This window comes from Aliidongia dinghuensis (assembly GCF_014643535.1).
Lineage (GTDB): Bacteria > Pseudomonadota > Alphaproteobacteria > ATCC43930 > CGMCC-115725 > Aliidongia > Aliidongia dinghuensis.
This window is the reverse complement of sequence record NZ_BMJQ01000028.1, coordinates 1-54,409: the sequence shown is the minus strand read 5'-3', so window position 1 is coordinate 54,409 and position 54,409 is coordinate 1. Positions and strand designations below refer to the sequence as shown.

The 54,409-nt window shown below is 68.0% G+C and carries 59 protein-coding genes (1 of these 59 cut by a window edge); 27 read left to right on the top strand and 32 right to left on the bottom strand.

All coding sequences use genetic code 11. The features are described 5' to 3' along the window. Nucleotides 1-414, bottom strand: partial view of a quinone oxidoreductase family protein gene (locus IEY58_RS32225; RefSeq protein WP_189052296.1) — the beginning only. 570 nt of this gene lie to the left of the window's left edge; 414 of the gene's 984 nt are visible here — the first part of the coding sequence; its start codon is at nt 412-414; the stop codon falls past the left edge of the window. 257 nt (nt 415-671) lie between these two features. Here IEY58_RS32225 and IEY58_RS32220 point away from each other — a divergent pair, with 257 nt between their 5' ends. The 4 genes from IEY58_RS32220 (at nt 672) to rpmB (ending at nt 4,194) form a co-directional block, all read left to right on the top strand. Next, on the top strand, nt 672-1,580 hold the full coding sequence (locus tag IEY58_RS32220; RefSeq protein WP_229744130.1) for a LysR family transcriptional regulator: 909 nt from the start codon (nt 672-674) through the stop codon (nt 1,578-1,580). A gap of 63 nt (nt 1,581-1,643) precedes the next feature. After that, complete coding sequence (locus IEY58_RS32215; RefSeq protein WP_229744129.1) at nt 1,644-2,717, top strand: patatin-like phospholipase family protein; 1,074 nt, start codon at nt 1,644-1,646, stop codon at nt 2,715-2,717. 28 nt (nt 2,718-2,745) lie between these two features. Then, complete coding sequence (gene meaB, locus IEY58_RS32210; RefSeq protein ID WP_189052294.1) at nt 2,746-3,744, top strand: methylmalonyl Co-A mutase-associated GTPase MeaB; 999 nt, start codon at nt 2,746-2,748, stop codon at nt 3,742-3,744. A gap of 147 nt (nt 3,745-3,891) precedes the next feature. Then, a complete protein-coding gene (gene rpmB, locus IEY58_RS32205; protein ID WP_189052293.1) occupies nt 3,892-4,194 on the top strand; it encodes a 50S ribosomal protein L28 in 303 nt (100 codons plus the stop codon). A gap of 123 nt (nt 4,195-4,317) precedes the next feature. On the opposite strand, the gene IEY58_RS32200 is transcribed toward rpmB, so the two are convergent. Continuing rightward, complete coding sequence (locus IEY58_RS32200; RefSeq protein ID WP_189052292.1) at nt 4,318-5,988, bottom strand: FAD-dependent monooxygenase; 1,671 nt, start codon at nt 5,986-5,988, stop codon at nt 4,318-4,320. Nucleotides 5,989-6,191: 203 nt separating this feature from the next. Between IEY58_RS32200 and IEY58_RS32195 the strand changes: the two genes are divergently transcribed. Continuing rightward, nucleotides 6,192-6,584 (top strand): MAPEG family protein, encoded by a 393-nt coding sequence (locus IEY58_RS32195; protein ID WP_189052291.1) that lies wholly within the window; start codon nt 6,192-6,194, stop codon nt 6,582-6,584. Between the two features lie 45 nt (nt 6,585-6,629). Here IEY58_RS32195 and IEY58_RS32190 read toward each other — a convergent pair whose 3' ends face one another. Both IEY58_RS32190 and pip read right to left on the bottom strand, forming a co-directional pair. Beyond that, the gene (locus IEY58_RS32190; protein WP_189052290.1) at nt 6,630-7,160 is read right to left on the bottom strand and encodes an acyloxyacyl hydrolase; all 531 of its coding nucleotides are present in this window, start codon (nt 7,158-7,160) and stop codon (nt 6,630-6,632) included. A gap of 83 nt (nt 7,161-7,243) precedes the next feature. After that, complete coding sequence (gene pip, locus IEY58_RS32185; RefSeq protein WP_189052289.1) at nt 7,244-8,197, bottom strand: prolyl aminopeptidase; 954 nt, start codon at nt 8,195-8,197, stop codon at nt 7,244-7,246. A 317-nt stretch (nt 8,198-8,514) separates the two neighbouring features. On the opposite strand from pip, the gene IEY58_RS32180 reads away from it, so the two are divergent. Next, nucleotides 8,515-9,165 carry an ABC transporter substrate-binding protein gene (locus IEY58_RS32180; protein ID WP_189052288.1) on the top strand — a complete coding sequence of 217 codons (651 nt, stop codon included), beginning with the start codon at nt 8,515-8,517 and terminating at the stop codon, nt 9,163-9,165. Between the two features lie 54 nt (nt 9,166-9,219). On the opposite strand, the gene minE is transcribed toward IEY58_RS32180, so the two are convergent. The 4 genes from minE to IEY58_RS32160 all read right to left on the bottom strand — a co-directional run bounded on the left by minE (nt 9,220) and on the right by IEY58_RS32160 (nt 12,310). Then, a complete protein-coding gene (gene minE, locus IEY58_RS32175) occupies nt 9,220-9,549 on the bottom strand; it encodes a cell division topological specificity factor MinE (protein WP_189052287.1) in 330 nt (109 codons plus the stop codon). Continuing rightward, nucleotides 9,549-10,361: a septum site-determining protein MinD gene (gene minD, locus IEY58_RS32170; RefSeq protein ID WP_189052286.1), complete on the bottom strand. Its 813-nt coding sequence runs from the start codon at nt 10,359-10,361 to the stop codon at nt 9,549-9,551. The genes minE and minD overlap by 1 nt, the downstream gene beginning before the upstream one ends. 172 nt (nt 10,362-10,533) lie before the next feature. Continuing rightward, complete coding sequence (minC, locus tag IEY58_RS32165) at nt 10,534-11,274, bottom strand: septum site-determining protein MinC (protein WP_189052285.1); 741 nt, start codon at nt 11,272-11,274, stop codon at nt 10,534-10,536. A gap of 202 nt (nt 11,275-11,476) precedes the next feature. Then, nucleotides 11,477-12,310 (bottom strand): hypothetical protein, encoded by an 834-nt coding sequence (locus tag IEY58_RS32160; protein WP_189052284.1) that lies wholly within the window; start codon nt 12,308-12,310, stop codon nt 11,477-11,479. A gap of 199 nt (nt 12,311-12,509) precedes the next feature. On the opposite strand from IEY58_RS32160, the gene IEY58_RS32155 reads away from it, so the two are divergent. From IEY58_RS32155 to IEY58_RS32145, 3 genes are all read left to right on the top strand, one after another. Next, nucleotides 12,510-13,028 (top strand): polyhydroxyalkanoate granule-associated phasin, encoded by a 519-nt coding sequence (locus IEY58_RS32155; protein WP_189052283.1) that lies wholly within the window; start codon nt 12,510-12,512, stop codon nt 13,026-13,028. A 160-nt stretch (nt 13,029-13,188) separates the two neighbouring features. Beyond that, nucleotides 13,189-13,416, top strand: coding sequence for a twin-arginine translocase TatA/TatE family subunit (locus IEY58_RS32150; protein WP_189052282.1), 228 nt, complete (start codon nt 13,189-13,191; stop codon nt 13,414-13,416). Nucleotides 13,417-13,479: 63 nt separating this feature from the next. After that, nucleotides 13,480-14,604: an aminotransferase class I/II-fold pyridoxal phosphate-dependent enzyme gene (locus tag IEY58_RS32145; protein WP_189052281.1), complete on the top strand. Its 1,125-nt coding sequence runs from the start codon at nt 13,480-13,482 to the stop codon at nt 14,602-14,604. Between the two features lie 21 nt (nt 14,605-14,625). Here the strand turns inward: IEY58_RS32145 and IEY58_RS32140 are convergent, their stop codons facing one another. The 3 genes from IEY58_RS32140 to IEY58_RS32130 all read right to left on the bottom strand — a co-directional run bounded on the left by IEY58_RS32140 (nt 14,626) and on the right by IEY58_RS32130 (nt 16,993). Continuing rightward, nucleotides 14,626-15,072 carry a CBS domain-containing protein gene (locus tag IEY58_RS32140; RefSeq protein ID WP_229744128.1) on the bottom strand — a complete coding sequence of 149 codons (447 nt, stop codon included), beginning with the start codon at nt 15,070-15,072 and terminating at the stop codon, nt 14,626-14,628. 196 nt (nt 15,073-15,268) lie between these two features. After that, nucleotides 15,269-16,375 carry a 3-dehydroquinate synthase gene (gene aroB / locus IEY58_RS32135; protein ID WP_189052279.1) on the bottom strand — a complete coding sequence of 369 codons (1,107 nt, stop codon included), beginning with the start codon at nt 16,373-16,375 and terminating at the stop codon, nt 15,269-15,271. Further along, complete coding sequence (locus tag IEY58_RS32130; RefSeq protein WP_189052278.1) at nt 16,376-16,993, bottom strand: shikimate kinase; 618 nt, start codon at nt 16,991-16,993, stop codon at nt 16,376-16,378. A gap of 130 nt (nt 16,994-17,123) precedes the next feature. On the opposite strand from IEY58_RS32130, the gene IEY58_RS32125 reads away from it, so the two are divergent. The 3 genes from IEY58_RS32125 to xerD are packed head-to-tail and all read left to right on the top strand — an operon-like array spanning nt 17,124 to nt 19,999. Beyond that, nucleotides 17,124-17,264: a hypothetical protein gene (locus IEY58_RS32125; RefSeq protein ID WP_189052277.1), complete on the top strand. Its 141-nt coding sequence runs from the start codon at nt 17,124-17,126 to the stop codon at nt 17,262-17,264. Next, a complete protein-coding gene (locus IEY58_RS34520) occupies nt 17,245-19,044 on the top strand; it encodes a hypothetical protein (RefSeq protein ID WP_229744127.1) in 1,800 nt (599 codons plus the stop codon). The genes IEY58_RS32125 and IEY58_RS34520 overlap by 20 nt, the downstream gene beginning before the upstream one ends. Nucleotides 19,045-19,048: 4 nt before the next feature. Continuing rightward, on the top strand, nt 19,049-19,999 hold the full coding sequence (gene xerD / locus IEY58_RS32120) for a site-specific tyrosine recombinase XerD (protein ID WP_229744126.1): 951 nt from the start codon (nt 19,049-19,051) through the stop codon (nt 19,997-19,999). A 33-nt stretch (nt 20,000-20,032) separates the two neighbouring features. Here xerD and IEY58_RS32115 read toward each other — a convergent pair whose 3' ends face one another. Then, nucleotides 20,033-20,221, bottom strand: coding sequence for a hypothetical protein (locus IEY58_RS32115; RefSeq protein WP_189052275.1), 189 nt, complete (start codon nt 20,219-20,221; stop codon nt 20,033-20,035). 224 nt (nt 20,222-20,445) lie between these two features. Here IEY58_RS32115 and IEY58_RS32110 point away from each other — a divergent pair, with 224 nt between their 5' ends. Both IEY58_RS32110 and IEY58_RS32105 read left to right on the top strand, forming a co-directional pair. Next, nucleotides 20,446-21,423 (top strand): HpcH/HpaI aldolase/citrate lyase family protein, encoded by a 978-nt coding sequence (locus IEY58_RS32110; RefSeq protein WP_189052274.1) that lies wholly within the window; start codon nt 20,446-20,448, stop codon nt 21,421-21,423. A gap of 118 nt (nt 21,424-21,541) precedes the next feature. After that, nucleotides 21,542-22,495, top strand: a complete 954-nt coding sequence (locus tag IEY58_RS32105) for an acetyl-CoA carboxylase carboxyltransferase subunit alpha (protein ID WP_189052273.1) — start codon at nt 21,542-21,544, stop codon at nt 22,493-22,495. Between the two features lie 261 nt (nt 22,496-22,756). On the opposite strand, the gene IEY58_RS32100 is transcribed toward IEY58_RS32105, so the two are convergent. Next, nucleotides 22,757-23,302: a TetR/AcrR family transcriptional regulator gene (locus IEY58_RS32100; RefSeq protein WP_189052272.1), complete on the bottom strand. Its 546-nt coding sequence runs from the start codon at nt 23,300-23,302 to the stop codon at nt 22,757-22,759. 70 nt (nt 23,303-23,372) lie between these two features. Between IEY58_RS32100 and IEY58_RS32095 the strand changes: the two genes are divergently transcribed. Both IEY58_RS32095 and IEY58_RS32090 read left to right on the top strand, forming a co-directional pair. Continuing rightward, nucleotides 23,373-24,056 carry an NnrU family protein gene (locus IEY58_RS32095; RefSeq protein ID WP_189052271.1) on the top strand — a complete coding sequence of 228 codons (684 nt, stop codon included), beginning with the start codon at nt 23,373-23,375 and terminating at the stop codon, nt 24,054-24,056. A gap of 136 nt (nt 24,057-24,192) precedes the next feature. After that, entirely contained in the window at nt 24,193-24,585 is a 393-nt protein-coding gene (locus tag IEY58_RS32090; RefSeq protein ID WP_189052270.1) for a GFA family protein, read from the top strand. 33 nt (nt 24,586-24,618) lie between these two features. Here the strand turns inward: IEY58_RS32090 and IEY58_RS32085 are convergent, their stop codons facing one another. From IEY58_RS32085 to IEY58_RS32070, 4 genes are all read right to left on the bottom strand, one after another. Further along, complete coding sequence (locus IEY58_RS32085; protein WP_189052269.1) at nt 24,619-25,893, bottom strand: hypothetical protein; 1,275 nt, start codon at nt 25,891-25,893, stop codon at nt 24,619-24,621. A gap of 293 nt (nt 25,894-26,186) precedes the next feature. Beyond that, the gene (locus IEY58_RS32080) at nt 26,187-28,457 is read right to left on the bottom strand and encodes a xanthine dehydrogenase family protein molybdopterin-binding subunit (protein ID WP_189052268.1); all 2,271 of its coding nucleotides are present in this window, start codon (nt 28,455-28,457) and stop codon (nt 26,187-26,189) included. After that, on the bottom strand, nt 28,447-29,505 hold the full coding sequence (locus tag IEY58_RS32075) for an FAD binding domain-containing protein (RefSeq protein ID WP_189052267.1): 1,059 nt from the start codon (nt 29,503-29,505) through the stop codon (nt 28,447-28,449). The genes IEY58_RS32080 and IEY58_RS32075 overlap by 11 nt, the downstream gene beginning before the upstream one ends. Next, nucleotides 29,502-29,999, bottom strand: a complete 498-nt coding sequence (locus tag IEY58_RS32070; RefSeq protein ID WP_189052266.1) for a (2Fe-2S)-binding protein — start codon at nt 29,997-29,999, stop codon at nt 29,502-29,504. The genes IEY58_RS32075 and IEY58_RS32070 overlap by 4 nt, the downstream gene beginning before the upstream one ends. A 271-nt stretch (nt 30,000-30,270) precedes the next feature. Here IEY58_RS32070 and IEY58_RS32065 point away from each other — a divergent pair, with 271 nt between their 5' ends. After that, entirely contained in the window at nt 30,271-30,822 is a 552-nt protein-coding gene (locus tag IEY58_RS32065) for a TetR/AcrR family transcriptional regulator (protein WP_229744125.1), read from the top strand. Between the two features lie 25 nt (nt 30,823-30,847). Here the strand turns inward: IEY58_RS32065 and IEY58_RS32060 are convergent, their stop codons facing one another. Both IEY58_RS32060 and IEY58_RS32055 read right to left on the bottom strand, forming a co-directional pair. Next, a complete protein-coding gene (locus tag IEY58_RS32060; RefSeq protein ID WP_189052264.1) occupies nt 30,848-31,270 on the bottom strand; it encodes a hypothetical protein in 423 nt (140 codons plus the stop codon). Between the two features lie 76 nt (nt 31,271-31,346). Continuing rightward, entirely contained in the window at nt 31,347-31,607 is a 261-nt protein-coding gene (locus tag IEY58_RS32055; protein WP_189052263.1) for a hypothetical protein, read from the bottom strand. Nucleotides 31,608-31,670: 63 nt separating this feature from the next. Here IEY58_RS32055 and IEY58_RS32050 point away from each other — a divergent pair, with 63 nt between their 5' ends. Further along, nucleotides 31,671-32,075 (top strand): hypothetical protein, encoded by a 405-nt coding sequence (locus IEY58_RS32050; RefSeq protein ID WP_189052262.1) that lies wholly within the window; start codon nt 31,671-31,673, stop codon nt 32,073-32,075. A gap of 78 nt (nt 32,076-32,153) precedes the next feature. Here the strand turns inward: IEY58_RS32050 and IEY58_RS32045 are convergent, their stop codons facing one another. The 5 genes from IEY58_RS32045 to IEY58_RS32025 all read right to left on the bottom strand — a co-directional run bounded on the left by IEY58_RS32045 (nt 32,154) and on the right by IEY58_RS32025 (nt 36,751). Then, nucleotides 32,154-32,465 carry a hypothetical protein gene (locus tag IEY58_RS32045; RefSeq protein ID WP_229744124.1) on the bottom strand — a complete coding sequence of 104 codons (312 nt, stop codon included), beginning with the start codon at nt 32,463-32,465 and terminating at the stop codon, nt 32,154-32,156. A gap of 222 nt (nt 32,466-32,687) precedes the next feature. Next, a complete protein-coding gene (locus tag IEY58_RS32040) occupies nt 32,688-33,188 on the bottom strand; it encodes a hypothetical protein (protein WP_189052261.1) in 501 nt (166 codons plus the stop codon). 238 nt (nt 33,189-33,426) lie between these two features. After that, nucleotides 33,427-34,212: a COG4705 family protein gene (locus tag IEY58_RS32035; RefSeq protein WP_189052260.1), complete on the bottom strand. Its 786-nt coding sequence runs from the start codon at nt 34,210-34,212 to the stop codon at nt 33,427-33,429. A gap of 221 nt (nt 34,213-34,433) precedes the next feature. Continuing rightward, nucleotides 34,434-35,807 carry a HAMP domain-containing sensor histidine kinase gene (locus IEY58_RS32030; protein ID WP_189052259.1) on the bottom strand — a complete coding sequence of 458 codons (1,374 nt, stop codon included), beginning with the start codon at nt 35,805-35,807 and terminating at the stop codon, nt 34,434-34,436. Continuing rightward, nucleotides 35,804-36,751 carry a response regulator gene (locus IEY58_RS32025; RefSeq protein ID WP_308422466.1) on the bottom strand — a complete coding sequence of 316 codons (948 nt, stop codon included), beginning with the start codon at nt 36,749-36,751 and terminating at the stop codon, nt 35,804-35,806. The genes IEY58_RS32030 and IEY58_RS32025 overlap by 4 nt, the downstream gene beginning before the upstream one ends. Before the next feature lie 88 nt (nt 36,752-36,839). Between IEY58_RS32025 and IEY58_RS32020 the strand changes: the two genes are divergently transcribed. From IEY58_RS32020 to IEY58_RS32010, 3 genes are all read left to right on the top strand, one after another. Then, the gene (locus IEY58_RS32020; RefSeq protein WP_229744123.1) at nt 36,840-37,532 is read left to right on the top strand and encodes an MlaA family lipoprotein; all 693 of its coding nucleotides are present in this window, start codon (nt 36,840-36,842) and stop codon (nt 37,530-37,532) included. 51 nt (nt 37,533-37,583) lie between these two features. After that, complete coding sequence (locus IEY58_RS32015) at nt 37,584-38,450, top strand: MipA/OmpV family protein (RefSeq protein WP_189052257.1); 867 nt, start codon at nt 37,584-37,586, stop codon at nt 38,448-38,450. A 224-nt stretch (nt 38,451-38,674) separates the two neighbouring features. Then, nucleotides 38,675-39,538: a YncE family protein gene (locus IEY58_RS32010; protein WP_189052256.1), complete on the top strand. Its 864-nt coding sequence runs from the start codon at nt 38,675-38,677 to the stop codon at nt 39,536-39,538. A 55-nt stretch (nt 39,539-39,593) separates the two neighbouring features. Here the strand turns inward: IEY58_RS32010 and IEY58_RS32005 are convergent, their stop codons facing one another. The 3 genes from IEY58_RS32005 to IEY58_RS31995 all read right to left on the bottom strand — a co-directional run bounded on the left by IEY58_RS32005 (nt 39,594) and on the right by IEY58_RS31995 (nt 42,316). Then, nucleotides 39,594-40,568, bottom strand: a complete 975-nt coding sequence (locus IEY58_RS32005) for a quinone oxidoreductase family protein (protein WP_189052255.1) — start codon at nt 40,566-40,568, stop codon at nt 39,594-39,596. A gap of 73 nt (nt 40,569-40,641) precedes the next feature. Beyond that, nucleotides 40,642-41,403, bottom strand: a complete 762-nt coding sequence (locus IEY58_RS32000) for an SDR family NAD(P)-dependent oxidoreductase (RefSeq protein ID WP_189052254.1) — start codon at nt 41,401-41,403, stop codon at nt 40,642-40,644. Nucleotides 41,404-41,425: 22 nt separating this feature from the next. Beyond that, on the bottom strand, nt 41,426-42,316 hold the full coding sequence (locus tag IEY58_RS31995; RefSeq protein ID WP_189052253.1) for a dioxygenase family protein: 891 nt from the start codon (nt 42,314-42,316) through the stop codon (nt 41,426-41,428). A 129-nt stretch (nt 42,317-42,445) separates the two neighbouring features. Here IEY58_RS31995 and IEY58_RS31990 point away from each other — a divergent pair, with 129 nt between their 5' ends. The 5 genes from IEY58_RS31990 to IEY58_RS31970 all read left to right on the top strand — a co-directional run bounded on the left by IEY58_RS31990 (nt 42,446) and on the right by IEY58_RS31970 (nt 48,640). Next, a complete protein-coding gene (locus IEY58_RS31990) occupies nt 42,446-43,501 on the top strand; it encodes a LacI family DNA-binding transcriptional regulator (protein WP_189052252.1) in 1,056 nt (351 codons plus the stop codon). Between the two features lie 132 nt (nt 43,502-43,633). Next, nucleotides 43,634-46,678 (top strand): response regulator, encoded by a 3,045-nt coding sequence (locus tag IEY58_RS31985; protein ID WP_189052251.1) that lies wholly within the window; start codon nt 43,634-43,636, stop codon nt 46,676-46,678. A gap of 173 nt (nt 46,679-46,851) precedes the next feature. After that, nucleotides 46,852-47,307, top strand: a complete 456-nt coding sequence (locus tag IEY58_RS31980; RefSeq protein ID WP_189052250.1) for a response regulator — start codon at nt 46,852-46,854, stop codon at nt 47,305-47,307. A gap of 256 nt (nt 47,308-47,563) precedes the next feature. Continuing rightward, a complete protein-coding gene (locus IEY58_RS31975) occupies nt 47,564-47,749 on the top strand; it encodes a hypothetical protein (RefSeq protein ID WP_189052249.1) in 186 nt (61 codons plus the stop codon). A gap of 42 nt (nt 47,750-47,791) precedes the next feature. Further along, the gene (locus IEY58_RS31970) at nt 47,792-48,640 is read left to right on the top strand and encodes a DUF2272 domain-containing protein (protein WP_189052248.1); all 849 of its coding nucleotides are present in this window, start codon (nt 47,792-47,794) and stop codon (nt 48,638-48,640) included. A gap of 34 nt (nt 48,641-48,674) precedes the next feature. Here the strand turns inward: IEY58_RS31970 and IEY58_RS31965 are convergent, their stop codons facing one another. The 4 genes from IEY58_RS31965 to hflK all read right to left on the bottom strand — a co-directional run bounded on the left by IEY58_RS31965 (nt 48,675) and on the right by hflK (nt 52,623). Then, nucleotides 48,675-50,120: a DegQ family serine endoprotease gene (locus IEY58_RS31965; protein WP_229744122.1), complete on the bottom strand. Its 1,446-nt coding sequence runs from the start codon at nt 50,118-50,120 to the stop codon at nt 48,675-48,677. 229 nt (nt 50,121-50,349) lie between these two features. Next, a complete protein-coding gene (locus IEY58_RS31960) occupies nt 50,350-50,568 on the bottom strand; it encodes a DUF2065 domain-containing protein (RefSeq protein WP_229744121.1) in 219 nt (72 codons plus the stop codon). Nucleotides 50,569-50,584: 16 nt separating this feature from the next. Continuing rightward, nucleotides 50,585-51,457 carry a protease modulator HflC gene (hflC, locus tag IEY58_RS31955; RefSeq protein ID WP_189052246.1) on the bottom strand — a complete coding sequence of 291 codons (873 nt, stop codon included), beginning with the start codon at nt 51,455-51,457 and terminating at the stop codon, nt 50,585-50,587. Further along, the gene (gene hflK, locus IEY58_RS31950) at nt 51,454-52,623 is read right to left on the bottom strand and encodes an FtsH protease activity modulator HflK (RefSeq protein WP_189052245.1); all 1,170 of its coding nucleotides are present in this window, start codon (nt 52,621-52,623) and stop codon (nt 51,454-51,456) included. The genes hflC and hflK overlap by 4 nt, the downstream gene beginning before the upstream one ends. Nucleotides 52,624-52,763: 140 nt before the next feature. Here hflK and apbC point away from each other — a divergent pair, with 140 nt between their 5' ends. Continuing rightward, nucleotides 52,764-53,879, top strand: a complete 1,116-nt coding sequence (gene apbC / locus IEY58_RS31945) for an iron-sulfur cluster carrier protein ApbC (RefSeq protein WP_189052244.1) — start codon at nt 52,764-52,766, stop codon at nt 53,877-53,879. Nucleotides 53,880-53,882: 3 nt separating this feature from the next. Here apbC and IEY58_RS31940 read toward each other — a convergent pair. After that, nucleotides 53,883-54,409 (bottom strand): fibronectin type III domain-containing protein (locus IEY58_RS31940; RefSeq protein ID WP_189052243.1); only part of this gene is annotated, 527 nt, incomplete at its 5' end.

Below are 54,409 nucleotides of genomic sequence, written 5' to 3'. Positions count from 1 at the left end.
ATAGGCCCGGTGGATCAGGTAATGGGCCGTGAGGCCGGCGAAGAGGGCAGCAGCCGCCGTGCGGTCGTCGACCCCGTCAGGCACTGCCACGACCCGGTTGGCCGGCATGACGCGATGGCCCGCATAGGCACCGGCCGGGAAGGTCGCATAGGCGACGCGCTGGCCGACCGCGAAGCCGGTGTCGGACGAGCCGACCGCCTCGACCACACCCGCCGCCTCGACGCCCGGCACCGCCGGCAGCGGCAGCGGGTACCTGCCCTGGCGATGATAGACGTCGACATAGTTGATGCCGATCGCAGTCTGGCGGATCAAGAGCTCGCCGGGGCCGGGTGCTGCAACCGGCAGATCGACGAGACGGAGCCGGTCGGCCGGGCCGACCTCGCTCATCTGGATGGCCTTGGTGACGGTGGTCATGAGGTTCTTCCTCCATCGAATGGCGAAACCGTCATGACATCTGCGCCCGGATCTGCCGGAAGCCGACAGCGAAGAGCGCCAAGTCATTTGCCGTTTTTGCGGTGAAGTCTCACTCCTTCCGTCGTTCCCGCGCAGGCGGGAATCCAGAGCCGCGGGCTCGCTGGGCGACAACGAGGCGCGGTAGTCTTTACCGCAGCCCTGGATCCCCGCCTTCGCGGGGATGACGAATAAGGAGCTTTTGGGGCATCGTGCCGGCCATGGATTGGAACGACCTCAGATATTTCCTCGCCGTGGCGCGCGACGGCAGCCTGACCGGGGCGGCGCGCCGGCTCCATGTCAGCCAGTCGACGGTGACCCGCCGGATCGAGGCGCTCGAGGCGGCGTTGAAGGCGCCGCTGTTCCTGCGCCGGCGCGAGGGCTATGTGCTGAGCGAGGCCGGCTCCGAACTGCTGCCGGCGGCCGAGCGGGCGGAAGAGGCGCTCGCCGCCGTGAGCCGCCGCCGCTTCGATGCGCCGGGCGTGATCGCCGGCACCGTGCGCATCGCGGTGGCCGAGATGCTGGGCCAATGGTTCCTGCTGCCGGCGCTGGGCGAGCTCAGGGCCGCCCATCCCGAGCTCGAACTCGAGATCGTCGCCAGCGTCGAGACGATCAAGCTCGCCCGGCGCGAGGCCGATCTCGCGGTCCGGCTCTATCCGCCGCGCGAGGCCGGCGGTCTTACAATCCGCCGCCTCGCCGGCCTCGCCATCTGCCTCTATGCCGCGCCCGATTATCTCGCCCGGCGCGGCACGCCCGCGACGGCGGGCGATCTGGCCCAGCACGAAATCATCGGCTGGGATCCGGCCTATGCCGATTTCCCGATTCCGCGCTGGCTCGCCGAACTGGCGCCGGCCGCGCGCCAGCCGATCCGCATCAACACCATGGCGGGCCACCTGCTGGCGGCCCGTGCCGGTCTCGGCATTGCCGCCCTGCTGCCTCAGGCGGCGGCGGAGAACGGGCTTACGCGCGTCCTGCCCGACGCGGCCGTGTTCCATCACGACATCTATCTGGTGGCCCAGGCGCTGCCGCAGCCGGACCGGCGCGTCGACGTGGTGGCCCAGTTCATCGAACAACTGTTCCGGCGCGAGGCCTCCCGCCTCGCGATGGCTGCATCGCCGAGCGACGGCTAGCTTTTCAGCACCACTGCACCCATCTTTTGCGCCGCCGCTTCATCGATTGAGGTCTTTCCGCCCATGACCGACATGCTCGACGCGCCCATCCCACCGAAGAAGACGCGCACCAAACAGAACGGACCGAAACGCATCAACCTGGCACTCCAAGGCGGCGGCTCGCACGGCGCCTTCACCTGGGGCGTGCTCGACCGGCTGCTCGAGGACGATCGGCTCGAGATCGACGGCATCAGCGGCACCAGCGCCGGCGCCATGAACGCCGCGGCCCTGGCGCAAGGCTATGTCGACGGCGGGCGCGAGGGCGCCCGCGCCTCGCTTAATCAGTTCTGGGGCCGGATCAGCGACTTCTCGCGCTACAGCCCCGTCCAGCGCAGCCTGATGGACCGGCTGATGGGCAACTGGAACCTCGACACGTCGCCCGGCTACCTGCTGCTCGACACGATCGGCCGGGCGTTTTCGCCCTACCAGACCAATCCGCTCAACTGGCACCCGATCCGCACGGTGCTGGAAGAGGAGATCGACATCGCGCGCATCCGCCGCTGCAAGAACCTCAACCTGTTCGTGTCGGCAACCAACGTGCGGACCGGCAAGATCCGCGTGTTCGACCGCAAGGACCTGTCGATTGACGCGCTCCTGGCGTCCGCCTGCCTGCCGACCGTGTTCCAGGCGATCGAGATCGACGGCGATCCCTACTGGGACGGCGGCTACATGGGCAACCCGGCGATCTTCCCGCTGATCTACGGCTGCGAGAGCCAGGACGTGGTGATCGTGCAGATCAACCCGGTCGAGCGCGAGGGCACGCCGCAGACCACGTCGGAGATCCTGAACCGCCTCAACGAGATCACATTCAATTCGACGCTGATGCGCGAACTGCGCGCGATCGCCTTTGTCCAGCGCCTGATCCACCAGGACATGCTGCACGGCGACCATGTCTCGCGCCTGAAAGTGATGCACATCCACCTGATCAGCGCCGAAGAGCACATGAAGGAGTTCGGCGCTTCGAGCAAGATGAACGCCGACCCGGAATTCCTCCATTATCTCAAGGAGCTGGGCCGCGCCCAGGCCGACAGGTGGCTGGGGGAGACCTACGACAAGATCGGCAAGCAGACGAGCATCGACATCAAGGGCTATCTCTGACCCCTGCTTCCCTTATGATGCCTCGGCCATGAACGAGGCCGCTGCCCATCCCGCGCCACTCGAGGCGCGCGCCGCCGCCATCGCCGCCGGCGACCGGCGGGCGCTCGCCCGCGCCATCACGCTCGTCGAATCGACCCGGCCCGATCACCGGGCCGAGGCCGAAGCGCTGATCGAACGCGTGCTGCCGCACGCCGGCAATTCGATCCGCATCGGGCTCTCGGGCGTGCCCGGCGTCGGCAAGTCGACCTTCATCGAGGCGTTCGGCCTCATGCTGATCCGGCAGGGGCATCGCGTCGCGGTGCTGGCGGTCGATCCGTCGTCGCGCCGGACCGGCGGCTCGATCCTGGGCGACAAGACGCGCATGACCGAGCTCGCCCGCGCCGAGGCAGCTTTCATCCGCCCCAGCCCAAGCGGCGGCACCCTGGGCGGCGTCGCCCGGCGCACGCGCGAGTCGATCGTGCTATGCGAGGCCGCGGGCTTCGACGTGATCCTGGTCGAGACGGTCGGCGTCGGTCAGTCGGAGACCGCGGTCGCCGACATGGTCGATCTCTTCTGCCTGCTGCTGCTGCCGTCGGCTGGCGACGAGCTGCAGGGCATCAAGAAGGGCATCGTCGAGCTGGCCGAGCTGCTGCTTGTCAACAAGGCGGACGGCGAGCTCGAAGCCAAGGCCCGGGTCGCGGTCGGCGACTATCGCGCGGCCCTCCGGCTGCTCCGCCCGCTCTCGCCGCTGTGGCAGCCCGAGGTGCTGGCCGTCTCGGCCGTGACCGGCCAGGGGCTGGATGCGGCCTGGGCCGCGATCGAGCGGCACGAAGCCGCGTTTGAGGCTGCGGGCGAGAAGGCGCGCCGGCGGGCGGCCCAGGCGCAGGCCGCCCTTTGGGCCGACTTGGGCGACGGCATGATCGAGGCGCTGCGCCGCCGGCCGGCGATCGCCGGGCGCATTCCCGAGATCGAGGCGGCGGTCGCGGCCGGCACCATGACTGCGATGGCGGGCGCGCGCCGGCTCCTTGCGCTCTTCCTCGGCGAATAGCGCAAGCCAGCCTTTCGGCGTAACGAACAGGAAAAATCCGGACTCCTGTTGACGCGCCGCCCGACCTCGCGTAGATACCGCAGCCTTGTTCCGGCTGCCCTCGCAAGAGAAGAGCGGCCGACACCAGTTTTTGCGAAGAGACACGTCATGGCCAGAAAGTGCGATATCACCGGCAAGGGTGTGCAGACGGGTAACAACGTCAGCCACGCCAACAACAAGACCCGCCGCCGGTTCATGCCGAACCTGCAGGTGACCTCGTTGTTGTCGGACACGCTGGGCTTCGCCGTGCGTCTGCGCCTGTCGACCAACGCGATCCGCACGATCGAGCACAATGGCGGCATCGATGCCTTCCTGCTGTCGACCGCGGCGTCCAAGCTGCCGGCCGAGGCACGCCGTCTGAAGAAGCAGATCGAGAAGGCCGCCGCCGCCAAGGCCGCGAAGGCCGCCTAAAGAGGCCTGCCAGCGCCCCGCTCGCCGAGGGGTGCCGCTTCTTCGCATGAGATCATGAGACCGCCGGGATTCCGTTTCCCGGCGGTTTTGTTTCATGCGCGTCCCTTGGGCCCGTCCGCAGCGCTACTCTGCCGCGCCGTCGACCAGTTCCGCCGCGGGCACGAGCCAGCGAGCGAGATATTTCTCCAGGAGCTCCGCCTGGGTCGCGGGCGCCCGGAAGCCCACGTAGCGGTCGGGCCGGAGCAGATAAAGTGCGGCATGGCGCACGCCATAGCGGTCGTGCAGCAGCTGATCGCGGTCGATCAGCACGTCGCCGGGCCAGGCGGCCGGCGGCCGATCGGGGGTGACGAGCACCGGGCGGACTCGGCGCCCGAAGCCCGCGACCGCGGCTTCTGCGATCTCCGCCAGTTTGCCGCCGACGTCCGACTGATCGAGTCCGGCGAAGATCAACAGGTTCCAACCCTCGCCCTCGATTTCCTGCAGCAGGCGCAAGGTGCGCCGGTCGACGGCGCGGACCGCGACGCCGTCAGGCGCCCGCTCGCCCGCGATCGGCCCGATCGTGCCGCCATGGTCCTCGCTGAGCGCGCTCATGAGATAGGCAACCGGCACTTCGCCAACCGTGCGCCTCAGCCGCTCCTGCACGGCCTCGAGCCCCATGACGCTGGCGCCGAACAGCTTCATGGCGCGCTGGGCGAGGTCGCCCGGCCTCACCATGCTGTGGAAGCCGCGATCGGTGAATTTCAACAGATCGTCGGCGATCGGATGGCGCTCGGCATGATAGGTATCGAGCAGCTCCGGCCGGGCCTCGCCCTTGATGACCGCTGCCAGCTTCCAGCCGAGATTGAAGCCGTCCTGCATGCCCGTGTTCATGCCCTGGCCGCCGATCGGCAGATGGGCGTGCGCCGCGTCGCCGATCAGGAACAGGCGGCCCGCGCGGAATTGCTTGGCGAGCTTTGGCGTGCCGCGCAGCCGGTTGAGCCAGCGCGGCTCGAGCAGCGTCGCGTCGGGATCGGCGATCTCGCGCAGGATCGCCTCGATCTCGTCCAGGTCCGGTGGCTCGGTCCGCTTCGGATCCTGGTCGGCGCGGGCGCAGACGATGCGGAAGGCGCCGTCGGCGTCGAACGGGAACAGACCCAGGAACCTATCCTTGGTGACGAACAGATAGCCGCGGCCCGACGGGTAGGACCAGCGCACCTCGCAGTCGGTCTGCAGGAATTCGAAGCCGTCGCCTCGCTCGCCGTGCTCACCGTCGAACGGGATCTCCGCCGCTGTGCGTAGCCGGCTTCCGACCCCGTCGGCCGCCACTACATATTGCGCCTGGAGCCGATCAGTGCCGCCGTCGGCCCGCTTGAGCTCGAGCGTGATGTGGTCGCCCGCGTCGACCGCGGCCACCGCCTCGACGCCGCGCTCGACCGGGACGCCGCATTCGTCGAGCCGTTCGAGCAGCAGCCGCTCCGTCACATCCTGGCCGATGATGCGCGGCGCCGGAAAAGCGCTGTCGGCACCGGACAGGCGGATGCCGCCCATGAACTTGCCGAACGCGTGCAGCGAGATCGCCTCGAGCGGAAAGGCACGCGCGACAAAGCGGTCGGCGAGCCCCATGGCCGCCAGCATCTCCTGGGTGCGGACATGGACGACCGAGGCGCGGGAATGCAGCGTCGGGCCCTGGGCCTGGTCGACCACCCGCACCCGGATGCGATGGCGCGCCAATTCCGCTGCGACCGTCAGCCCGGACGGCCCCGCCCCGACGACGACCACATCCGCGTCATTTCCACCGGTGGCACCTGTCACCATCCGCTTCAGCCCTCGACCGGTCGAACCTCGTCGCTGTCATGATCCATGATGCGCGTGGCGGAGGCCAGCCAATTGACGAAACCGGCCCGGCGCCAGATGCCGCGCTTGCTTCGACGGCCGTCCGTCCCCAAGAATCGCCCGAGTCCGGCTGCCCGATTCTCGAGAACGGCCGGCTTCAGGGAACGTCTCGGAGAAGCACCTCGATGCATTTCGCCATCACACCGCTCTATGCGGCGCTCGCGGCCATCATCCTCATGGCGCTGTCGTTTCGCGTGATCCGCCTGCGCCGCAGCCTGGCGATCGGTCTCGGCACCGGCGGCGACAGCGCGCTCGAGCAGGCCGTGCGCGCACACGGCAACTTCACGGAATATGCGCCGATCGGCCTGATCCTGCTCGGCTCGGCCGAGCTTGCGGGTGCTGCGCCGGGCACGCTGCATGCCATCGGCATCCTGCTGATCGTCGGACGAGCGGCCCATGCGGTGGGCCTCAGCCGCAGCCGAGGCGCCTCCGCCGGCCGCTCGCTCGGCGTCGTCCTGACATTCACCGCCTTATCGATTGGCGTCGTCGTGAACCTGACCCACGCCCTTGGCTACTGACCTGCGGGCAATCAGGCCTCGGCCGTCAACCGGGGCCTCGAAATCTCAGGGGAACATGCCGCCGAGCGGGATCGCGTATTCGACCAACGCCTCCTCGACGCCCGGGTTGCGCTGGGTGATGCCGGCGTTCGAGATGTGGTGGAACGACACGCCGATGCGCGAGGCATCGTCGAAGCGCCAGGCGATCTCGGCGCCGGTGCGGAACTCCTCGTGCGCGCCCAGGTTCTTGCTGCTGCCGCGGTCCCAATAGCCGAAGGCGCCCGACGGGAACAGCACGATATGGTCGGTGATCGGCAGGTTGACGCCGAAGCCGCCATAGGCATAGACGCCGCCGCCGGTATTGGTTTCGACGCCGACGATCGGCCGGATGTAGAAGATGCGCGTGCCGAAGCGATATTCGCCGCGGAACACCGCCTCGTTCTGGATGTTGTGGAGGACGTTGTAGTCGCCGACGCCCACCACGAGCAGAGCCGGGTCATAAGGCACTGAGTCGGCCTTGGCCGGGGCGCTGACAAGGCCCGCGCACAGGGCGACAGCCGCGGCGGCCAGGGCCGGAATAAGGCGACGTTTCGACAAGAGCTTTCTCCCCAACAGCTTGCGCGCGCCACCATAGGCGAGCGCTACGCCCAAGCCTAGAAGCTTTTAAGATCGAGGCGGGGTCAGCTGAAGCGCCGGCGCATGCGGTCGAGGGCGGCCAGCAGGCGCTGGCGCGTACCCGGTTCCATCGCCGAATGCCCGGCATCGGGCACGACCTGGTATTCGGCCTCGGGCCAGGCGCGCGCAAGCGCATCGGCGGTGACGGCGGGGCAGACCACGTCGTAACGGCCCTGGACGATGACCGCCGGCAAATGGCGGATACGGTCGATGCCGCCCAAGAGACCGCCCGGCGGCAGGAAGCCGCCATTGATCATGTAGTGCGCCTCGAGCCGGGCGAGGCCCAGCGCCATGCGGTCCTCGCCGAAGGCGGCGATCGTGTCCGGCGACGGCAGCAGGGTCGAGCAGCTGCCCTCATAGGTGCTCCAGGCCCGCGCCGCCGGCATATGGACCCGCGGCTCCGGATCGACGAGGCGGCGGTAGTAGTTGCCAAGCAGGTCGCCCCGCTCGTCCAGCGGCAGGAACTCGGCGAAGGCACGCGAGGCCTCCGGAAAGATCGTGCACATGCCGTTCAAGAACCAGTCGATCTCGCTCGGCCGGCACAGGAAGATGCCGCGCAGCACGAATCCGAGGCAGCGCTCCGGATGCGCCTGGCCATAGGCAAGCGCCAGCGTCGAGCCCCAGGAGCCGCCGAACACGAGCCAGCGCTCGATGCCCAGGCTTTCGCGCAGCCGCTCGAGATCGGCGACGAGGTGAGGCGTGGTGTTGTCCTCGAGCGCGCCGACCGGCGTCGACCGGCCGGCGCCGCGCTGATCGAACAGCACGGCGCGATAGGCCGCCGGGTCGAAGAAACGCCGATGGGTCGGCGTCGAGCCGGAGCCGGGACCGCCATGCAGGAACACGACCGGAATGCCGGCAGGATTGCCGCACTGCTCCCAATAGATCCGGTGCAGGCGATCGACCGCGAGCAGGCCAGACTCATAAGGCTCGACCGGCGGGTGAAGGTCGCTGCGGCTCATGTCGTGGAATTTCCTTGCGGCAGGGAAAAAGGTCGGCGCCAGTGTAGGGGGATCGGCCCCGGCAAGGCAAAACCGAGTTTCGCACGCGTTGCCGCGGTGAACGCGCGGCCGCTTCGCGCGTGACGTGCATCGCGCAGGACGCAGCCATACGAAAGCTGCATTATTATTGCAGCGCAATATCACTTAGGCGCATCCATATATAACCGTCATTCAATGCCGGGCTCGCCTCCGCGAGTGTCCGGGCGAACAGACAGATGCAATGCGAGCGCCATGGGGGGCCATCCTCGGCAGTTCGCGGACCGAGACGGAGACGAGTGATGAGGGCCTGGTACGCGGCAGCGCGAGGCATGATGCTGGCCGGTTTGGTCGCGTTTTCGAGCGCGGCACCCGCTTTGGCGGCACCGGCGTTGCCGGCGGGCGACCCGAGCGCGGTCGTGAGCAGCCTGAACAGCAGCCTGCTCGCGGTCATGCAGAACGCCCAGAAGCTCGGCTACAAGGGACGCTATGCAGCACTCGAGCCGGTCGTGCGCCAGGTGTTCGACGTCGCCTATATGACGCGGATTGCGGTCGGCAGCGGCTGGTCGACCCTGAGTGACGACCAGCAGGCGCAGCTCGTCGACGCGTTCCGGCGCTTCATCACCGCGACCTACGCCCGCCGCTTCGACGGCTATTCCGGTGAGAAGTTCGTGACGGACGGGGCGAAGTCCGTCGGCGACTCGACCCTGGTTGCGACTCGCCTCATCAAGTCCGACGGCGAGCCGGTCGTGCTCAATTACCTGACGCGCGAGGACGCAAGCCAGGACGGCCGCTGGCAGGTGGTCGATATCTACCTGACCGGCACGATCAGCGAGCTTGCGACGCGTCGCTCCGAATTCGCCGCCGTGTTCCGCCGCTCCGGCTATGACGGCCTGCTGGAAGCATTGCGCCAGAAGGTCAGCCAGATCGAGACCGACTCCCGCGTCTCCTGACCGGCACCCGGGTATCCTGAACCGCGCCGGCCGGCGCGGTTAGCCGGTGCGGGTTCAGGCGCCGACGGTCGCCGGCTTCGTCGTGTCCGTGGACTTCGCCTCGCCGCCGACGACCGGCAGCGTCTTCTTCACGCGCGCCTTGTCCAGCTCGACGTTGATTTCGAGCACCGAGACCTCGCCGGCCTTTTCCAGCGCGATCTTGATCATCTCGTCATCGACCTCGAGATACTTGGCGATGACGGACAGCAACTCCTTCTGCAGCAGCGGCAGGAAGTCGGGGGCCGTCCGGCTGGCCCGCTCGTGCGCGAGCACGATCTGCAGCCGTTCCTTGGCGACGGAGGCGGAATCGTTCCGCTTGCGGAACAGGCGCTCGAGGATGCTCATCAGGCTTTCCCGAACAGGGTGCGAAGCAGGCTTTTCTTCTGGGCCTTGAGGAAGCGCATCTCGCGCTGTTCGCCCAGGAAGCGCGCAACCGCGTCGCCATAGGCGGCGCCGGCGTTGCTGTCCGTGTCGAGGATGACCGGCATGCCGGTGTTCGACGCCTTCAGCACTGCCTCCGATTCCGGAATGACGCCGATGAGCGGCACCGACAGGATCTCCTGCACGTCCTCGATCGACAGCATCTCGCCGCGCTCGACACGCTCCGGCGAATAGCGGGTCAAAAGCAGATATTCGTCGACCGGCGCCTCGTTCCGTTCGGCGCGGCGCGATTTCGACGCCAGCATGCCGAGGATACGGTCGCTGTCGCGCACGGAGGAGACCTCGGGGTTGGTCACGATGACCGCCGCATCCGCATGATAGAGCGCCGAGAGCGCGCCATGCTCGATGCCGGCCGGGCTGTCGCAGACGATATAGTCGAAATTGTCCTTGAGCTCGTCCACCACACGAGCGACGCCCTCCTTGCTGAGCGCCTCCTTGTCGCGCGTCTGCGAAGTCGGGAAAATATAAAGATTGTCGACGCGCTTATCCTTGATCAACGCCTGGTTGAGGTTTGCGTCGCCGTTGATCACGTTGATGAAATCGAACACCACGCGGCGCTCGACGCCCATGATCAGGTCGAGATTGCGCAGCCCCACGTCGAAATCGATGACGACGGTCTTGTTGCCGCGCTGGGCGAGGCCGGTTGCGAAGGCGGCGGAAGTGGTGGTCTTGCCGACGCCGCCCTTACCGGACGTGATGGTGATGACCTTGGACAACAAGATCCTCCTTGGTAGGCGGTAACGGGGTCGGCGACCTATATCGCCGGGCGCTCCGGGGCGGTAAAATCAAAGTATAGATGGTCGAGCCCCGCCCGACCACAATTAGTATAGGCCGCTGTCATCAAATCTTATCATTGCCACAGAAATGGCCCTGGGATACCGGGCCGAATCAGCTGCCGAGGATGGTCAATCGGTCGTCGACGAGCGCCACCTGGACCGAACGGCCGATGTAGGCCGGGTCGATCGCCTCGCTGACGAGATAATGACCGGCGACGCAGAGCAGTTCCGCTTCGAGTCGCTCGACAAAGATGCGCGCTTCGGTATCGCCGTTGGCGCCGGCGATCGCCCGGCCGCGGAGCGCGCCATAGATGTGGACATGGCCGTCGGCGATGACCTCGGCGCCGGGGCTGACCGAATTCAGGACGATGAGGTCGCTGCCGCGGGCATAGATCTGCGTGCCGGAACGGACCGGCTGGCTCACGACCTTGGTGCGCGTGCCGCCCGTCGGGGCCGCGGCCGGCTGCGGCACCTGCATCGGCGCAGGGCGGGCCGGTTCGGGTGCGGGCGCCTGGGCCGGCGCCGCGCCCTCGGTCCGGCGCGCGGCATTCGCCGGGGCGAAGGCCGCGAGATCGGCGTTCATCGCCGCCCGAACCTGGGTCGCGTTGGCGTTCTGCACGCCAACCGCGATCAGGTGCTGGCGCTTGAGTAAGCGGCGCAGCGCGTGGAACGCGTCGGCGGACGCGGCGCCTGTGCAATTCTGCAGGTCGATTACGACCGGCGCGTTGGCGAAGAAAGCCGGGCTGCGGGCGATCTGCTCGGCAAGCCGGCTTTCGAATTCGGGGTCGTTCGGATCGTCGACGCGCACCACCATGACGGTGAACATGCCGCCGTGGACGAGATCGGCGCTCATTGACGGGGCGGCCCCATGATGCTTCGGGTTGCGGCCGGCCCCACGAAGCCGCAACACGCTTCGGCGCGAGACGGCCGAAGACAGGGGAGCGGGAACGCGGAACACGGCATGATGGACCGGCTTACCGGCAAATCGGCGGCAACGCAACCCCGGCTCGCACCCGATTCCTCACGCGGCCCTCACAGCGCCGGCACCGAACCGGTCAGCGGAACTTCCAGAGCCCGTGCTTCAGCGTCTTGGCGACGCCCTCGGCGCCGACATAGTCGTAGCTCTGGCCGGTGTCGGCGAGCGCCAACCCCTCGTTCAGGAGATAGCTGCCGAGGTCGATGCCACGCGGATCGAGGCAGATCGCGAAGGCGACGACCAGGCCCGGCTGCGGATTGGGCGTCCGGCAATTGACTTGGTCGGAGGCGGCGAGCCGCTCGAGCAGGCGCTTCTTCGCGAGATCGACGCAGCTGGTGGACACGCCGCCCTGCTCGCAGCGGTCGCCCGGCAGCGGCGGCTTGACGCCGAACAGCTGCACCGGCACCGCGCCCACCATCAGCGACGTGGCGCCGGTCACGCGCGCGGCCCCGGCGAACTGCTTCGGTGCCGAGGTGGTCGAGCCTTCCGACGGGTGACGGCCGGCCACACCCGGCGGCGGGCGGGACAGATCGAGTGCCACGGAATCGGGCTTCGGCGGATCCTTGTCGGGCGGCACCTCGTGGACCGGCCGCTCGGCGACCTGAACCGCCGTGAGCGGCGGCGGCTCCGGTGCTGCAGGCGCCGCTTCGGCGGCGGGCGCTGGAGCGGCTGCCGGCGCCGTCGCCTGTGCCGATGCCTCGGAAGGCGTCTCAGGCGGGGTTTGTGGCGGGGTTTCGGAGGCGGTCTGGGGCGGCGTCGCGGCCGGAATCGGCGCGCTCGCCGGCTCCGGCGGCGCCGCATGGCGCCCGAGCAGGCCCCAGCCGGCGCCGATCACCAGCAGGACCCCGATCGACGCGACAAGGATCCGGCGCCGGAACCGGCCGGCCGCAGGAGGAGGAACGATTTTGGTCATGGGCGCGCACTCTACACGAAGCTCAGGCGGGACGGCACGCGCGAAGCGTCTCAGCCCAGTGAGAATCGGAGAGCCGCCGGCGTACGCGATGTGTTAACTAAGGACGGCGGCAAGTGATCCCGCCGGCGCCCGTCCGGCACATCGGGATCGATGGGGACGCGCCGGGGGAGATCGAACAAGGATGCCAAAGGCCAATTCGATGGCAACGATGCCGCAGACGCTGGCGCGTGCCATGACTGAGACCAGCGCCGGCCTCGCCCAGACGGCGCGGACCGTGACCGAGACCGTGACGGCCGCGGGGACGGTCATCGGCCACCGGGTCACCTTGGGCGCGCAGGCCGTGGGCGACCCGCTCAACGCCGATCACCATGCCGAATTCTCACGGATGACGACCGAGAAGGTGACGGCCTTTTCCGACGCATCGAACGCCATGCTGGACGAGCTGCGCGACATCAATCGCGAAGTCATGACGTTCCTGGCCCAGCAGACCGTCGGCGCCGCCCAGGCCGCGTTCGAGCTTGGCGCCGCCACGACGCCCGCCGCGATCTTCGCCGCGCACCAGCGCTTCCTGATGGAGAGCTGGGCGCGCGGCTCGGCCCACGCCTTCAAGCTCGCAGCCCTGAGCTCGACCGTCTCGGCCCAGGTGCTGGCGCCCGTGCACAGCACCGCGACCGCGAACGCCAAGCGCCTCGACAAGGCTTTGCGCAAGAAACGCTGAGCGCGCCGGCCCGCGCCGTCGGATGAAATGCACCGGGCAGCGTGCACAAGAAGCTTGTATCCGAACCCGGAACGTCCGACGTATTGGGTTTGCATCGTGAGATAAGGTCGGCCCGGTCCGGATGTGCTAGGATCGGTCACCGCAGTACGGGAAGTGCAACATGGGTGGTTTGAGCCTCGTCCACTGGATCATCATTCTCTTCGTCATCGTGCTGCTGTTCGGCGCCGGCCGGATCTCGCCGATGATGGGAGAACTCGCGAAGGGCATGAAGGCGTTCAAGCAGGGTCTGAAGGACGACGAAAAGCCGGCCGAGCCGACCACGATCGGTCAGGGCCAGCCGGCGCAGCCGATCCCGAGCCAGCAGAACCAGGAACACAAGGTCGGCTGACGGCTTGGCCGCCGCCCGTTCCACGTTCCTCCCGCGAGACAGTAGAAAGACGCGCGCCCGATCATGGCCGCTCCGTTGGATTCGGCGCCCGCTCGCCCGGCGCTCGTCTCTATCGTCGACGCCCTGCCGGCCTCGACCCCGTTCGTCGGCCCCGAGGCGCTAGAGCGCCGGTTCGGCCGGCCGCTTCACGTCCGCCTCGGCGCCAACGAGAGTCTGTTCGGCCCGTCCGAACGCGTGATCGAGGCCATGCGCCAGGCCGCGCTCGAGACCCATCTCTACGGCGATCCTGAGGCCTTCGAGCTCCGCACGGCGCTCGCCCGCCACCACGGCCTGACGCTCGACCATGTCGTGCTGGGCTCCGGCATCGACGAGCTTCTGGGCCTGTTCGTCCGCGCCTATCTGGCGCCGGGCGAGATCGCCGTCATGTCGCTGGGCGGCTATCCGACCTTCGCCTATCAAGTGGCAGGCCACGGCGGCCGGATCGAGACCGTGCCGTATCGCGACGACCGGAATGATGCCGAGGGCTTGGTCGAGGCGGCCCGCCGGGTCGGCGCGCGACTGCTCTATCTTTCGAACCCGGATAATCCGAGCGGCAGCCATCTGACGGCCGCGAGCCAGCTCGAACTGATCGAACGCCTGCCGCCCAATTGCCTGCTCGTGCTCGACGAGGCCTATGCCGAGTTCGCGCCGGCCGATGCGATCCCGGAGGTTTCGGCCGACGATCCGCGCGTCGTCAGGCTCCGGACCTTTTCCAAGGCGCATGGGCTCGCCGGCATGCGCGTCGGCTACGCCTTCGGCGCGGCGGAGACGATCCGGCCGCTCGACCGGATCCGCAACCAGTTCGGCGTCGGCCGGATGGCCCAGGCGGCGGCACTTGCCGCGCTTGCGGACCAGGATCACGTCGCGAGCGTCGTCGCTGCGGTCGCCCAGGGCCGTGCGGAATATGCCGAGCTCGCCCGCGAACTGGGCTTCGCCGCCCTGCCGTCGGCGACCAATTTCGTCGCGATCGACGTTGCGACCAATGCCTGCGCCAAGACGCTGCTGGCATCCCTGCTGGAACGCGAGGGCGTGTTCATCCGCATGCCGGGTGCGGCCCCGCTCGACCGCTGCATCCGCGTCACGGTCGGCCGCGCCGAGGATCGCACCGTGTTCGCCGCCGCCTTCCGCCGCGTCGTCGCCTGTCTGTAACCCGCTATCCGGGGCGTTTCATCAGGCGACGCTGTAGCCGCTGCCCATGATGAAGTCGTCGCGCAGGCGCAGGTCTTCCTCGAGTTCGGCCTGGATCGCGGCATAGAGGTCGCGGATCGACAGCATGCCGGCGATGCGGTCGCCATCCATGACCGGCAGGTGGCGGCAGCCGATGCGGCGCATCATGTCGAGCGCCGTGGCCGGTGTCTCGTCGGGCGACACCACGGCCGGGTCGGCGGTCATGATCTCGGCGATCGTGGTGCGATCGGGGTCGCGCCCTTTGGCGACCACGCGATGGGCCACGTCCCGCTCGGTGCAGATGCCCTTGAGCCGGCCGGCCTCGGCGACCAGCACCGCGCCGATGTTGCGGTCGGCCATCGCCTTCGCCGCTTCGCGCACGCTCAAGCCCGGCGCGAGAATGGTCAGAACCTGATTCTGGACGAGATCGGGAACGATTTTTCGGCCCATCGGCATCCTCCCGCGCCCGCCGTGCGACGGGGGAGGACCGCACCTCGCGCGCGACCTCGTCCCGGCGGCCAAGCGCCTCTATTCACGCCACAAGCGAAACGTGCTTTTGCCCGCACCTACAGGGCGTGGATGCGTAAAGCGTGACAGGGGATTTGGGTGCGGTCAATCGCCGCATCTCGCGGCGCAGCAGGCGGGGTCAGACGGCGCCGGCCGTGGTGAAGCAATCGCGGACGAGCTCCGGCGGCACGTCGCGCCGCTGGAATGAATCACCAAGGCCGCGCATCAGCACGAAGGCGATGCGGCCCTCCGCCACCTTCTTGTCGTGCGCCATGTGCTGGATGAGTCGGTCGGCTGTGAACGGGCCGCCCGGCACCTGGTCGACCCGGGTCATGAGCCCGGTTGCCGTCAGATGCCGGCCAATGCGGGCGAAGTCGGCCTCGCCCAGGAGACCCAGCCGCCGCGACAGGTCAGCCGCCAGCATCATGCCGATCGCGACCGCCTCGCCATGCAGCAGGTCGGGACCGTAGCCTGTCTCCGCCTCGAGCGCGTGGCCGAAGGTATGGCCGAGATTGAGCAGCGCACGCCGGCCGGCCTCACGCTCGTCCTCGGCGACGATCTCGGCCTTCATCCGACAGCAATGGGCGACCGCCTCGCCGAGCGGACCCGGCGCGCCGGCGAGGATCACCTCGCCATCGCGCTCGAGCCGGGCGAAGAAGTCCGCGTCGCCCAGAAGGCCGTATTTCACCATCTCGGCATAGCCCGCGAGCCATTCGCGGCGCGGCAGCGTGTCGAGGGCGGCGAGATCGGCCAGCACCAGGCGCGGCTGATGGAAGGCACCGACCAGGTTCTTGCCGCGCCGGGCGTTGACGCCGGTCTTGCCGCCGACGGAACTGTCGATCTGGGCGAGCAGCGTGGTCGGCACCTGCACGAAATCGAGGCCGCGCAGCAGCGTCGCCGCGGCAAAGCCGGCCAGGTCGCCAATGACGCCGCCGCCGAGGGCCACGAAGGCCGTGCCGCGCTCGAGCCCGAGGCCCAAGAGCCGCTCGGCCAGTTCCGGAAAGCGGTGCAGGTCCTTGGCCTGTTCGCCCGGCGGCACTACGACCGTGTCGAAGCGATAGTCGGCCGCAGCGAGGCTCGCCTCAAGCGCTGCCAGATGATGTCGCGCCACGTTCTCATCGGTCAGCACGACCAGGCGACGCGCGCCCAGCACCGGACGGATGAGCGCGCCCGCGCGCGCGATCAGCCCGCGCTCGATCAGGATGTCGTAGCTGCGGCCGGCAAGGGCGACCGGGACCAGGCTCATTTAAGCGACCTCGGAGACGGTTGGTTTGGGGACAGGGGGTTTCTGAGCGTGCGGCGGATGGTCGACGACACCGTTCTCGTCCGCCCAGCAGGCCAAGCCCGCCAGCACGCGCTCGACCATGTTCTCGGCCGGGGCCGCCAGGCTGTCGACGGTCAGGTCCGCCTCGGCATAGACCGGATGGCGCACCGCAATCAGCCGCTCCAGGATTTCGCGCGGGTCGCCCTGATTGAGCAGCGGCCGGTGACGGCGCCGGGCGACGCGGCCCATCAGCACCTCGATGTCGGCACGCAGCCAGATCGACAACGCACGCTCGTGGATCCGCGCCCGGGTCGCCGGGTCCATGAAGGCGCCGCCGCCGGTCGCGAGCACGTGGATCGGCCCGTCGAGCAGGCGCGCTATCACCCGGCGCTCGCCGGCCCTGAACACCGCCTCGCCGTCGCGGGCGAAGATCTCGGCGATGGTCATGTTCGCGGCCGCCTCGATCTCGGCGTCGGCATCGGTGAAGGGCACGCCCAGACGCTGGGCGATGCGCTTACCGATCGAGGTCTTGCCGGCCCCCATTAGCCCGACCAGCACCAGCGTCCGACCGAGCCGAAACGGCGGCTGCGGATTAAGCATCGTCCTCCTCTCCCCAACCGACCGAAAAAATGCCATGAAGTGGGTTCATGACGCAGCGTAACATGGCTCGGTATGACGGGTCTGTCGCGTTGCGGCAAGTCTGTTACCGACTGCGCGCAAGATGGGTGTAATGGGTAAGGTTCTTCTGGCTCTGGCCGTGCTGATCATTCTCGTCATCGTCGGTGGAGGGCTGTTCCTGGCCTATGCACCGCCGCCGGCGTCATCGCAAAAGGTCGAAAAAGTCCTCCCGGATGCTCGCTTCCCCCGCTAGATCAGCACGTTGCCGCCCGAGCGCCCGGCTCGCCGCGGCACTCGCCCTCGCCCTTTTGCCGCTCGGCGCCGCGCACGCCCAGGTCGGGCCGCCGGTACGGCTGGCTCCACCGTCGAGCGCCGCCGCGACACCGCCGGCACCCGCGACACCGCCATCGGTCACCAATTCGCCGGCGACCGCTCCCGCGCAGCCGCGACCCTGGGCACCGTCGCCGGACATCACGGTCAATCAATTGTCGGCGCCCAGCACCGATGCGCTGGGCGTGCTCGGGCCCAATGACCGCCCGCTGCCGCCGACCCTGTGGCAGGGCACGTCCCGCGCGGCCGCCGAGGCGCTGATCCCGCGGATCAAGCCCAGCAATTCGCCGACCCTGCAGGACCTGGCGTTCCGCCTGCTCGCGAGCTCGGCCACGCCGCCCACCGATGACAAGGCAGGCAATCCCTCCGGCCCGGCCGATACCGGGGCACTCCTGGCCCTTCGTGCCGAACGCTTGACGGCCATCGGCCGGCCCGACAGCGCGCTCGCCCTGCTGCAGCAGGCGCCGCCGGCCGGCGGCGGCCAGGATGCCGCCCGCGTCATCGCCGATCTCGCCTTCCTCGCAGGCAATACCGACGCGGCCTGCGCCACGGTTCAAGGCCGCGATCGGTCCTGGCAGGCGCCGTATTGGGACCAGGCGACCGTCACCTGCCAGGCGCTCGCCGGCCAGGCGGACCAGGCACAGCTCGGCCTCGACCTGCTGCGCGAGGCCAAGGTCAAGGACGACGGCTTCTCGGCCCTGGTGCTGAAGGCGCTCGGCATCGACGGCAAGCCGCCGGAGAACCTGCCGTCGCCCGAGACCTTGAGCCTGGCGCTGCTCGAGAAGGCACAGCTGCCGCTGCCGAAGAAGGCGCTCGACGCGGCGCCGCTCGCGATCCTGCGCGCCGTGGCGCTGGGCTCCGGCTTTCCGGCCGACCAGCGGCTGGTCGCGGCCGAGAAGGCGGCGGCCTATGGGGCGATCCCAGCCGAACGGCTGACCGAGGCCTATCTTGCGACCGAGATCAGCGACGAGGACCGGGAGAGCCCGCTCAACCGGGCCAAGGCGGCGGGCGGTGCCCGCGGCCGGGCGATCCTGTTCCGCTCGGCCCACGATGCGAGCCAGCCCGCGGCCAAGGCCAATCTGCTCATGGCCTTCCTGGGCGACGCGCGCGGCGAGCTCTACCCGGCGCTGGTCCGCGCCGCGGCCGGCCTCATCACCGAAGTGCCGCCCAGCGCGGATCTCAAGTCCGTCGCCCCCGACTTCGCCCGCGCGCTCTATGCGCTCGACCAGCCGAAGGCGGCCGGCGCCTGGCTCGAGCTCGCGTCGCCCGAGGGCCAGACGGCCCTGCTGCCGCTCGCCCATGCCGTCGCCGGCGACGCGGCGCCGGCCTGGTCGGGCCAGACGCTCGTCGACCTCGCCGGCGGCAAGAAGGACACGGCGGCGCCGCGCCGCGCCGCCTCGGCCGCCTTGCTGCTCGCCGCCGAAGGCTTCCCCGTGCCTGACCGCATGCTGCTGCCGCTCGCGGACGCGAACGTCGCCAACCTCGGGGCGCCGGCGACCGGCCCGGCTGCCTTGCTTGCGACCGCCGCCGCCGGCCAACGGCTCGGCGGCACGCTCCTGGCTCTGTTCGCGACGCTCGGCGACCAGGGCATCGGCGCGCAGCCGGTCACGGCCGCCCAGATCGTCGCCACGCTGCGCCAGGCCGGTCTCGCCGACGACGCCCGCCGGCTCGCGATCGACGCGGCGCTCGCCGAGGGGCTCTAGACCCGTGGCCGGGCCCGGCCGTCCCCCCGGCCGTCCCAAGACGGCGCCGCCGATCCTGGCGCCGCAGGCCGAGGCCTTTCTGGAGATGCTCGCTGCTGAGCGCGGTGCGGCTGCGCTCACGCTCGACGCCTATCGGCGCGACCTTGCCGACTTCGAAGCGTTTCTCAGGGGTGCACCCGCGGCCTCGGCTGGGGCGGACGAGGTGCGGCGCTATCTGGCGCGGCTCGATGCGACCGGCATGGCGCCGCGCACGGCCGCCCGCCGCCTGTCGGCGCTCCGGCAATTCTTCAAGTTCCTCTTGACCGAGGGCCTGCGGGCCGACGACCCGACCGCGGTCGTGGATGCGCCGCGCCAGGGCCGGCCGCTGCCGAAGATCCTGAGCGAGGCGGAGGTGACCGCGCTCATCGAGACCGCGCGGCGCGACGAAAGCCCGGAGGGCATCCGGCTCTCGGCCATGCTGGAGCTGATGTACGCGAGTGGCCTGCGCGTGTCCGAGCTGGTGGCGCTGCCGCTCGGCACGGTCGCACGCGGCGAGCGGGCGATCCTGGTGCGCGGCAAGGGCGACAAGGAGCGGCTGGTGCCGCTCGGCGCCGAGGCGCGCAAGGCGATCCAGGACTATCTCGCAATCCGGCCGCTGTTCCTCGCTGAGGGCCAGGTATCGCGCTGGCTGTTCCCGTCGCGCGCCGCGAGCGGGCATCTGACGCGCATGCGCTTCGGCCAGCTCTTGAAGGACCTCGCGGTCAAGGCGGGGCTCGATCCGGCGAAGCTATCACCGCATGTGCTGCGCCACGCGTTCGCGACCCATCTCCTGAGCCACGGCGCCGACCTTCGCAGCGTGCAGCAGATGCTGGGTCACGCCGACATTTCGACGACGCAGATCTATACCCACGTCGACGTCGAGCGCCTGACGACGCTGGTCAAGACGCACCACCCGCTCGCCAAGCGCGGCAGCTGAGGGCGCGGTCGCCCAAACGCTATTGCAGGGTCGCTATTGCAGGGTCCAGCCGCGGGACTGCATGCAGGCGGAATAGCCGTCAGGGTTCTGCACCTGCTGGCACGCCGCCGAGTCCGTCTTGAACGCCGCATCGTCGGCGCCGGGCTTCTGCCATTTGTAAAGACCGCATCCGCCGAGGCCGGCGAGAAGCACGGCCAGGAAAAGGCGCGCCGAAATCGTCATGCCGTTCTTCATTCTGTCCCGCTGCATCCGGAGAACGCCGATCGGGGCCGATCGCTCCTTCCTGATTAGGCAGGTCGGCGCGATGATGCAAGGCCGTGTCATGATGCGAGACCATAGGCCACGGTTCGGCACGGTTGACAAACTGCCAGCCAGCGGCGATATCGACTTTTCCAAATTGCGATAATATTTCCATTTCCCGCATCCGCCTCGAAGGAGCCTCCGCCATGAGCTTCACCCTGATCGAACAAGCGCCCGCCCGGCTCAACCGCAGCGAACTCGCCGTGCCGGGCAGCTCGCCGCAGCTGTTCGAGAAGGCGGCGAAGAGCGCCGCCGACGTCATCTTCCTTGACCTCGAGGACGCGGTCGCCCCCGACGACAAGCCGCAGGCGCGCAAGAACATCATCCAGGCGCTGAACGACATCGACTGGGGCAATAAGATCATGTCGGTCCGCATCAACGGGCTCGACACGCACTACATGTACCGCGACGTGGTCGACGTGGTCGAACAGGCGGGGAAAAGGCTCGACCTGATCATGATCCCCAAGGTCGGCACCGCGTCCGACGTTTATGCCGTCGACATGCTGCTGACCCAGATCGAGCAGGCCAAGGGCTATACCAAGAAGATCGGGCTCGAGCTCATCATCGAGACGGCGCTCGGCATGCAGAATGTCGAGGCGATCTCGGCCGCGTCCAAGCGCAACGAGTCGCTGCATTTCGGCGTCGCCGACTACGCCGCCTCGACGCGCGCGCGCACGACCAACATCGGCGGCGCCAACCCGGCCTATTCGGTGCTGACCGATAAGGACGAGGCGGGCAACCGCGCTGTCCATTGGGGCGACATGTGGCACTATGCCATCGCCCGCATGGTCGTGGCCGCCCGCGCCAACGGGCTCCGGCCGGTCGACGGCCCGTTCGGCGATTTCTCGGACGTGGACGGGTACAAGGCGGCGGCCTATCGTGCGGCAGTGCTCGGCTGCGAGGGCAAATGGGCGATCCATCCGTCGCAGCTGGCGCTCGCGAACGAGGTGTTCAGCCCGTCGGAAGCGGAGGTCGCGAAGGCGAAGCGCATCCTCGCCGCGATGGCCGAGGCGCAGCGCGAGGGCCGAGGTGCGGTGGCCCTCGACGGCCGCCTGATCGACATCGCCTCGATCCGCCAGGCCGAGGTGCTGGTCAAGAAGGCAGCACAGATCGCCGGGGCCTGATTCGCCGGAAACTGACGCCCCAGAACGGGCTTCGGCGGCGGCCCCATCCGCATGAGATGGGGCCGCCATGCTGCATCGCGATTGGCGCGGGGGCTCAGTCGTGGTAACGACACGCCCCATGCAAAACTTCCTCGAATTCGAGCGGCCGATCGCGGAGCTCGAAAGCAAAATTGAAGAGCTGCGCCACCTTCCGACCGCAGCCGACATCAACATCACCGACGAGGTCGCCGTGCTTGAGGCGAAGGCGTCGCGGCTGTTGAAGCAGACCTATGCCAAGCTTACGGCCTGGCAGAAGGTGCAGGTCGCCCGCCATCCGGACCGGCCGCATTTCCTCGATTACGCCCAGGCGCTGTTCACCGAGTTCACGCCCCTGGCCGGCGACCGCGCCTTTGCCGAGGACCGGGCGATCGTCGGCGGCCTGGCGCGCTTCCGCGGCCGCTCGGTCGTGGTCATGGGCACGGAGAAGGGCCACGAGGTCGAAAGCCGCGTGAAACACAATTTCGGCATGGCGCGGCCCGAAGGCTATCGCAAGGCGATCCGGCTGTTCGAGATGGCCGAGCGTTTCCGCCTGCCGGTCATCACGCTGGTCGACACGGCCGGCGCCTGGCCCGGCATCGATGCCGAGGCGCGCGGCCAGGCCGAGGCGATCGCCCGTTCGATCGAGGTGTCGCTGAAGCTGACCGTGCCGCTGGTCGCGACCATCATCGGCGAGGGCGGCTCGGGCGGTGCCGTGGCGCTTGCGTCCGGCAACACGGTCCTGATGCTTGAGCACTCGATCTATTCGGTGATCTCGCCCGAGGGCTGCGCCTCGATCCTGTGGCGCAGCGGCGAGCAGGCGGCGCTCGCGGCCGAGGCGCTCCGGCTCACGGCACAGGATCTCCTGAAGCTCGGCGTCATCGACCAGATCGTGCCGGAGCCGATCGGCGGCGCCCACCGCGAACGGGCCGCCGCCATCGCCGTGCTGGGCGATGCGCTGCAGGAAGCCCTGAAGCCCCTGCTGGAGATGAACCCAGGCGACCTCAAGACCCAGCGCCGGCAGAAATTCCTCGCCATGGGCGCCCACGGCCTCTGACGCGGTTTTGTACGGGACCCCATAAGTTGTCGAAGGGAATCTTGATATTTCAAGAGCTTATGGCGCCCGCACCTCATAAGATGTCATTGGCTTAGGTCGAAAACCCGACTTTTCGGGCGATTTTTGCCGTATAGCTGCCGCCCAGGTACTTGCGATAGAGATTGTCACCGCGGCGTAGCGGAAGGACGCGCAAGTCGTCATGCCAATTTATCTGCCAGCGCATCGATCCGGCTGATTCACATAATCGCCAACCAAGCAGCCTCATCGGGCGGCGTGCGCCACCCCGTAGACGAAGAGCCGCAATGCGGTAGCTATGTCGTCCGCCTTCGACGGCGCGAGCCTGTCATTCAGTACAATCGTGGCGATACCCTGGACGAGTGCTCTGCAGGCAAGCGCACCGGCGGAAGCCTGGGTCGGCATGACGTCGACCATCCGGTCGGCGAGCACCTGGTAGGTTCCCAGCACCGCATCCGCGCCCGCGCTGCCGTATTGATGGCTGTACATCAGCCGGAACAGAGCCGGATGGTTCGTCGCGAAATCGATGAAGGCCAGTCCCTGCGCGACAAGGGCCTCCCGGGGATCGGGCTTGTCGTCGGCAGCCACCAGGGCGTCTCGCAGAGCCTCGAACCCATGGTTCGCAACAGCCGCCATCAGAGCGACCTTGTTCGAGAAGTGTCGGTAGGGCGCCATCGCCGACACACCGGCCGCCCGCGCCACTGCCCGGAGGCTGGGCTCCTCCCCACCCGCTTCCAGGATGCCAAGGGCGGCAGCAATCAACGTCTCTCGAAGGCCGGCTTCTGAAGTCACTTGGCAACGCTCCGTTTACACTGTAAACAACGTAGTATCACATCTTCAAATAGGTGGGAACCGATCGACCATGGCCATGCTGATCATCGCGGCCGTCGCATTCGTCGGAACGCATTTCCTGCTTTCCCATCCGCTTCGGGCGGGGGTCGTCCACGCCATCGGCGAGCAGGGCTTCACCGCCCTGTATTCGGTCGTTGCGTTCGCAACGCTCGGATGGATGGTCGCTGCCTATCTTGCTGCTCCGACGACCGAGCCGCATTGGGTAGCGGGCGACTTAACATGGGCGATCGCCACCGCGGTCATGCTGCTGGCGTCCATCCTTCTCGCCGGGTCGCTGGTCAAAAATCCCGCTTTTCCGACCCTCGGCGCGCCGTTGTCAGAGCCAGGTCCCGCGCGTGGCGTCTACGCGATCACGCGCCATCCGATGATGTGGTCGTTTGCGATATGGGGCCTCGCCCACATCGCGGTCTATCCTGTTGACAAGAACATCGCCGTGGCTATCGCCATCGTCGTGCTGGCCCTGGTCGGTTCGAGGCTGCAGGACGCGAAGAAGGAGCGCGCTCAGCCGGACGTCTGGCCGGCCTGGGAGCGCCGCACCAGCTTCATTCCCTTCGCGGCGGTGATCGCAGGCCGGGCGCAGATCGGAAGCCTTGGCCCATTCGCCACGATCGCCGGCACGTTGCTCTGGCTCGGGACGACCTGGGCGCATCTTCCGCTCGCCGGTTGGGCCGCCGGCATATGGCGATGGATGTGAGAACCGGCTGAGCGTGCGGAGCCGGACGGCCGAAGCCAAGTCTCGAGTAAATCGGCAGGATCGGAGAGAGGCTAGTGCAATGACGGTGCTGCTCGTTCTAACCATTCCGACCGCGTCATTTTAGAGGAGGCGCAGCATGGATCGCTTCACCGGCGGTTGCCTGTGCGGCAACGTTCGAATTGTGGCGTCCGGGCTCCCATACCGGGTCGGCCTTTGTCACTGTCTCGACTGCCGCAAGCATCATGGGGCCCTTTTTCACGCTTCCGCAGTGTTCCCGCAGGATGCGGTGACGATCGATGGCGAAACGCGCGACTACGCCGGGCGATTTTTCTGTCCCCGCTGCGGCTCATCCGTTTTCGCGCGCACCGCAGACGAAATCGAAGTGAACCTGGGATCGCTCGATGCCCCTGACCAGCTGATGCCAACCTACGAAAGCTGGATCATCCGCCGCGAGTCCTGGTTGCCGCCGTTTCCGCTCACGAGACGATACGACCGCGATCGTGACGCCACGGGGCGCTTCGAGGCGTAGGTCGCACGAACGGCGCGAAGGCGCCGTTGCGTCCTAATTCTGGCAAATCGTCCAGTTAATATCCGGTGCCGTCAGGCTGCCGAACAGGGAATACCAGCCGTTCACGGCGCCGGACGGCGATGCGCCGAAGTACCAGTTGTGGAAGACGCCTTCTTCCACGCTGAACGCATAGCCTCGGAACGCCACCTGGCCCAAGGGCGGGCCGAATATCCAGGAGCTGAACGGCAGGTTTGTTTCGAGACCGGCGACGCAGCCGTTGCTCGTGCCCGCGGCATCGATCCAATAGGCCGGCACGTGGTTCGTCACCGTCGGGTCGTCCATCCAGGCCATGACCTCCCGGCTCAGGATCGAGACATCGCTCGCCAGGGCATAGTTCCCGGAGGTCTCATAATCCGCGACGGCGTAGGTCTGCAGCAGCCCGTTGTTGCTGTACGCGTTGTGATCGCCAAGCACGCAGCATTCGGTCGTGCTGCCGTTCACCCAAACTTGGGCGACGTCGTAGAGCAGAAATATCGGAAAGGTCTTGGGGCTGACATGGCTCGACAGGGCGGGGATCACGTGAGTCCGGAGGAAGCTGTCGAGCGCATAGGCGTTGATCAATCCCGTGGGCAGCGTATAGCCGGCGGAGGTCGCGCATTGCCGCCCCCTCGAGACCAGGCTGTTGGCATTCGGCACCGTGATCGTCACGGTCGGCGCCACGGTCGGCACCAGCGTGACATGGTACCCGGCGTTGAGCGCGCCCGCCCGTGTATAGCTGTAGAAATTCGCGCGTTGGAACAAATCGGCGTACTGACCGCTGCCGAGTTCGGGGAGGGCCACGGACTTGTTCGCGGTCGTGACCAGCTGGAGCGCGCTGACCGTCTGGAACACCGGCGACTTCAACGTCATCGCGAGCGCCGTCTGGCCGGCCGGCAGGCAACTGCCCGGATCGGGGGTGGTCGGGTCGAGCACGACGTTCCCGCTGCTCGTCTCGAACACGAAGCGGACCGGCACGACGACCGTCGGAATCTGCGACGTGGGGTTGGCGAGGTGCACGAGCGGTGACTGGCCGACCATCGTATAGGTGTACGGCTTCCCGAAGCCGGTGGCTGATCCCGTCCAGAGCGGAATGATCGTCCCGGCCGCCGATTGCTGGGCCGCGGCGGCTTGCGGCACCGCCGTGGCGGCCTCGGCCGCAACGGTCGTTTGCGGCTCGTTCACGAAGCGGAATTGCAGGGACGCGGGCTGGTCGGCGTCCGTTGCCGCCGACGCCACACCAATCGATAGAGCAAGAGCCAGCACAAGGGCCAGCATGACTCTGACAGCCATCCTCGACCTCCGATGTTCGGGCGGGTCGAAGACCGTCGCCGGCGCAAGCAAGATGCGACCTCAAGGTACAACCGCATCGTTGCAACAGCTCGCCCCTCCGGCTCCCTCCGGGCAGGCGGCGTCTTGCCGTTCAACCGCCGGCATATTGCCCCATTATCCTGCCCGGCTAAAGAGAATTTGAGCCCGGCGGCGCATTTCCGACCGTCGGCCGAGTCTATAGATATGTGCGATTATGGTTGTGACTTCGGGACGGTGCGGCACCCTCGTACGGCACCGCACCTCCCCTGCCGCCCCTACGGGGTCTCTTGCGCCAAGAGGTCGTCGATCCGGATCGGGAAGCGGCGCGGCCGGATGCCGGTCGCGTGCCAGACCGCATTGGCGATGGCACCGGCCGAGCCGGTGATGCCGATCTCGCCGACACCCTTGATGCCGAGCGCATTCACATGGGGGTCGTGCTCGTCGACGAGCACAGCCTCGAGCGACGGCACATCGGCATTTACCGGAATGTGATACTCGGCCAGGTTCGCGTTCAGGATCCGGCCGGAGCGCCGGTCGGCAATGGCCTCCTCGTGCAGCGCGAAGGACACGCCCCAGATCATGCCGCCCAGATACTGGCTCTGCACCATGCGGGGATTGATGATCCGGCCGGCCGCGAAAGCGCCGATGAGGCGCGTGGCGCGGATCTGGCCCAGCTCCGGATCGACCTTGACCTCGGCGAAGACCGCACCGTGGGCGTGCATCGCATAGTGCTGTTGCAGGACCGGGTCCGCGGTACCCTGGCCGCGCGCCTCGATCTCAGCGAGCCCGGCGCGGTCCAGGACCTCGGCATAGCTCTCGCTGCGGCTTTCGTCGTCGCGGCGGTGGAGCCGACCGCCGCGTGCCATGACGCCGGCATTGCCGGCACCGAACAGCGGCGAGCGCTCGTCGCCCGTGGCAAGGTCCGCCAGCTTGGCGATGACCGCAGCCCCGGCATTGTGGAGCGCCATGCCGGCGGTCGCGGTATGGGCCGAGCCGCCGGCAATGCCGGCATCCGGCAGGTCCGAGGTGCCCGCCCGGAACGCGACCTGGTCGAGCTCGAGCCCGAGCGCATCGGCCGCGATCTGGGCGAGCGCCGTCCAGGCACCCTGGCCCATGTCGTGCGCGCCCGTCTCCATGACACCCGTCCCGTCGCGGCGGATCACGGCGCGGGCCTCGCCCTGGAACATGAGCGCCGGGAAGGTGGCGGTGCCGACGCCCCAGCCGACCAGCAGTCCGGCCGCGTCGCGCATCTGCCGGGGCTCGAGCCGGCGTTCCCACCAGCCGAAACGCACGGCCCCTTCAGTGTAGCACTCGCGGAGCGCCTTGGAGGAGAAGGGCTTGCCCGAGATCGGTTCGACCTCGGCATAGTTCTTCAAGCGGAAGGCCAGCGGGTCCATGCCGCAGGCCCAAGCCGCTTCGTCGATGGCGCTTTCGAGCGCGATCGATCCCGTCGCCTCGCCGGGCGCGCGCATGAACAGCGGCGTGCCGGTGTCGAGCCGGACTGCCTCGTGCTGGGTGACGATCGCCGGGCTCGCATAAAGCGCATGCGAGGCGCCGGCCGCGGGCTCGAAGAAATCGTCGAAGCTGCTGGTCGCGATCTTGGCCTGGTGGCTGAGCGCGGTCAGCGCGCCCTCGGCGTCGGTGCCGAGCCGCATCGTCTGCCGGCTCGGCGAGCGATGCCCGACGGGCCCTGAGAGCTGCTCACGCCGCATCACCAGCTTGACCGGCCGGCCGACCAGCTGGGCCGCCAGGATGCCGAGGATCTGCGGCCCGGCGATCAGGCCCTTGGCACCAAAGCCGCCGCCGAGGAACGGGCTGCGGATATGGATCTTGCCGGGCGCGATGCCGAGGAGCCCGGCGATCCGCGCCTGCGCCATGGCAAGCCCCTGGGTCGGCGTGTCGATCGTGAGCGCATCGCCGTCCCACGCCGCCACGATCGCATGCGGCTCCATGGCGTTGTGGTATTGGGCGGGCGTCTCGTAGGTCACCTCGATCCGATGCACGGCCGCGTCGAGCCCTTGCTCGACATCGCCATGCCGCACCTCCGCCGGATGGCCGACGCCGACCGCCGGCGGCACGAAGCTTTCGTCCGCATCGAGGCCGATCCGGGCCGGCTCGGCTTCGTATTGCGGCGCCAGCAGCGCCGCGCCCTCCGTCGCGGCCTCCAGCGTTTCCGCGATGACGACGGCGATCGGCTGACTGACGTAGCGCACGCGGTCGTTCTGCAGCAGATCGAGCCGGAACATGAATGGGTTCGTCTTGGCGTCCGGATCCTCCGCAAGCGGCGGCCGGTTGGCCGGCGTCATGACCTCGACGACGCCCGGATGGGCCTTGGCCGCCACGACGTCCAGCGAAACGACGCGGCCGCGCGCGATGTGGCTCACCGCCAGCACGGCGTGCAGCATGCCGGCGGGGTGATTGTCCGCGGCGTATCGGGCCTGGCCGGTGACCTTCAGGATCCCGTCGCGGCGGGTCAGCGGCTGCCCGATGTTCGAGCCGTGCCGCACGTGGGGCGATGCCGGGGTGAGGCTGATGTCAGACGGCATGGAGCGCTCCAGGGACGGAAGAGAAGCAAGAACCCGGCAGGGCCGGGATACGGTCCGGCGTGCCCGCCGCGGCGAGGGCGAGCGCCCGGACGGCGATCCGCCGCGCAAGCTCGATCTTGGCGGCGTTGTCGCCGGATGGCCGCGCATCGGCGAGCGCCGCCTCGGCGGCCTGGCGGAACGCTTCCGGCGTCGGTGTGCCGCCGGCCAGGACCTGTTCTGCCGCGCGGGCGCGCCACGGCTTCGCGGCAACGCCGCCGAGTGCCAGGCGTGCCTCCCGGATCGTGCCGTCCTCGATCTTGAGCGCCGCAGCGGCCGACACGACGGCGAAGGCATAGGAGGTGCGTTCGCGGAGCTTGAGATACCGCGCATGGGCGGCGAAGGCGGCCGCCGCGGCCGGCAAGCGGACGGCGGTGATGAGATCGCCCGGCTCGAGCACATTGTCCCGCTCCGGCGCATCACCGGGCAGGCGGTGAAGCGCGTCGAGTGCGATCTCGCGGCGGCCCGCACGGCCCTCGATTTCCACGGTGGCGTCGAGTGCGACCAGCGGCACGCAGAAATCGGACGGGTGGGTCGCGATGCAGGCGTCGCTCCAGCCGAGCACGGCACTCAGCCGGTTTTCGCCGTCCCGCGCGTCGCAGCCGCTGCCCGGCTGCCGCTTGTTGCAGGCGCTGGCGGGATCGTAGAAATAGGCACAGCGCGTCCGCTGCAGCAGATTTCCGCCGACCGTGGCGGCGTTCCGGAGCTGCGCCGAGGCGCCGGCCAGCAGCGCCTCCGCAACGGCCGGATAGGCGCGCGCGAAGTCCGGGTCGTGGGCGAGATCGGCATTGCGCACGAGGGCGCCGATGCGCAAGGCCCCGTCGGGCAAGCGCTCGACCTGGTTGAGGCCCGGCAGACGCGTGATGTCGACGAGGCGGCCCGGCCGGCTGATCCCGCCCTTCATCAGGTCGAGGAGATTGGTGCCGGCTGCGAGATAGGCCGCACCCGGCTCGGCAGCCGCCACGACCGCTTCGGCGACCGTCGCGGGCCTCACATAGTCGAAGCGGTTCATTCCGCGGCCCTCCGTTCGGCTAGCGTCAACTGCTCCTCAGCCTCCAGCACGGCTTCGGTGATGCCGGCATAGGCGCCGCAGCGACAGAGATTGCCGCTCATGCCTTCGCGCACGCGCTCGGGGTCGGCACCGGCTTGTCCTTCGCGGATCAGGCCGACCGCGCTCATGATCTGCCCGGGCGTACAGAAGCCGCATTGGAAGCCGTCATGGGCAATGAAGGCCGCCTGCACCGGATGAAGCTCGTCGCCCCGGGCGAGGCCTTCGATCGTGAGAATGTCGGCACCATCGTGGCTCACCGCCAGCGCCAGGCAGGAATTGATCCGCCGGCCGTCGACCAGCACCGTGCAGGCGCCGCATTGGCCGCGGTCGCAGCCCTTCTTGGTGCCGGTCAAGTCGAGGCGCTCGCGCAGGAGATCGAGCAGCGTCACGCGCGGGTCGTCGAGCGCGATGGTCCGCCTCACCCCATTGATGGTGAGACTGATGGGGAGTGTCATCGGATGCTCCGATCAGTGCTATGGTCAAAACGGCTCGCGACCGTCGGGCACGACGGATGCTAAGCCCTTGCGGCCGAGGCCGCGGCGATGAAAGGTCGAAAGTCGGGCGCTGAACGCGACGGTACCGTCCGGGTGGACCGGCACTGGCGCGGGGTGCGCCATCGCATTATTTATACGGAGGATCCCTCCGTTTTTCAAGAGGCAGGACGACCGAAGAGCGCCCATGGGCACCCCATCCGCAGAAAGCGCCCGGAAACCGCGGGCCGATGCCGTGCGTAATCGCGAACGCGTGCTGGAAGCCGCGAAGGCCGTCTTCAGCACCGGCGGCCCGGAAGCGAGCCTCGAGGCCGTCGCCCGTCACGCCGGCGTCGGCATCGGTACGCTCTACCGGCATTTCCCGACCCGCGAGGCGCTCTTTGAAGCCGTCTACCGGCGCGAGGTCGACCATCTGGCCGAGCTCGCCGAGCAACTGAAAGCGGAAGCCGGGCCGACGGACGCCCTGCGCCGCTGGCTGAGATCGAACGTCGAGTTCATCGCCACGAAGAAGGGCATGTCCGCGGCATTAGCGCTGGCTGCGCACAAGCCCTCGGAACTTACCGCCTATTCCTTCGACCGTCTGACCAAGGCCGTCGGCATGCTGTTGGACCGGGCGATCGCCGCCGGCGAGATCCGGGCCGACATCAGCCCCGAGGACCTGCTCCGGACATTCGTCGGCATCTGCTACATGCACGACCGGCCCGGCTGGCAATCGGGCGTGCTGCGCATGGTCGACGTGTTCGTCGACGGGCTGCAAGCCCGCGGCGAGGCGCCGCCCCGCGGCTGATGCGGCCGCGGCGCTTCATGGCAGGCTAGAACTTGCTGAAGCAGGAAAGATGCGTCTCGGCCGCAAAGCTCGTGCAGCGCTTCACCGTGGTGTCGCCCGCAGGACCAGGGCTGATCGAGACGGCCCAGGCATGGCCGCGCGCGCAGCGAATGCTCCAGATGGCGCTGCCGTCATCCCCGATGCCCATGAAGTAGGGCGAGACGCCCTGGCAGCCATGCCCGACCGCCTCCGCCAGGATCGCCGCTTGCTGGCGTTTCGGCAGGCTCATCAACTGGTTCTGAGTCGGATTGTCGACGCTGTTCGCGACGCTCGCGACCTGACGCGGTGGTGCCGCTGACTTGCTCGCCGCCGGGGCCTGGGTCGAGGCCGGGGCGATCCAGTCCGGAAGGCTGGAGCATCCGTTCAGGAAGGCGAGCGCGAGCGGCAACACGAGCGCGCCCTTGATCATGCCCCGCAGTCCCGGCTCGAATCCGGCGACCGAAGACAGCCATCGGAAGACAGCCGCCGGACTGGCCTGCCCACGCTCATCGTCCTGTCTGTATCGCCGATGCCTGGCCGGCGATAGCGATTGCCGCCGCGGGGGCAACACTGATGCCGAGCCGATCGTTGACCGCGTTCACGGTCGTGGTCGAGATGCCCTTGTTCGAAGCCGCTGCCAATGCCGCCGCCGCATTCGTGATCGCCTGATCACGCTCGGCCACCGTTCTCGCTGTGTTGACGGCATTGATGGCGTTCGCGTAGGCCGCGATCTTGCCGACCTCGGACCCTGGTGCCGCGTGCGCCATCGCCGTATGCGAGGCATGAGCCGCATTGAGCGCACCGAGCGACGAGGCGGTCGCGCCTAAACCATGGCCATTGGGACCGTGGCCGCCGAGACCATGCCCATCGGCATGATCGGCTTCGCCGATGCCGCGACCATGGCCCCCGTCGGCGTCTATGCCAATCCCGCCGCCACGGCCCTCGCCACCATGCCCCTCGCCACCACCATGTCCGTCGCCGCCACCATGGCCATCACCGCCACCGTGGTCGCCACCGTTTCCACCGCCGCCATTTCCACCGCCGCCGGCGCCACCACCTCCGCCTCCGCCCCCTCCGCCACCACCGTCGCCGCCACCACCATGCGCAAAGGCAGGCGCCGTTCCGAAGAGGATGTTGGGGCGATGGGTCGAGGCGGCCGCCGCGACCGCGGTCAGAACGCCGATTACCACATACCGGGACATTCTGGACATGGCAGCACCCTTCAAAGCCGCTGATTTATCGCGCCGCGGTCTAACCGGACCTGATGCGCGCACAGCTTGTCGGTGGCCCACCCGCATCAGCGGGCTGACCGATTAGTGAATGTGCAGCGGGACGACGATATTGACCGACGGCGGGACATAGACCGGCGCCGGTGCAACGACGACGGGCGGCGGCGGTGCGGGCGCCACGTAGACCGGCGGCGGGGCGTAATAGACGTCCGGCCCGTCGTGATCGTGGTGCTTGTACCAGCCACGGTGTTCGCCGTGGTCATGGTGCTCGTGCCGGCCGTCATGATCCCAGTCATCATGATCACCGTGATCGGCCCGCGCGGTTGCGGACGCACCGAACAAGAAGACGATCGTCATTGCCACGGAAAGAGCGGCTCGACCATAGAAGCGCGACATAAGACGAGATCCTTACCTGTGCCCGGGCCGTTGCAGAACGCCCGCCCGTTTCAAGATGTTAACGGCGCAGCCTGCAATTTCATGCCGCGTCGCAGCTGTGGCATTTTTGGTATCATAGCACCGCCCGAAACGATTTTGGCCGGCGGGATGGGCGCGCTGGGCGGCGCTGTCCGAGACAGCGCCCTTGTCGGCGAGACCGCGCGTCGCCGGAAGGCGCTTCCGCTATTTCGTCAACTGGCCCGAGAACGGCACCGGCCCCAGGGTCCAGCTGCCAAGGGTACAGGCGCCATAGTTGTTGCTGACCATGCCGCCGATCGTCCCGCGCATCTTCCCGCTGCCGTCATAGCCCAGGAACATGATGGCGCCGGAATAGTTAGCGGTCTGAAGCTCGCATGCGTTCGGCGAATACTGCCACGAGAAGCTGATCGTGTAGTAATAGCCGAACGGCGAGACGTTGCTGAGCCCCTCCTGGGTCAGCGTGATCTTGCCGGTCACCGGCACCACTGTGTTCGGCACGTCATAGGTCGGCACGAGCGGCACGTAGATCGCGCCCTCAAAGGCGCCGGTCGTGGTATCAAGTTGCGTGATGTGCAGGTGATTGTACGAAGGCGACGTAGCGGACTGCTCGTCGTCGAGCACGAAATACTGCTTCTGGGTCACGAACAGGCTTTTCAGGTCACTGAGTGTCAGCGTCGTGACGTTGGTCTGCGCTGCTGCCGGCATCGATAGGATAATCAGGACAAAGGCTCCTATCGCGGTGCCAATTCGCACTAAGCATCCACGCATGATGGCGTCCCTCGTGTTGATGAGTTTCAACCGAAGTGTCCCAGAGGGGCGGCACGCCCTCTCTGGTTGACGCCACGAAAGCTCTTCCTCAACTCAACCAGAAGTCAAGGTACAAAAATTGGCTTTCGTCCAGGATGCGCTTCGTCGAGGCCGAAGCGTCGGCCGCCCGTCCGGCTCAGTCGCCGAACGTCGAGACCGGGCGGCCGGGATGCTGGCCGGCGCGCTGCGGCAGCACCATGAGGCAGAGCAGGATGAAGGCCGCGATCACGGCCGAGGCGAGCGGCCGGCTGAGCGCCATGCCGCCGTCGCTCACCGGCTTGTCGAGCAGGTCGCCGACCGTGGCGCCGAGCGGCCGCGTCAGGATGAAGGCGGCCCAGAACAGCAGCACGCGCGAGACCTGCGTCCAGTAATAGAGCGCCGCGATGACCGCGATTGCGCCGGAAAACGCCAGCGCGCCGCCGCCATAGCCCAGCTTGTCCGTGTCGGCCGCCCAGTCGCCAAGCGCGGTGCCGAGCGTCTGCGAGAAGGTGATGGCGGCCCAGTAGAAGGCCTCGACCCGGGGCGTCGATACCGTGTTTACGGAGATCGTGCCCTCCGCGCGGTACCAGAGCCCGAGCACGATGAGCAGGGAGACGAGCAGCAACGACGAGCCGCCGGTATAGCCGATGCCGAGCGAGCGATCGGCGAAATCGGCCATCGTGGTGCCGAACGTCGTGGACGCGACGATGGTCGCCCAATAGAGGAACGGCTGGAAACGCGTAGCCAGGATCTGGGCTGCGACGAGAGCCACCAGCAGGGCCAGGAACAGCAGCGTGCCGACGAGATAGCCCCAGTCGAGCGTCATGGTGACGGTGTCGCCGCCGGTCTCGCCGAGCGTCGTCGCCGCGATCTTGATGATCCAGAAGGCGAGCGTCACCTCCGGCACCTTGCTGAAGGCGGTGTGCTTGTGAAAATCGTCCATCGGCCTCTGTTCCCTCATCGATGCCCGGTCCGAAGTCGCCATCCGAAGTCGCCATCCGAAGTCGCCATCCGAAGTCGCCACAAGGATGTCCGTCCGGGCGGCCAGAACCGCCCGCCGAAACGAAGGCTGCACGACGATACCCGAGGCGAACCCCTGCCCCGCACGTTCCGTTCAAGTGGTCCGTGCATGGCTCCCGTGCGCGGGGTGGCGGCAAAAGGTCGCTAGGCGGCATGCTGCGGCAGGGTCGAGATCGCAGCCAACCCGCCGGTTGCTCGGTTGCGCAGCTCAAGATCGCCGCCATGGCCGCGGATGATCGTACGCGCCGCGCTCAACCCCAGGCCGTAGCCGCCGGTCGAGCGGTTGCGGGAGGGCTCCAGGCGATAGAAGGGGGCGAAGACCTTGGTCAGCTGATCCGGCGGAATGCCGCACCCTTGGTCGATCACGCTGACGACGAGGGATTGGGCGGCCTGGTGAAGTTCGACCGACGGGGCGGTTGCGTAGCGCACCGCATTGTCGATCAGGTTCGTAAAGGCGCGTTTCAACGCGAAAGGCCGGCCGAAATAGACGACATGGCCCGGTCCGTCATAAGGAACCTCCAGCCCCTGATCGGCGAAGTCGTCGATGATGGTCCGTAGCAGCTCGGCCAGATCGAAATTCGTCGACCGCTCCTCGGATGCATTGTCCCTGAAGAACGCCAGCACTTCGTCGATCATGGTCTGCATTTCGTCGACGTCCTGGAACAGACGCCGCTGCTGCTCCTCGTCTTCGATGAATTCCCCGCGCAACCGCATCCGGGTCAGCGGCGTACGCAGATCATGGGAAATCGCCGCCAGCATCTCCGTCCGGTCGCTGACGAAGCGCGCGATCTGGGCCTGCATGGCGTTGAACGCGCCAATCGCCGTGCGAAACTCGGCCGGCCCCGCCTCGGCGAGTGGCGGCGCCTTGGGATCCGTGCCGAAGCGCCGCGCCGCAGCGGCGAAGCGCTTCATCGGCGCAGCGAGCTGTCGCCCAACGATCGCCGAGACGGCGATCGTCGACGCCGCCAGGATGGCGCAAATGATGATGATCCGGTCCTTTCGCCTCATGCCCCAACTCCTGTGCAGGGCGGTGAAGACGAGCGAACTCTGGTCGTCGAGCACGATCCCCAGGAAATAGGCACCCGGATCGCTGGCCCGGCCGTAGTGCAAGCCAGGCGTGACGGCTTCCGGATCGTCGGCCCTGAAGATCACGATCCGACGATCGGGGACGCCGATCAGGTTGGCTGCTACCTCCGCCCACTCGGATTCAGGCGCGCTCGCTCCAGTGCGCAGCATCGCCGATACCGGCGACGCGCTTTCGTACCAGTCGACCTGGTACGCCGATGTCGCCGCGGCCGTGGTGAGCGCCGGCCGGAGCGATACCGGTGCTGCCTGGATCATCCGAAAGATGCTGGCGGCCTGTTCGAGCAGGCCGCTCCGGTCGAGCGGCGGCCGGCCAAGGTTGCCGAGCAGCAGGTTCAGCAGCAGGTTGAGCGCCAGCGTGCCTGCGACGGCCAGCATGATGGTGAGAGAGAGCCGCCGCGCGAGCGTGTCGCGGATGCCGAACGGCAACGTCATCCCCGTTCGACCTCCGGCGTGAACATGTAGCCGCCGTTGCGGACCGTCCGAATGAGCGAGGGACTGCGGGCATCCGATTCAAGTTTGCGGCGAAGGCGGCTCACCTGCAGGTCGATGCTGCGATCATAGGCTTCGTGGGACGAACCATGCGCGAGATCCAGCAATTGATCGCGCGTCAGCACGCGCTGGGCATGCTCGACGAACGCCAGCAGCAGCTCGAACTCTCCGCTGGTCAGCGGAATGAGAATGTCGTTTTGCTCCGAGCGAAGCTCGCGGCGCGCCAGATCCAGTCGCCAGCCGGCGAAGCGCCACACCGGGCGGGTCGCCATGCTCTCCGCCGGGGGCACCGGTGCTGCGGCTCGTCGCAGGACCGCCTTGACGCGAGCCAGCAGCTCGCGGGCGTCGAACGGCTTCGCCACATAATCATCGGCACCGACTTCGAGCCCGACGATACGGTCGGTAAGCTCGCTCATCGCCGTCAGCATGATGACCGGCACGCGGTGGCTCTGCTGCAGCCGCCGGCACAGGGTGAGCCCATCTTCGCCCGGCAGCATGAGATCGAGGATCACCAGATCGAACGTGTTCCGTTCGAGCGCCGCGGTCATTTCCACGCCACTGGCGGCGACCGTGACGAGAAACGAATGTTTGCGGAAGAATTTCGTCAACAAAGACAGGATGTCCGGATCGTCGTCGACGATGAGAAGTCGCGTGCTTGAGGTCATGATCAGAGCATACCGCACCACCTCGGCGACTTTGATGTCTGAATTTCGTTGTCTTGTGTCGAGGCTGACACATGTGGTCGGCGCTGAATAGAATCGGACATCTGCTCGATAGAATCGCGACCTAAGTTGCCAATTCCCGAGACCGGAATGGGCAACCGCCATGAAATTGATTGCCTTATCTGTCAGCCAATACCCGCCGCAATGGCAGCAACGGCGCAGCATCAGGCTCGGTGTTCTCCGCGCCTGGAGCGTTGCCGGCTTGCTCACTCTCGCCGCTTGCGCCGATAGGCCGTCGCCAAGCGACACTGCTTTGGCGGACGAACCGAACGATCCGGCCGAATCCGTCAACCGCGCGATCTTCGCCGGCAACCAGTTCCTCGACCGTCACGTGCTGAAGCCGACGGCCCAGGCTTACCTCGACGACGTGCCCGAGCGCGCCCGCCGCGGCCTGCACAATTTCGTCGCCAACCTGCATGAGCCGGAAGTGCTGGTGAATGACCTGCTCCAGGGCAATCTCAGCCGCGCCTCGGTCACGGGCCAACGCTTCGTCCTCGACACGACGCTCGGCGGCGCCGGCCTGTTCGACGTCGCGACCGACTGGGGCCTGCCCGGCCACGCAGCGGATTTCGGCCAGACCTTCGGCGTCTGGGGCATCGGGCCGGGCCCCGCCGTGCAATTGCCGCTGCTCGGCCCGTCGAACGTGCGTGACACGGTCGGCCAGGTCGCCAGCATCGTCGCGAGCCCGCTCAGCCAGATTTCGAGCAGCACCGTGTCCGACATCAACCTCGCGGGCGGTGCGCTCGGCGTCGTCGACGGCAGGGCCGAGCTGCTGCCGGAGACCGATTCCCTTGAGCGCAGTTCCCTCGACTATTACGCAACCCTCCGCAGCCTGATGGCCCAGCACCGGGCGGCATTCGTCGAAGAGGGCCGCGAGGGCAAGGTCGCCGATCATCCGGCGACGCCTGCGACCGAACCACCCGCGCTGCCCGAGCAGCAGCCGTAGCCGCCCGTAACCACCCCCTCCCTTATCTCCCCTGTCCAGCGAGAGTTTCGAATGAAGAGCCATGCCCAGAGAAAACATCGATACCGACGGATTCTGATCGATCTTGCCGTGCTGACCGCGATCGGCCTGGTCGGCATCGCGACGGCGAGCGACGTTCGGGCCGAGACGGATGACGACGATGCCGAGGCCCCGACCGGCTCGACGTTTCTCGGCCGCGGCACGTCGATCGAACTCGGCGCCGGGGCCCTCGTCGGCCCGGCCTATGACGGCGCCAAGAAGGACAAGGTTACGCCGTATCCCTTCATCAAGGTCGAAGGCCTGCTCTATGACCACGTCTCGATCACGACCACCCGCGGCATCGCGGTGAACCTGCTGCCGCGCGGCCCGCTCGAGGCGGGCATTTCGCTCGGTTATGATGGCGCGCGGGCCGCAAGCGATGATCCGCGGCTGCGCGGCCTGTCCGACATCAGCACGGCCATAGCGCCCGGCGCCTTCATCGGCTACCGGTTCCATTCCTTCAGCTTCGACCTTGACGTCAAGGACCGTCTCGGCAACGACAAAGGTGCGGAGGCGACGCTGGGTGCGCGCTATACCTTCAATCCGATCCCCAAGCTGCGCCTTTCGGTCGGGCCGTCGGTCACCTTCGCCGATCGGCAGTACAATCAGACCTTCTTCGGCGTCACCGAAGCCGAAGCCACGCGGGCAACGGCGCTGGGCAATCCGCTCCGCGCTTATAAGGCGAATGCCGGCGCCAAGGATGCCGGCCTGTCCATGACCGCCTTCTACGAGCTCAGCGATCATTGGAGCCTGGCCGGCGTGGCGAGCCTCAAGGAGCTGCTCGGCAAGGACGCTCAGAGTCCGTTGACCCAGCATCGCCTGCAGCCCGAGGTCGGCCTCGGCGTCCTCTACAAATTCTGAGCCACCCCGTCTGAGCCATCCCGGCGGCACCCCGATCTTTCGTACCGACACCGCAGGAACCGACAATGCCCCTTCGCCCGCGCATACTCGCCGTTTCGATCACGTTTTCCCTCTTTCTTCCACCGGAGACGGTGGCCCATGCGGCAACGCCGGCCGACGATCTCCAGGTCGTGGCCGAAATCCCCGGCAGTGACGCGAGCTTCGACTATGCCGCGATCGACCCGGTGGCCCGGCTCCTCTATGTCGCCCGCGGCGACGGCGTGATGACCGTCGACCTGATCAACATGAAGGTGACGCCCATCCGCGTGCCCGGCAGCAAGGTCGCCACCGTCCTGCCGCTGCCGGACGGCCGCCTGCTGAGCACGAACGAGGCCAGCAATACCGCCACCTTGTCCGACGGCAGGACCGGCATGCGCATCGCCGAAATCCCGACCGGGAGGGAGCCGGACATGGCTGCCTATGATCGCAAGACCGGCCTCGTCTTCGTGATGGATGCGGCGGAAGGCGACGTCACCGTGATCGATCCGAAAACCGGCACGGTCGGGGGCCGCATTCCGATCGGCGGGAAGCTGGAGGCCGCGGTCGCGGACGGCAACGGCCGCCTTTACATCAACCTCACAGACAGTGCGAAAGTCGCCGTGCTCGATACGATCAAGCGGAGGATCGTCGCGCATTATTCGCTGCCCGGCTGCAGCAAGCCGTCGGGGCTCGGCTTCGACCCCGAAAGCCGCGTCCTCCTCGCCGTGTGCAAGAACCAGAAGGCGATTGCGCTCCATGCCCAAGACGGCCGCGTCGCCGCCGTGCTCCCGATCGATCGAATACCGGACGCCGTCATTTTCGACGCGGCTCGCAAGCTGTTCTTCGTGCCCTGCGCCCTGGACGCCACAATGATCGCCATCGCGACGAACGGCGGGAAGCCGTCGGTCGTTCGCAAGATTCCGACGGCGATCGGGGCCCGTACCGGTGCCGTCGATCCGCGGACGGGCGCGATCTATTTGCCGGCCGCGGATTACGACGTCGGTCCGACCGGCTTCGTGCAAAAGCCCGGCACGTTCCGCATCCTCGTCGTTGGCGCCAGCCCCTCCTGAAGGGCTCAGAGGCTCTCGGTGTCCCAGTCGGGCGCCGCCTTGAAGCGCGTGACGTTCATGGTGCCAGCACCACGCGCTCGCGCGCCCCGCTCAGCACCGCCTTGTAGGCGCGCTTTGCATCGCCGAGCGGATAGGTGTTGGCATTCTCGATCGGGAAGGGCTTCAAGGCGCCGCGCTCGAAATCGGGCGTGAGTCGTTCCAGGATCTCCGCACAGGCCACGCTGTCGAGATCGAGGCTGTCGATGCCGAAGAACGCGTGCTGGCCGCGGTAGAAGGCGAAGATGTCGAACGGCACGCTGCGTTCGATCGTCGAGATAAAGATCTGCCGGCCGCGGATGGCGAGCGCCTGGTTCGCATCCTCGAAATAGGGGCTGCCGACCGTGTTGTAGACGATGTCGGCGCCGTGACCGCCGGTCTCCGCACGCACGACCTCCGCGATGTCGCCGGCCGAGGCGTCGATCATGCGGACCGGCGCCGAGGCATGGCCGCGATAAGGTCGGGCGGCGCGGTCGACGCCGAACACGTTGGCACCCAGCATGGTCGCGATCTGCGACACCGCCTGGCCGACCTTGCCGTTGCCACCCATGACGAGGACATTGTCGCCGGCCTTGGGCAGGCCGGCACGGCAGAGCCCGGCCCAGGCGGTCACGAAAGGCACACCGACCGCACCGGCCTCGGCCAGGCTCATCGTCGAGGGTTTCACCCGGACGGCGGCGCGTGGCAGCACCAGATGGTTCGCGTGGCTGCCGTCGCGCCGGATGCCGAGCTCGCCGCCCGAGCCCCAGACCTCGCGGCCCAGGAGATCGGACGGGCCTTCGACCACGACGCCCGCCCAGTCGCGGCCGGGCGTGCGCGGCCAGACCGCATGCGGCATCAAGCCCAGTGCCGCCTTGACATCACTCGGATTGACGCCGGCGTAGCGGACTTCGACCAGGACCTCGCCCGGCCCGGGCTCGAGCACGACCTCCGCCAGGTCGAGCTCCAGGCGGTCGACGTCCGCCGCCTTCTGATGGATGCGCAGCTGCTGCATGAAACGCTCTTTTGGACAGGGACAGGGAGGGCGACAGGATGATGACGGCCTTGCTCTTCATCGCGTCCAACCCTCAGAGGTGCCGCCCGCCATCGACCTGGATGATGCTGCCGGTCGAGAAGGGCAGGCTGGTAGCGCAGGCGAGGATTGCTTGCGCCACGTCGTCGGGCGTGGCGATGCGCTTCAGCGGTGTCGTGGCCGCGAGCTTGTCGCTCGCCGCCTTGTCGCGACCCGGCACGAAATCCGTGTCGACCACGCCGGGCGAGACGGTCATGACCCGGATCGCCGGCGCCAGCGCACGGGCGAGGCAGGCGCCCAGAACGTCGAGGCCGGCCTTGGAGGCGCAGTAGGCGATGGAGGAGCCGACGGCGGTCGTCGCCGCGATCGACGAGACATTGACGACGAGCCCGTCGCCGCGCGCCCGCAGATCCGGCGCGAAGCTGCGGATCGCGGCGAAGGCGCCGCGCGTGTTCACGGTCAGGATGCGGTCGAACGTCGCGTCGTCGAGCGCGTCCAGGTCGCCATGGGGGATCGCCCGGGTCGTGCCGGCCGAATTCACCAGGATCGACGCGGGACCCAGGCTCCCGCGCACGGCGGCGGCGAGCGCCACGAGTTCCTGGGTCTGGTCGATCGCCGCAGCGAAGCCGGCATGGCCGCCGTCGACCGCAGGCAGGGCTGCGGCAAGATCCTGCGCCCTGGCGGCATCACGGCTCGCGACTACGGCGACGCGCGCGCCGGCTGCGGCATAGAGCCGGGCGGTGGCGGCACCGATGCCGCCGGTGCCGCCCAGGATGACGGCGACGCGGCCCAAGAGCGGGTATGAAGAAGGGTTCATCAGTCTCTTCCCGGAAGGCAGATCAGCGGATCGGCGGCGTCGGGAAGCGCCGCTCGCCCGGCCTGAGCGTGAAGTCGTAGTCGAGCGAGTACCAGGGACCGTCAACCGGCCCCGGCGCCTCGGCCGGATCCTCGTGGCGCACGAAGTCGCCGATCAGCGACGGGATGACGCTGAACGTCACGTCGCGGCGGAGATGCTCGCAATCGGCCAGGAAGACTTGCGTCACCAGCGTCTCATAGCCCTCGGCCGAGACCATGAAATGCACATGGGCCGGGCGATAATGCGGCCGGTGCTGGGCGCGCAGCAGGTCGCCGACCGGCCCGTTGACCGGCACCGGATATCCCGCCGGCTTGACCGAGCGGAAATGCCAGCGGCCTTCCGCGTCGGTCAGGAATCGGCCGCGCAGGTTCATGTCGGCCTGGTCCGGATCCTGGTTCTCGTAGAGCCCGACCGGCGAGGCCTGCCACACGTCGACGAGCGCGCCGGCGATCGGCCGTCCGGTCCCGTCCAGCACGCGGCCGCGGGCGAACAGCGCCGGCCCCGGCGTCGCCGAGCGTGCGATATCGTCGCCGAGCGCGCAATCCGGGGCCGCCGCGCGCCAGAACGGCCCAAGCAGTGCTGCTTCCGTCTCGCCGCCCCAGGTCGGGTTGTTCAAGAGCCCGACCAGCGTCGAAACACCCAGCACATCCGCGATCAGAATGCCTTCGTTATGCAGGTCATGGGTCGCCCGGCCGATCCGGTTCAGGAACTCGATCGCCCGCTCGAACTCGGCCTCGCTCGGCCGGATGTCGCGCACGAAGGCGTGCAGGTGCCGGACGAGCGAGGCCATGACGTCGCGGAGGCGCGGATCGGGCGTCGAGTCCATGGCGGCAAGCACGGCCGCCGTCACCATCTCCTCTCCTTCGATGATCATGCCATCCTCTGCAATCGTTTGCAAAAGACTTAGGCTTGTTTGCCGCCAAGTCAACCGGTAATTTTCCGGGGTACCCGCCGGAGAAGGTGCGCTGTCGTCCCATGAACTTTGCAAAGGATTGTAAAACCTATGGCTTCGGAGCGGTCCCGGGTGACGGCGAGCGACGTCGCGAAGCTGGTGGGCGTGCATGTCTCGACCGTATCCCGCGCGATGAACCCGCAGACCCGCGGCCTCGTCGCCGGCGACGTCGCCCAGCGCGTGCTCGCCGCCGCGGCGTCCCTCGGCTACGCGCCGAACTCGCTCGCAGCCGGGCTCCGTACTCGCCGGTCGTTCACGATCGGCGTCGTGCTGCCGGACATCACCAACCCGGTCTTTCCGCCGATCCTGCGCGGCATCCAGGAGGTGCTGGAGGCCGAAGGCTACGTGCCGATCGTGGCCGATGCCGGACCTGAGGCGGGACGGCCCGAGGCAGGACGGCCCGAAGCAGGACGGCGCGAGACGGTCGTGGAACGACTGATCGCCCGGCAGGTCGACGGGCTCATCCTCGCGACCTCGCTCCGGCACGACCCGGTGCTGACGCTGTGCCGCGCCCGGCAGATCCCGGTCGTGCTGGTCAATCGCGTGACCGAGGATTCCGGCTTTTCCGGCGTGGTCAGCGACGATCAGCGCGGCATGAAGCTCGCGGTCGACCATCTGGCGGCCCTCGGCCACCGGTCGATCGGCCATATCAGCGGGCCGCTAGAACTCTCGACCGGCCATGGCCGCCTGCAAGGTTTCCGGCAGGCGATGGCACAGCAGGGGCTGGCCGTGCCGGCGGACGCGGTGACGACGGCCGCGGCCTATAGCCGGGACGCCGGCCGTGAAGCAACGAACCGCCTGCTGACCCAAGCCCCCGGCCTGACTGCGATCGTCGCAGCAAACGACCTGCTGGCGCTCGGCTGCTATGACGCGCTCGCCGCCGCCGGCCTCGATTGTCCCGGGGACATGTCGGTCGTCGGGCACAACGACATGCCGCTCGTCGACATGGTCGACCCGCCGCTCACCACCGTCCGCATCCGCCACCATGAGATGGGCACGGAGGCGGCACGCCTGCTGCTCCGGCAGATCGCCGGTGCCGCGGAGGGATTCGACCTGGTGCTGCGGCCGGATCTCATCGTCCGCGCCTCGACCGCGCCGCCACGATAATACCGGGTCCTGCCTGCCCGACCGCTGGCGTATTTTCTCCGCGCGGGGTTAAATCTAGGCAGGGTTGCAGACACGACCTACGGCCCGTTGCAAGGGGCCTCCGTGGCGAAGGAACAGGGAGAAGCACCTCTCGTGAAGTTCGGCGCCGGACTTTCGCGCCTGCGGGCGCGCCTCGCGCAACACCGGCTGTCCTTGCAGACGGCCTCGATTGGCTTCGTCCTTCTCGTCTGCCTGTCGCTCCTCGGCGTCGACGCCTGGCGCACCTATGTAGGCCGGATCGAGGCCTTGGACGAGGCCCAGAAGGACACGACCAACGTTGCCCGCTCGATCATGCACGACGCCGAGGAAACATTCGACGCGGCGGACCTCGTGCTCGAAGACGTGGCGGAACGGCTGGAAGTCGACGGCACCGGACCCGCGGCCATGGAACGCCTGCATCGCTTCCTCATGGCCCATGTCGCGGTCCAGCCGCGGTTCCGCGGCATCTTCGTCTATGACGAGCACGGCAACTGGCTCACGAACTCGCTGCCCGCGACGCCCTCGGGGGTCAACAATTCGGACCGGGAATATTTCCAGTTCCACCGGCACAACCCGAGCCTGGCGCTCCACATCGGCGCCCCGGTCAAGAGCCGCTCCGGCGGCGAATGGATCGTCACGGCGACGCGCCGATACAACCATCCGGACGGCAGTTTCGCCGGTGTGGTGCTCATCTCGGTCGACGAGTCGTCATTCCAGAAGTTCTACGAAACCTTCGATATCGGCCACAACGGCGCGATCTTCCTCGCGAACACCGATGGCACCCTGCTCGTGCGACGGCCGTTTTTGGAGCAGTACGTCGGCCAGAGCGTGCTGGGGACGGTAATCTTCCGAGACCTGCTGCCGGTGGCCCCGACCGGCTATGTGGAACTGACGTCGCCGCTCGATGGCGCCATCCGGTTCAACTACTACGCCCGCTCATCGACCTACCCGCTGGTCGTCGGCGTCGCGCTCTCGAAGGAAGAAGTCCTGGCGCTCTGGCGGGACCGCGCCGAAAGCCAGCTGATGTTGGCCCTCGGGCTGGCCGCCGTCATCAGCGCGCTCGGCTTTTGGCTTGCGCGGCAGAACGAGCGCCGGCGGCGCGCCGAGCATGCCCAGGCCGAGGCCGCCGCCGGCTACCGGCTGCTCGCGGATCATTCGACCGACATCATCGTCCGGCTCGGCATGGACCTGACGCGCCGCTACCTCTCGCCGGCATCGACCGAGGTGCTGGGCTACGAACCGCACGAGCTGGTCGGCGAGCAAGCGTTCGAGCGGGTCCATCCCGAGGATGCGGGAGCAATCTCGGCACTGCATCAGCGCATGATCGAGGGGCTCGAACGCGGCAGCGTCACTTTCCGAATCCAGCACCGGGAAGGGAGCTGGGTCTGGGTCGAGGCGGAGCTGCGGCTCGTGCGCGACGGGGAGACCGGCAGGCCCACGGAGATCATCGGCGCACTCCGAGACGTCACGGCCCGCAAGCAGGCGGAAGACGCGCTGGCGCTCGCCAAGGAGGAGGCGGTCCGGGCGAACCGGGCGAAGACAGAATTCCTCGCCAACATGAGCCACGAGATCCGGACGCCGATGAACGGGATCATCGGCATGAACGGCTTGCTGCTGCGCACGCCGCTGGCATCGGAGCAGCGCAAGTTCGCCGAGGCGGTCGCGACATCCGCCGAGGCGCTGCTCGCGGTCATCAACGACATTCTCGATATCTCGAAGCTCGAAGCCGGCAAGATCGAGCTCGAAGAGATCGATTTCAGCCTGGAGACCGTAGTCGACGACGCGCTCGAGCTCATGGCGCCCAAGGCTGCGGAGAAGGGACTGGAGCTTGCCGTCTGGATCGGCGAGCCGGCGCGCCTGCCGGTGCGGGGCGATCCGACCCGCATACGCCAGATCGTGCTCAATCTGGTCTCGAACGCCATCAAGTTCACGCAGCAGGGCTTCGTCGCGGTCGAGGTTCGGGCGGAGTCCGCGGCGGCCGGGACGATGCGCGTGCGCATCGAGGTCGAAGACACCGGCATCGGCATCGACGATGCCGCGAAGGCGAAGCTGTTCCGGAAATTCGAACAGGCCGACGGCTCGATCACCCGCCGGTTCGGCGGCACCGGCCTCGGCCTCGCGATCTGCCGCCAATTGGTCGACATGATGGGCGGGCAGATCGGCGCCCGGGACCGCGCCGGCGGCGGCACCGTCTTCTGGCTCGAGCTGCCGCTACCGCTGGCGAACGACGTCCGGCGCCCAAAGATCGAAGCGGCATCGGCGGAGCTCGCCGGAAAGCGGGTCCTCATCGTCGACGACCTGCCGATCAACCGCATGATCTTCAGCCGCCAGCTCGGCGAGCTCGGCATGGTGGTCGAAGAGGCGCCCGACGCTCACGCCGCCCTCGCAGCGCTCGCCGCCGCGGGCCGGGCCGGCACGCCGTTCGACATCGTGCTGATCGACTGGATGATGCCGGAGATCGACGGCGATGAGCTCGCCCGGCAGATCCGCGCCCACCTGGACCACGATCGGCCCCCGCCGAAGCTCGTCCTTGCCTCGTCCGCGCCGATGCCGTTGCGCTCGGGCGACGGATTCGACGCGAGCCTGTTCGACGCCCGCCTCGTCAAGCCGGTTCGCCACACCGCCTTGATCGACTGCCTGGCCCAACTGCTGGGAGCGCCGTCGATCGAGAGCGAGGTGCCTGAGGATCAAGCGGCCGCCGGGCCGGTGACGGGCGGCCGGATCCTGCTGGTCGAGGACAATGCGATCAACCAGCAGATCGCCCTCAGCCTCCTGACCGGCGCCGGCCACGCCGTCGACCTGGCGTCGGATGGCGGGGAAGCGATCGAAGCCTGGCGCCGCGCCCGCTACGACCTCGTGCTGATGGACATCCAGATGCCCGTGGTCGACGGGCTGCAGGCGACGCGCGAGATCCGGCGCGCCGAGGGCGACCTCGACCATGTCCCGATCATCGCCATGACCGCGAACGCCATGCGCGGTGACCAGGAGGAATGCCTGGCGGCCGGCATGGACGACTATGTCTCGAAGCCGTTCGAGATGACGCCCTTCCTCGGCAAGGTGGCCCAGTGGCTGCGCATGGAGCGCCCGGCGGGGGCCGGCGGCCACGAAACGCCGGATCGCCGCGCGTCCGGCAATCCGGCGAAACGGGCGCAGCGATAACGGCGCCCGGTGCCGCAATGCCCAAGGCACGAACACGCAAACCCACCACTCGCGGGGGCTGTGCGTCTGGCAACCAAATCGCGGCCCAGCCGTTTGTTTTCGAAACGGAGCCGCGCGGCCAAGCCGACACAAGCGGGAAAGCGCCCGCACACGCGGCGCATGGGGCAAGGGATATGAGCGAGGCGACGCGAAGAACCGCGGACGAAAGCGGACGGCAGGCGACCGTCCTGGTGGTCGACGATGAACCAGACCTGCGCAGCATGTTGGCGAGGGGTCTTGGCGAGCATGGCTATGCCGTGCTCGAGGCCGATAGTGTCGAGACGGCGCAGAAGGTCCTGCGCGACCGCGGCTGGATCGACATCGTCATTTCCGACGTGCGCATGCCGGGCGGCGCTGACGGCACCGATCTCGCCGTCTGGCTCTATCGCTTCCGGCCGGAAACCATCCTGATCCTGACCTCCGGCTACTTCCAGCAGGCCGAGGCCGTGGCCGGTCCCATGGTCTACGGTCACCGCTTGCCGAAGCCGTTCCGCCCGTCGGAGGCCGCCCAGCTGATCGAAAACTGCCTGGCGAAACGGGCGGCGGAACGCGCCCGGATCGAAGGGCTGCGCCGCGGCTGGTGGGAATAGGCCCTCCGGGGCGTATCAGCCTTCGGCAACTTGCCTGGCAAAATGCAAAGCGGCGTGCCGAGCACGGGCGAGCCTCGTCATCGCCGCAGGTGATGCAACCTTGGCGAGGCACTCGATCGTCCGCACTACCAGTCAGGGAATCCAATAGGTTACAGCGGATCGGCCGCCTGCCGGGACCGATGGCATGTCGCTTGCTCTACTGAATCGCGAGTGTTTCACGAGCCTTCGCCCAACCCCATCCCGTTGCGAGGTCGTCATGTCCTTCTCCCCGCGCACCATCGAGACCCTGGTCGATCTGGTCGAGAACAAGCTCAGCTACCTGGACATCACCGATCGTGAAGACCGCGCTGAAATGAAGCTGCTGCAGCGCGCCCTGATCGAGCTCAAGAACGGCGTCCGCGTCGTGCCGCGTGGCGGCGCAGCGCCGCACGTTCATCATTGAGATCGCGCTAAGACGCTTCGATATGGTTAGGGTTGGGGCGCCATGCCGCGCCCCCTCGACCGCCCCCGCTTAAGGCCGCTTCGCCTCACCGTTCTGCCGGCGCTGGTGGCATTTCTCGCCGGCTGCGTGGCACCCCCGCCGCGCGATGCCCATGTCCCGGACTTCGCGCGCCGGCCTTATGAACCGTTCAACCGGACCGCCGCCGTCGCAATCGCGCTCCGGGAATGGCGCCTGTTCGGCAGCCCCGTCGTCGATGCCGCACCGGACGAACGCCCGCCGGTCGATCCCGAAGCGAAGCCCGAGCGCCTGCCCGGCCTCTGGCAGCGCGTCGGCGAATATTGGTGGCTGGGCCTCGACGCGAACGACCCGGACGGCCGCTGGACCGGCAAGCACGACGGTACCGGCCGCGTGTTCCCGGCGAGCGAGGACGGCGAATACGCCTGGTCCGCCGCCTTCATCTCCTATGTCATGCGCATCGCGGGTGCCGGGCCCCGCTTCCCCTATGCCGCGTCCCACTGGATCTATATCGACGCGGCGCGCGCGGCGTCGCTCGGACGCCGCCCCGACGTGGCGCTCCGGGCGGAGGCGGCCGATCGCGTCGCCCCTGAGCCGGGCGATCTCATCTGCTTCGGCCGCGGCCACGACAATAGCGCAATGGCCGGCGACATCCGCCTCGAGACCTTGCCGGACGGGCCGTTCGCCGGCCATTGCGCCATCGTCGTAGACGCAGCACCCGGCATGCTCTCGGTCGTGGGCGGCAATGTCGCGGACGAGGTGGCGCTCACCCACGTGCCCGTCACGGCGGCGGGAATGCTCGCAGCGCCCGGCGGCCCGGCCATCGACCCGCGCTATCCCTGGTCGATCGTCCTCCGGGTGCTCTACGACCACTGAGGACTGTTGAGCCCTCGGGCCGAACCGACGCGGGTCAGCCCTGATCGATGCGCAGCGCCACGAAGCGCAGGTCGCCGCCGTGGTCGACCAGCAGCAGGATCGACTTGCGGCCGGCTTTCTTCGCCTCGTCGATCTTGTGCACGACGTCCTGCGCGCTCTTCACCTCTTCCTGGGCAACCTCGAGGATCACGTCGCCGGCGTGCAGGTCCTTGTCGGCCGCCGGGCTGCCCTTCGCCACGTCGACGACCACGACATTGGCCGAATCGTCGAGCTTGAACTTGTCCTTGAGGTCCGGCGTCGCCTCGGTGATCGACAGGCCCAGCGCCTTGACGAGCGGCGTCGACGGGCTGATGCCGCTGCCGCCCTCGCCGAGCGAGGCGGTCTGCTCGGCCGCCTCCTCGGCCTGCCCGACCTTGACCGTGATGGTCTTGATCTCGCCCTTGCGCCACAGCTTCACCGGCACCGCCTTGTCGACCGGGGCGTCGGCGACGAGACGCGAGAGCCGGCGCGAGTTGGTGACGTCGCGGCCATCGAACTGCAGCAGCACGTCGCCCGGCTGGATACCCGCCTCCTTGGCCGGACTCTTGTCGATGAAGCCGCCGACGAGCGCACCCTTGGTCGAGTCGAGGCCGAGGGCGGTTGCGACATCGTCATTCACCGTCTGGATGCGCGCGCCGATCCAGCCGCGCCGCGCCTTGCCGGTTGCCTTGAGCTGCGCGATCACGTTCTTGGCGAGATCGGACGGGATGGCGAAGCCGATGCCGATCGAGCCGCCTGACGGCGAGAAGATCGCCGAATTGATGCCGATGACCTCGCCCGAGGTGTTGAACAGCGGGCCGCCGGAATTGCCGCGGTTGATCGAGGCATCGGTCTGCAGGAACTCGTCGTACGGGCCGTTGTCGTTGATCGCGCGGGCACGGGCCGAGATGATGCCCGAGGTGACCGTGCCGCCGAGCCCGAACGGGTTGCCGATCGCCATCACCCAGTCGCCGACCTTGGCCGTGTCGCTATCGCCCCAGGGCACGGCCGGCAGCGGATGATCGGGCTTGACCCTGAGGAGCGCGAGGTCGGTCGTCGCATCCCGGCCGACCAGCTCGGCCTTGAGGTTCGTGTTGTCCTGCAGGATGACCGTGATCTCGTCGGCCCCGTCGATGACGTGGTTGTTGGTCACGACATATCCCGCTGGATCGATCACGAAGCCCGAGCCCAGCGACTGCGCCTTCTGCGGCTTGGCCTCGCCATCGCCGCTACCGCCGCCCTGGCGGTCCATGAAGTCCTTGAAGAATTCCTCGAACGGCGAGCCCGGCGGCACCTGCGGCTGGTCATCGTCCGGCCGCCGCTTGGCGTCGGGCTTGATGGTCTGGCTGGTCGACACGTTGACCACGGCCGGCAGCAGCCGGTTGGCGAGCGGCCCGAGCCCCGGGATGACGAGCGGCGCTGCCAAGGTCGGCGATCGATCATCGGCCTTGGCGCTCGCCATCCCGAACGTCCCAAAACCGAAGGTCCCGACCATACCGAACGTCAAAACCAACCCAAGCACCGCGACCCGCGCGACCGTCCGGCCACGCCGACGACCCGCGGCGCGCTCTGAACGGGGGAAAAGTCCACTCACCGGATCACTCCTGCGACCACCAACACAACAGACATAATACTTGCGACTCTAGAGCCAACAGCGGACGGGAGCCAGTTCGTTCCCGAGGGGCCTGGGTTCAATGATGCCGCAGGAACCAGACCCAGGCGACGCCCAGGCAGGCCGCGACCAGCCCCGCGACCCGGAGCAGGCCTTCCGGTTGGCTCACGACCGAGAGCAACGCGCGCTTCATCGGCTGCGGGAACAGGGCATAGAGCGCGCCCTCGATCACCAGCACCAGGGCGAGCGCGGTCCAGAGATCGCGCAGCCCCTCGCTCAGTCCGCCGAGCCCGCCCATTAGGCCAACCCACCCATCAAGGCTTTGCCGCCTTGTGCTGACCGAAATACTGGAAGAACTCGCTGGTCGGCGAGAGCACCATGGTCGTGTCGGGGCCGATCGCGGTGCGATAGGCCTCGAGGCTGCGGTAGAAGGTGAAGAACTCCGGGTCCTTGCCGAACGCGTCGGCATAGATCTTGATGCTCTCGGCATCGCCCTGGCCGCGCAGGATCTGCGACTGCTTGTCGGCCTCGGCCAGGATGACGGTCCGGTCGCGCTCGGCGCGCGCGCGGATGCCCTGGGCCTGCTCGGCGCCCTGGGCGCGATATTCGTTCGCCTCGCGCTGCCGCTCCGACTGCATCCGGGCATAGATCGCCTGGCTGTTTTCCTGCGGCAGGTCAGCGCGGCGGATGCGTACGTCGACGACCTCGATGCCGAAGGACCTTGCCTGGTCCGCGACCTGGTCACGGATGTTGGCCATGATCTGGGACCGCTCCGGCGAGAGCAACGCGTTCAGCAGCACGTTGCCCAGCACCCGGCGGAGCGTGCCGGAGATGGTGGCGCCCAGGCGCAATTGCATGACCGACTCGCTACCGACCGACTGGTAGAACTGCAGCGGGTTGATGATGCGGTAGCGCGCGTAGCTGTCGACCACGAGCCGCTTCTGGTCGGCCGCAATCACCTCCTCGGCCGGCGGCTCATAGTCCAGCAGCCGTCGATCATAGAACACGACGTTCTGCAGCAGCGGCACCTTGGCGTAGAGGCCCGGCTGCCGGATCTCGCGCACCGGCCGGCCGAACTGGATGACGAGCGCCTGCGACGTCTGGTCGACGATGAAGAGGGCATTGAAAGCGAGGAGAAGCAAGACCGCGGCCGCGACGATCCCGCCGACGAAAAGGGCGCGGTTCATGGCTTGCCTGCCTTGGATTGGGAAGCGGACGGCTGGCCCGGGGGCGCAGGGAGCGGGGTTGGCTGCTTGTCGGTGAGCCCCGGCAGCGGCAGATAGGGCACGATGCCCTGGGCCTGCCGGTCGATCACCACCTTGTGCGCGTTCTTCAGCACGTCTTCCATCGTCTCGAGATAGAGCCGTTCGGCGGTCACTTCCTTGCTCACCTGGTAGGCCGACAGCACCGACAGGAAGCGCTGCGCATCGCCCTGGGCGCGCGCCACGACCTCCTGCTTATAGGCCTGGGCGTTCTGGATCTTCTGCTCGGCATCGCCGCGCGCCAGCGGCACGATGCTGTTCTGATAGGCCTCGGCCTCGTTCTTGAGCCGCTCCTGGTCGGCGCGCGCCTTCTGCACGTCGCGGTAAGCCTCGATGACCGGCTGCGGCGGATCGACCTTCTGCAGCTGCACCTGCGTCACCTGCAGGCCGGCGGCGTAGCCGTCGAGGATGTTCTGCAGCAGCGCCTCGGTATCGGTCTCGACCTGGCGGCGGCCCTCGGCGAGCACGCTCGCGATCGGCGTATGGCCGACGACCTCGCGGATCGCGGCCTCTGCGGCCGACTTCACGGTCGCCTCCGGGTTGCGCACGTTGAACAGGTACGCCTTCGCGTCCTTGATGACCCAGAAGACCGAGAAATTGATGTCGACGATGTTCTCGTCGCCGGTCAGCATCAGCGATTCTTCCGGCAGCGCCTGCCGGCCGACGCCGCGGCCGAGCGGCTCGGTCGAGACGCCGACCTCGGTCCGGTTGACGCGCGTCACCTTCGGCTTCTCGACCGATTCGATCGGCGCCGGCAGATGGTAATGCAGGCCAGGACCGGTCGTATCGGCATAGGCGCCGAAGCGAAGGACGACGCCCTCTTCGTCCGGGTTGACGCGGTAGAAGCCGGTGATCAGCCACAGGCCGACCAGGACCGCGGCCACGATGGCCGCCAGCCGGCCGCCGCCGTTGTCGGTACCGGGCACGAGGCCGCGCAGCCGATCCTGCCCGCGCCGCAAGAGCTCGTCGAGATTGGGCGGCTGCGGTCCTTTGCCCTTGCCGCCGCCCGAAGGTGCCTTGCCCCAGGGACCCGGTCCCCCGTTACCGCCCCAGGGGCCGCCACCGCCGCCCCCCTGCCCGTTCCACGGCATGTCCGAAAGAACCTCGATAAACCCGGCCCCAAGGGGCACTTAAGAAGACAGCACCCGATTGTGCGGTCGGCGATCCGGCCCTTATATCAGGGTGACGACGCGGGCGTGTCCAGTAAGTGACGATGGGAAAGGTTGTTTCGATGGCGAGTTTCGGCGAACAGCAGGTTTTGACGGCGCTCAAGGGGGTGATGGACCCGGCGCGCGGCCGCGATCTCGTCAGCCTCGGCATGGTCTCCGGCATCGCCATCCGCGATGGCAATGTCGTGTTTTCGATCGAGATCGAGCCGGCGCGTGCATCTCAATTCGAAGCCGTGCGCAAGGCGGCCGAGCGCGCCGTCGAGGCGATCCCGGGCGTCCTGTCGGTGAGCGCAGTGCTGACCGGCACGCGCCCGCCGGTCATCCGCTCGTCCGGTCACGGCCACGACCATGCCCCCGCCCATGCGGCGCCTCGCCCGGCGCTGGTGCCGGGTGCCCGCGCCATCGTCGCGGTCGCGTCCGGCAAGGGCGGTGTCGGCAAGTCGACGACCACGACCAACCTCGCGGTGGCACTCGCAGCCCAGGGCCTCAAGGTCGGGCTGCTCGATGCCGACGTCTATGGCCCCTCGCAGCCGCGCATGCTCGGCATCTCGGGCCGGCCGCGCTCGCCCGACGGCAAGATCCTGGAGCCGATGCAGAAGCACGGCATCGTCACCATGTCGATCGGCTTCCTCGTGCCCGAGGACACCGCGACGATCTGGCGCGGGCCGATGGTCATGGGCGCGCTCCAGCAGATGCTGCGCGACGTCGCCTGGGGCGAACTCGACATCCTGCTGGTCGACATGCCGCCCGGCACCGGTGACGCGCAGCTGACCATGGCGCAGCAGGTGCCGCTCGCCGGCGCCATCATCGTGTCGACGCCGCAGGACATCGCCCTGCTTGACGCGCGCAAGGGCTTGAACATGTTCCACAAGGTCGAGGTGCCTGTCCTCGGCTTCATCGAGAACATGAGCTATTTCTGCTGCCCGAACTGTGGCCATCGCACCGACATCTTCAGCCACGGCGGCGCGCGCCAGGAGGCGGAGAAGCTGGGTGCCGAGTTCCTGGGCGAGATCCCGCTCGACATCCGCATCCGCGAGACGTCGGACGCCGGCACGCCGATCGTGGTCGAAGACCCGTCCTCGCCGCTTGCCCAGGCCTATATGCAGATCGCCGCCCGCGTCTGGGAGAAGCTCTCCGGCACGGCGCCGCGCCCTGCGCCCAGGATCTCGATCGCCTGAGACTTATCCCGGCACGAACTTCGCCGCCAGATAGACGCCGTTGCTGATGCCCATCAGCAGGAGGAAGCCGGCGGGAATCTCCGGGATCTGGTTGTTCGTGATGACCTTGAGCGCCACGAACAACGCGCCGATCACGGTGAAGAACAGCATCTGCACCCGGGCGGTATCGACCGTGTTGCCGTTGTCGCTCGTCACCACCAGGTCCGACCAGAGCGGCGTGCGTGGGCCGGTCGTGGCGCTGACGAAGGCCGACCAGACGCCGGCGCCCTGGCCGTTCGCCGGCGCCACCCGCACGTCGTAGAGCGTGTTGGGCGCCACGCCGCGGATGACCTGGGCCGCGCCATAGGCATCGCGGTCGCTGTGCCAGGATTCGTCGCTGTCATGCATGCGATATTGCACGTGGTAGCGGTTGGCGCCGACAACCGGCGACCAGGCGAGCCGCAGGATGCCGCCGTTCCCGGCGTCGCCGCCCGCCGTCAGGTTCGCGACCGGGCCGGCCGGCGCGCCCGCCGGCGGCACGGCGGGCGCGG

Bases quoted from the DNA above. Each gene is read 5' to 3' on its own strand.
- IEY58_RS32070 (WP_189052266.1), bottom strand. From the start codon at position 29,999: ATGACACTCCCCATCAGTCTCACCATCAATGGGGTGAGGCGGACCATC.
- IEY58_RS32215 (WP_229744129.1), top strand. From the start codon at position 1,644: ATGACCGACATGCTCGACGCGCCCATCCCACCGAAGAAGACGCGCACC.
- IEY58_RS32180 (WP_189052288.1), top strand. From the start codon at position 8,515: ATGAGGGCCTGGTACGCGGCAGCGCGAGGCATGATGCTGGCCGGTTTG.
- minE (WP_189052287.1), bottom strand. From the start codon at position 9,549: ATGAGCATCCTCGAGCGCCTGTTCCGCAAGCGGAACGATTCCGCCTCC.
- IEY58_RS32015 (WP_189052257.1), top strand. From the start codon at position 37,584: ATGAAGAGCCATGCCCAGAGAAAACATCGATACCGACGGATTCTGATC.
- IEY58_RS31990 (WP_189052252.1), top strand. From the start codon at position 42,446: ATGGCTTCGGAGCGGTCCCGGGTGACGGCGAGCGACGTCGCGAAGCTG.
- IEY58_RS31970 (WP_189052248.1), top strand. From the start codon at position 47,792: ATGCCGCGCCCCCTCGACCGCCCCCGCTTAAGGCCGCTTCGCCTCACC.
- IEY58_RS32200 (WP_189052292.1), bottom strand. From the start codon at position 5,988: ATGGTGACAGGTGCCACCGGTGGAAATGACGCGGATGTGGTCGTCGTC.
- IEY58_RS32085 (WP_189052269.1), bottom strand. From the start codon at position 25,893: ATGGCTGTCAGAGTCATGCTGGCCCTTGTGCTGGCTCTTGCTCTATCG.
- minC (WP_189052285.1), bottom strand. From the start codon at position 11,274: ATGAGCGCCGATCTCGTCCACGGCGGCATGTTCACCGTCATGGTGGTG.
- IEY58_RS32155 (WP_189052283.1), top strand. From the start codon at position 12,510: ATGGCAACGATGCCGCAGACGCTGGCGCGTGCCATGACTGAGACCAGC.
- IEY58_RS32220 (WP_229744130.1), top strand. From the start codon at position 672: ATGGATTGGAACGACCTCAGATATTTCCTCGCCGTGGCGCGCGACGGC.
- IEY58_RS31975 (WP_189052249.1), top strand. From the start codon at position 47,564: ATGTCCTTCTCCCCGCGCACCATCGAGACCCTGGTCGATCTGGTCGAG.
- IEY58_RS32115 (WP_189052275.1), bottom strand. From the start codon at position 20,221: ATGACGATTTCGGCGCGCCTTTTCCTGGCCGTGCTTCTCGCCGGCCTC.
- hflC (WP_189052246.1), bottom strand. From the start codon at position 51,457: ATGAACCGCGCCCTTTTCGTCGGCGGGATCGTCGCGGCCGCGGTCTTG.
- IEY58_RS32130 (WP_189052278.1), bottom strand. From the start codon at position 16,993: ATGCTTAATCCGCAGCCGCCGTTTCGGCTCGGTCGGACGCTGGTGCTG.
- IEY58_RS32080 (WP_189052268.1), bottom strand. From the start codon at position 28,457: ATGCCGTCTGACATCAGCCTCACCCCGGCATCGCCCCACGTGCGGCAC.
- meaB (WP_189052294.1), top strand. From the start codon at position 2,746: ATGAACGAGGCCGCTGCCCATCCCGCGCCACTCGAGGCGCGCGCCGCC.
- IEY58_RS32150 (WP_189052282.1), top strand. From the start codon at position 13,189: ATGGGTGGTTTGAGCCTCGTCCACTGGATCATCATTCTCTTCGTCATC.
- IEY58_RS32095 (WP_189052271.1), top strand. From the start codon at position 23,373: ATGGCCATGCTGATCATCGCGGCCGTCGCATTCGTCGGAACGCATTTC.
- IEY58_RS32005 (WP_189052255.1), bottom strand. From the start codon at position 40,568: ATGCAGCAGCTGCGCATCCATCAGAAGGCGGCGGACGTCGACCGCCTG.
- IEY58_RS32105 (WP_189052273.1), top strand. From the start codon at position 21,542: ATGCAAAACTTCCTCGAATTCGAGCGGCCGATCGCGGAGCTCGAAAGC.
- IEY58_RS31980 (WP_189052250.1), top strand. From the start codon at position 46,852: ATGAGCGAGGCGACGCGAAGAACCGCGGACGAAAGCGGACGGCAGGCG.
- IEY58_RS32045 (WP_229744124.1), bottom strand. From the start codon at position 32,465: ATGTCGCGCTTCTATGGTCGAGCCGCTCTTTCCGTGGCAATGACGATC.
- pip (WP_189052289.1), bottom strand. From the start codon at position 8,197: ATGAGCCGCAGCGACCTTCACCCGCCGGTCGAGCCTTATGAGTCTGGC.
- IEY58_RS32035 (WP_189052260.1), bottom strand. From the start codon at position 34,212: ATGGACGATTTTCACAAGCACACCGCCTTCAGCAAGGTGCCGGAGGTG.
- apbC (WP_189052244.1), top strand. From the start codon at position 52,764: ATGGCGAGTTTCGGCGAACAGCAGGTTTTGACGGCGCTCAAGGGGGTG.
- IEY58_RS32195 (WP_189052291.1), top strand. From the start codon at position 6,192: ATGCATTTCGCCATCACACCGCTCTATGCGGCGCTCGCGGCCATCATC.
- IEY58_RS32110 (WP_189052274.1), top strand. From the start codon at position 20,446: ATGAGCTTCACCCTGATCGAACAAGCGCCCGCCCGGCTCAACCGCAGC.
- hflK (WP_189052245.1), bottom strand. From the start codon at position 52,623: ATGCCGTGGAACGGGCAGGGGGGCGGCGGTGGCGGCCCCTGGGGCGGT.
- rpmB (WP_189052293.1), top strand. From the start codon at position 3,892: ATGGCCAGAAAGTGCGATATCACCGGCAAGGGTGTGCAGACGGGTAAC.
- IEY58_RS32055 (WP_189052263.1), bottom strand. From the start codon at position 31,607: ATGGCGCACGCGGCACCAGGGTCCGAGGTCGGCAAGATCGCGGCCTAC.
- IEY58_RS32075 (WP_189052267.1), bottom strand. From the start codon at position 29,505: ATGAACCGCTTCGACTATGTGAGGCCCGCGACGGTCGCCGAAGCGGTC.
- IEY58_RS32125 (WP_189052277.1), top strand. From the start codon at position 17,124: ATGGGTAAGGTTCTTCTGGCTCTGGCCGTGCTGATCATTCTCGTCATC.
- IEY58_RS32060 (WP_189052264.1), bottom strand. From the start codon at position 31,270: ATGATCAAGGGCGCGCTCGTGTTGCCGCTCGCGCTCGCCTTCCTGAAC.
- IEY58_RS32030 (WP_189052259.1), bottom strand. From the start codon at position 35,807: ATGACGTTGCCGTTCGGCATCCGCGACACGCTCGCGCGGCGGCTCTCT.
- IEY58_RS32040 (WP_189052261.1), bottom strand. From the start codon at position 33,188: ATGCCGGCAGCAGCGCAGACCAACGTCACGACGCTGACACTCAGTGAC.
- IEY58_RS32090 (WP_189052270.1), top strand. From the start codon at position 24,193: ATGGATCGCTTCACCGGCGGTTGCCTGTGCGGCAACGTTCGAATTGTG.
- IEY58_RS32145 (WP_189052281.1), top strand. From the start codon at position 13,480: ATGGCCGCTCCGTTGGATTCGGCGCCCGCTCGCCCGGCGCTCGTCTCT.
- IEY58_RS31965 (WP_229744122.1), bottom strand. From the start codon at position 50,120: ATGGCGAGCGCCAAGGCCGATGATCGATCGCCGACCTTGGCAGCGCCG.
- IEY58_RS32050 (WP_189052262.1), top strand. From the start codon at position 31,671: ATGGCCATTGGGACCGTGGCCGCCGAGACCATGCCCATCGGCATGATC.
- IEY58_RS32160 (WP_189052284.1), bottom strand. From the start codon at position 12,310: ATGACCAAAATCGTTCCTCCTCCTGCGGCCGGCCGGTTCCGGCGCCGG.
- IEY58_RS32000 (WP_189052254.1), bottom strand. From the start codon at position 41,403: ATGAACCCTTCTTCATACCCGCTCTTGGGCCGCGTCGCCGTCATCCTG.
- IEY58_RS32140 (WP_229744128.1), bottom strand. From the start codon at position 15,072: ATGGGCCGAAAAATCGTTCCCGATCTCGTCCAGAATCAGGTTCTGACC.
- IEY58_RS31960 (WP_229744121.1), bottom strand. From the start codon at position 50,568: ATGGGCGGGCTCGGCGGACTGAGCGAGGGGCTGCGCGATCTCTGGACC.
- aroB (WP_189052279.1), bottom strand. From the start codon at position 16,375: ATGAGCCTGGTCCCGGTCGCCCTTGCCGGCCGCAGCTACGACATCCTG.
- IEY58_RS31995 (WP_189052253.1), bottom strand. From the start codon at position 42,316: ATGATCATCGAAGGAGAGGAGATGGTGACGGCGGCCGTGCTTGCCGCC.
- IEY58_RS32025 (WP_308422466.1), bottom strand. From the start codon at position 36,751: ATGCTGCGCCGTTGCTGCCATTGCGGCGGGTATTGGCTGACAGATAAG.
- IEY58_RS34520 (WP_229744127.1), top strand. From the start codon at position 17,245: ATGCTCGCTTCCCCCGCTAGATCAGCACGTTGCCGCCCGAGCGCCCGG.